This is a genomic window from Streptomyces sp. NPDC007157, from assembly GCF_040634235.1.
Lineage (GTDB): Bacteria > Actinomycetota > Actinomycetes > Streptomycetales > Streptomycetaceae > Streptomyces.
Genome location: NZ_JBEYFE010000008.1, coordinates 55471 through 113141, shown reverse-complemented (window position 1 = coordinate 113141; position 57671 = coordinate 55471). Strand labels below are relative to the sequence as shown.

Here is a 57671-nt window from a genome sequence, read left to right as displayed (position 1 = left end):
TTCGTCGTACCACTCGACGATCTGCACCCAGTCGGTCTCCCCGGCGGTGGGCGCGTCCGCGTGGAGCGCGGCGATCGCGGCCTGGGCCTGGAACTCGCCGAGCCGGTCGCGGGCGAGGGCCGTCTGGAGGATCGCGACGCCCTCGGCGATCAGGCGGGTGTCCCAGCGGCCGCGGTCCTGCTCGGCGAGCGGGACCAGGCTGCCGTCGGGCGCGGTCCGGGCGGCACGGCGGGCGTGGTGGAGCAGCATGAGGGCGAGCAGGCCCGCCACCTCGGGGTGGTCGATCGAGGCGGCGAGCTGCCGGGTGAGCCGGATGGCCTCGGCGGCGAGGTCGACGTCGCCGGAGTACCCCTCGTTGAAGACCAGGTAGAGGACGCGCAGCACGGTGGCGACATCGCCGGGCCGGTCGAAGCGCACGCCGGAGACGGTGCGCTTGGCCCGGCTGATGCGCTGGGCCATCGTCGCCTCCGGGACCAGGTAGGCCTGGGCGATCTGCCGGGTGGTGAGGCCGCCGACGGCGCGCAGCGTGAGCGCGACCGCGGACGACGGGGTCAGGGACGGGTGGGCGCACAGGAAGTAGAGCTGGAGCGTGTCGTCCCCCGCGGGCGCCGGCCCGGGGGCCGGCTCCTCGTCGACGAGGTCCTCGCGCCGGCGGCGGGCGGTGTCCGCCCGGGTGGCGTCGAGGAACCTGCGCCAGGCCACGGTGACCAGCCAGCCCTTCGGGTCCCGCGGCGGGTCGGCAGGCCAGACCCGGAGCGCCTCGACGAGCGCGTCCTGTACGGCGTCCTCGGCCGCCGCGAAATCGGCTCCGCGGCGGACGAGGATCCCGAGCACGCCCGGCGTGAGGCTCCGGATCAGAGCCTCGTTCACCTCCGGGGTCATTCCGTGATCGTGGGCCGCACGCCGTAGAACGGGCGCAGCTCCAGCCACTCGTGGATCGGCCTGCCCCCGGCCCCGGGGGCGGCCGACAGCTCCCCCGCCAGCTCGACGGCACGCTCGTAGCTGTCGACGTCGATGATCATCCAGCCGGCGATGAGGTCCTTGGTCTCCGCGAACGGTCCGTCGGTGACCGGCGGCCGCCCCTCACCGCCGTACTGGACGAACGTCCCCTCCGGAGCCAGCGCCTGGCTGTCGACGAACTCGCCGCTCTTCTCCAGCCGCGCCGCGAAGTCGTTCATGTACTGCAGGTGGGCCGAGATCTCCTCGGGCGTCCACTGGTCCATGGGCACGTCGTTGACCGATGCCGGGGCGCCTCGGTAGTGCTTCAGCAGCAGGTACTTGGCCATGGTGGTTCTCCTCGGTGCTGGTGCGACCCATTGTGGCCGCGCTCATCCCTGGGACGGAGCGGACCGCGCGTTCTCGACATCGCCGCCGGATTTCTTTTCGGGCGCTCGCGGAAGGCGGTCAGTCCCCGCAGAACTCCGCGTCCAGGACCGTGCCCGGGTCGCCCTTCCAGTCGCCGTTGAAGTTGGCGGCCAGGGCGTGGCGGCCGTCGGCGGTGGTGGCCGCCGTGGAGGTGGAGCCGTGGATGCCGCCGTCGTGGCCCCAGACGTGGACGCCGCAGGAGAGGGTGTGGTCGATCAGGCCGAGGCCGTAGGCGCTGTTGGGGTCGCCGGGGACGGGGACCGTGGTCTTCATCTCCTTCAGCTGGTACGCGGGGAGGAGGCGGCCGCGCAGCAGGGCCTCGTAGAAGCGGGTCAGGTCGGCGGAGGTGGAGATCATCTCGCCGGCCGAGGAGGCCATCGAGGGGTTGAGGGTGGTGACGTCGTAGGTGGGGCCGGCCGGGTCGGTCAGTTTCGAGTAGGCGCGGCTGCTCGGGCGCGGGAGGGTGGTGCGGGTGCCGGGGAGGGACGTGCCGGTCAGGTGGAGCGGCTCGATGACCCGGTGCGTGATCTCCCGGGCGTACGAGTGACCGGTCACCGCCTTGATCACCATGCCGGCCAGGACGTAGTTCGTGTTGGAGTAGGACCAGCTCGTCCCCGGTGCGAACGCGGGCTTGTGCTTCATCGCGATTCCCAGCAGGTCGGCGGGTGTCAGGGTGTCGTAGCGGTGCCGGAAGAAGCCGTCCTTCAGGAAGTACGCGCGGCCGAAGTCCTCGTCCGCCGTGTAGTTGAAGATGCCGCTGGTGTGGTCGAGGAGCTGGCGGACGGTGACGCGGCGGCCGTCGTTGCCGTGGCCGCGGACCACTCCGGGCAGCCACTTGTCCACCGTGTCGTCCAGGGACAGGCGGCCCTCCGCCTCCAGTTGGAGCAGGACCGTGGAGACGAAGGTCTTCGTGATGCTGCCGACCCGGTAGTGGTCGGACGCGGAACGCGGGGCGCCGGTGCGGGTGTCGCCCACCCCGGCCGTCGTCGACCAGGTGCCGTGCGGGTCGCGGGCCGTGGCGGTCACCCCGGGCACGCCGGCCGCGACCGCGGCCCGCACCGCCTCGCGGGTGGCCTGGTGGCCGGCGGCGGGTGCCGCCACCGCCGGTGCCACCAGTGCCGCCGAGGCGGCCAGGGCCGTGGCCGCCACCAGTGTCGTACGTACGTACATGTCTCTCCCCCAGTTGGGTCACCGGTCGAGTCGACGTGGTCGTCGGACTCGGTCGGGGGGAGGGACACCGCCGTGATCGGCGAGGTTGCCCGGCTGTGGGCCGGTTGGGTGAGTTTCAGCCCTTCTTGAGGACCAGCTCCGTGTTCCGGTCCGCCGGGTCGCCGCCCAGGACCTTGCTGGAACCGGGGGCGTTGAAGGCCAGTTCGCGGTAAAGAGCCGCGAGGCCGGTCTGGGAGAGGTCGGAGAAGTCCGTGCGGTGCGGGGCGGCGGACTCGATCAGCGTGGTGAAGAGCGAGACCGTGCCGTCCTTGTTGTCCGCCAGCTCCACGACCCGGGCCAGCTGCGGGTAGTCCACGTGCGAGGCGGTGGTGACCTCCCAGAACGAGTTGCCGTTCGAGGCCTTGTGCGGGGTGATGAGGTTGCGGTGGATGTGGCCGTTCACCCAGGCCAGCACGTTGGCGTGCCGGTTGAGGAGGGTGACCAGCTCGGCGCCCGAGTGGCGGCGGTCGCTCGGGTGGGCGGGGTCGGGGCGGGTGTTGGTCATCGTCCGGCTGGTGTGGTGGCTGAAGACGACCGCGTAGGAGTCCTTGTTCTCCCGCAGGGTCCGCTCCAGCCAGGCCAGTTGGACCGAGCCGATCGATCCGTCGTAGTGGCCGCCGGCGTCCGTCGTGTCGAGGCTGATGCCGATGACGTCGTCGGAGATACGGAAGGCGTAGTACTGGGTGCCCGCGGCCAGGTTCGCGGAGGAGTAGCCGTGGCCGACCGGGCCGAGGCCCTGGTGGGCCGGGTCCAGGTGGGCCTTGAGGTAGTCCGACGCCGTGTAGGGGGCGCGCTTCTCGTCCGCCGTGACCGAGCGCATCGAACGGGCGTGGGCCTTCAGGAAGTCGCGGTAGCCGCTGCCCTTGGGGTCCCGGGCGGTGCGGATGGAGTCCTGGAGCTTCTTGGCCTCGGCGTCGGTCACCGTCATCAGCTTCTTGCCGGCGATCGCGGCCGCGGCCAGGTAGGGGTCGGCGTGCGAGCCGTAGCAGCCGAGCGGCAGCGTGTCGTGGTTGCCGACGGTGGAGTACCAGGGGAGGTTGAGGCCGGGGCTGTTCACCTCGCGGATCGCGGCGGCGAGGAAGCCCGCCAGGTGCGGGAAGCCGAGCGCCTTGTCGCCGTCGCGGACGGTGGAGCTCGCCTGCCAGTACAGCTTGAGGCCGCTGTTCTGCACGCCCTCGTAGTGCTTGGGGTCACCGCTGTTGGGGGTGATCCGGCCGCCGCTCATCACCTTCATGAACCACTCCAGCTCGGAGTGGGCGTTGTTGTCGGTGTTGTCGCCGGTCGTCATCACGAAGTGCAGCGGGGAGCCGGTGACGGGGGCGCCGCGCAGCGCGTTCACGCGCTCGACGAGGGAGATGGCACCGGGCACGGTGAGCGCCTCGTGGGGGCGCCAGGCGTGCGGGTCGTGGGCGCGCAGGTACTCCAGGCGCAGCGGGTGCTGGACGTCCATCAGATGCAGGTCGGTGAACTGCACGAATGCGGCCAGGGCGGTACGGCGGCTCGCCCGGCCGGACTTGGCGGCGGCCAGGTCGGAGCGGACCACGCGCGACCAGCCGGCGCCGTCGCCGAGCCGCCGGTAGCCGGAGCCGGTGCGGGGCGCGGCGACGGAGGCGAGGGTGGTGCCCTTGGTGTACGGCGCGAGGGGCGCCGCGGCGGCCTGGCGGCCCTCGGCGACCGGCTGCGGCTCGTCGGTCGCGGCGGGCGCGGCCTGGCTGTCGGTGGGGCGCAGGGCGTAGCCGACGCCCGCGGAGAGCGAGACGGCTCCGGCGGCGGCGAGCACGGTACGACGGTTGATCTCCAGTGCCTCGCGGCCCTTCTGGGCCGCGGAGGTGGCGACTGAGCGTATGCGCGACATGGCGCGGTCTCCCCGAGTGCGAACGCGTCCGGCAGTGGTCACGGGCGATCGCTTCCGCGAACTTCCCGCTCACTCTGGATCGTTGGCATCGGGGATGGCCTGCGCGTGAACGCGGCGGCAACGCGCAACGCCGATCACCGTACGTGGATCAGGCGAGGTGGGGACCGGTCATGGAGCGGATTGCGGGCGGCCGGGGTCCGGTCACTCCGCGTTCATCTGCCGGGGAAGGGGAGGGTCTCCGGCGCTTACGACTGCGACGACTGCTCCGGTGCGAACCGCCCCGCCGCCGGCCGCTCCCGCCACAGCCGCAGCGCGACGTCGACCAGCCGGATGTGCCGGAGGTCCGGTACGGCGTCGAGGTCGTGCCAGGCGGCCATGTCGGTGGAGCCGTTCACCTCGTTCCTCAGCTCGCCGCCGACGATCTCGCCGGTGTAGACGATCCGCACGCTGTGGTGGTCGGTGGGCAGGCACAGCGGGCCCTCGGCGGCGAAGTGGTGCCGGAGGGAGTCGATGCCCAGCAGTCCGGTCACCTCGATGCGGTAGCCGGTCTCCTCCATGAGCTCGCGGCGGACCGTGTCGTAGGGGTCCTCGCCGTGCTCCATGCCGCCACCGGGCAGGACCCACTCGGGCACGCCGTCGTCATCGGGCGACCGGGCCAGCAGGATCTGTCCGTCACGGACGCACACGGCGTAGGCCGCCACCCTCAGCTTCTCGCGCACATCGGCACGGTAGGGCCCGCGGGGTCCGGCGGCCAACGGGATTTCCTTTCACAGCAAGGACACAGATAGGGGGTTTTCCCCATACGTTCATATCGATTCGGTCAACGTTCCCAAAAGACCGTTCCCTTGGGGAAAGCTGTGCGCCTACGTGCCGGTTCTTGACCAGGTTCCGGCCGCTCCATGCTCGTTCCTTTACCTACAAGGGATGCAGATGACCCTCAGCCCCCAGCACGACCCGATACCGGGCCACAGACGCATGGGCCGCATGGCCCTGGCCGTCGGTGTCGTGGCCGCGCTCTCCGCCGCCGGGCCGATACCCCTGGCCGCCGCCGCGACGCCGACCCCGGCCGCCACCGCCACCGCGGACGCCAAGTCGGCCCACGACAAGCTCGGTTCGGACGACGCCGAACTGCTCGCCGAGGCCAAGGCCGACGGCACCAAGAACGTCACGATGATGATCGCGACCGCACCGGGGCAGACCGCGCAGGTCGCCCGGGAGCTGGACGGCGTCAAGGGCGGCTCGGTGGGCCGTACGTACGACAAGCTCGGCTATGTCCGCGCCACCGTCCCCACCGGCCGGGCGGACTCGGCGATCGCCGCCGCCGCGAAGCTGTCCTCGGTGCAGGCGATCGACCTGCGCCAGGAGATCCAGCTCGACGACCCGGCGGTGTCGGACACCGCCAGGTCGGCCAAGGCCGCGAAGACCTATCCGGCGCCGGGGAAGAACACCCCCGCCGAGAACCCGTACAACCCCTCCTTCGAGACGGGCGCCGTCGACTTCGTCAAGGACCACCCGAAGGCGGACGGCCGGGGCATCACGATCGGCATCCTGGACTCCGGTGTCGACCTCGGCCACCCGGCGCTGCAGAAGACCACCACGGGCGAGCGGAAGATCGTCGACTGGGTGACCTCGACCGACCCGCTCGTCGACAGCGACCAGACCTGGCGGCCCATGGTCACGGCCGTGTCCGGGCCGAGCTTCAGCTACCAGGGCAGGACCTGGACGGCGCCCGCCGGGTCGTACCAGGTCAGCCTCTTCAAGGAGTCGTACACCACGGGCGGCGACGCGGCCGGTGACGCCAACCGGGACGGCGACACCACCGACAGTTGGGGCGTGCTCTACGACCCGGCGGCCGGCACGGTCACCGTCGACCTGAACAACAACGGCGACTTCTCCGACGACAAGCCGATGAAGCCGTACAAGGACGGTTACCAGGTCGGCTACTTCGGCACCGACAACCCGGCGACCGACGTCGTCGAGCGGCAGCCGTTCGTCGTGCAGATCCGCAAGGACGTCCCGATGGACCCGCTGGGCGGGGACTGGGTCGGCAAGACGGCCGACTTCGTCAACATCGGTGTCATCGAGTCCGAGCACGGCACCCACGTCGCCGGCATCACCGCCGCCAACGGCCTGTTCGGCGGCAAGATGAACGGCGCGGCTCCGGGCGCGAAGATCGTCTCCTCCCGGGCCTGCACCTGGACCGGCGGCTGCACCAACGTCGCGCTCACCGAGGGCATGATCGACCTGGTCGCCAACCGGGGCGTCGACATCGTCAACATGTCGATCGGCGGCCTCCCGGCGCTGAACGACGGCAACAACGCGCGCGCCGAGCTCTACACCCGGCTCATCGACACCTACGGCGTGCAGCTGGTGATCTCCGCGGGCAACTCGGGACCGGGCGCGAACACCATCGGTGACCCGGGACTCGCCGACAAGGTCATCTCGGTCGGCGCGGGCATCTCCAAGGACACCTGGGCCGCCAACTACGGCTCCCAGGTGACCACGAAGTACCAGCTGCTGCCCTTCTCCTCGCGCGGTCCGCGTGAGGACGGCGGCTTCACGCCGACGCTGGTCGCCCCCGGTGCCGCGATCAACACCACCCAGACCTGGCTGCCGGGCTCCCCGGTCGCCGAGGCGGGCTACTCGCTGCCGGCCGGCTACTCCATGCTCCAGGGCACCTCGATGGCCTCCCCGCAGGCCGCGGGAGCCTCCGCGCTGCTGCTGTCGGCGGCGAAGGAGAAGGGGATCGGCCTCTCCCCCGCCGACCTGCGCACGGCCCTCACCTCGACCGCCCACCACATCAAGGACGTGCAGGCGTACGAGGAGGGCGCGGGCCGCATCGACATCGTCGACGCGTGGGACGCCATCCGCGACCACGCCACCGCGCACGACTACACCGTCAAGGCCCCGGTCGACACCGCGATCGACTACGCGCTGAAGACCCCGGGCTTCGGCACCGGCCTCTACGACCGCGAGGGCGGCCTCAAGGCCGGGCAGAAGAAGACGTACGACGTCACCATCACCCGGACCTCCGGCGCGGACAAGGCGGTCCGGCACGAGCTGCACTTCGAGAACAACGCCGGGCACACCTTCAAGATCCTCGGCTCCGACGAGGTGAAGCTGCCGCTGAACCAGCCGGTGACGGTCGAGGTGCAGGCGCGGGCGAAGAGTTCGGGCATCAAGTCGGCGATCCTGGAGGTCGACGACCCGAAGACCGAGGGCGTGGACAAGCAGATCCTGACGACGGTCGTGGTGTCGGCACCCGTCCACTACACCTGGGCCGCGTCCGGTTCGGTGCAGCGCAACAGCTCCACGTCGTACTTCGTGACCGTGCCCGAGGGCGCCAAGGCGCTGGAGGTCGCGATCGGCGGGCTGGCCGCCAAGAGCCAGACGCGGTTCATCTCCATCCACCCGTACGGCGTCCCGGTCGAGGACACCGGCACCCCGTACTGCTACAACAACTACCTCGACGGCAACGGCTGCAAGCCGGACGTCCGTTCCTACGCCGACCCGCAGGCCGGGGTCTGGGAGATCGAGGTCGAGGCGCGCCGCACCTCGCCGCTGCTCGACAACCCCTACCGCCTGGACGCCACCGTGCTCGGCGCGGCCTTCGACCCGGAGACCGTGACCCTGCCCGAGGCCAAGGCCGGCGTCCCGGTCGACGCCTCCTGGAAGGTGACCAACGAGTTCGCCGCGCTCGACGGCAAGCTGGTCGGCGGCCCGCTCGGCTCCTCCAAGACGGCCCGTCCCTCGATCAAGGAGGGCGAGGTCCAGACCTCCACGGTGACCGTGCCGGCGGGTGCGCAGTCGCTGGACGTGGCCATCGGTGGCGTCTCCGACACGGCCGCCGACCTCGACCTGGCGGTGTACGACGCGTCCGGGAAGCAGGTCGGGCTGTCCGCCGACGGCGACTCGGAGGAGGCGGTGTCCATCGCCTCGCCGGCCGCCGGTACGTACACCGTCGAGGTCACCGGCTACTCGGTCCCGTCGGGCACCACCGACTACGACTACCGGGACGTGTTCTTCTCCGCCGCGCTCGGCACGGTCTCGGTCGACGGGTCGACGCCGGTCAAGCTCGGCACGGGTGCCTCGGCCACGGTGACCGGCCAGGTCACGGCAGCCACGGCGGCCCCCGAGGGACGTGAGTTCTTCGGCCGGGTCCAGCTGGTCAACGCCCACGGCACGGTCGCGGGCATCGGCAGCGTGAAGATCGAGAAGGTCACGCAGTAGCGGTGACAGCCGCGGTGCCGGGGCGGGCGTCCTGCGGGGCGCCCGCCCCTTCTCACTCCCGGCAGGTCAGGGTGCGCGACTCGGGCAGGTCGTGGACGATCCAGGACCGCTCCGGGGCGATCTCCGCCTCGCCGACCGCGTACCGGTCGGGCTCCTGCCGTCCCTCCGTGACGCCGACGAGGAGGCGGGCGCCGGTGCGGATCCGGGGGTCGGCGCCGGCCGCGAAGAGGACGTCGACCTCCGCACCGGTCTTCGCCGGTTTGTAGGCATGGGTCACCTTGAGGGTGACGCGTTCCCCGCCGCCCTGCGGCAGCCGGCGCACACCGGTCACCGTGCCCTCGACGACCAGCCGGGCGCAGGCCAGATAACGGGCGCCGCCCAAGGCCTCCTTGCCCGACGCACCCACCGACGCGCCGCCGGCCGCGCTGTCGGCGCTGCTGTCCGACGCCTTGCTGTCGACGCCGTTCGCCGTGAGCCAGCCGATACCGAACACCGCCGAGACGAACGCGGCGGCCAGGGCACCGACCAGACCGAGCGAGCGGACATGGGGGTGCTGCCAGGGGCGGGGGCGCGGCCGGGGCTTCGGCCGGGGCCGGGGTTCCGGGCGCGGCGGCTCGGCCAGGGCGTCCCCGATGCTCCCGAGCTGCGCACGCAACAGCGCCACGTCGGCGGCGGCGGCCCGGTGTTCGGCCATGAAGCCGGGGTCGGCCCGCTGCCCGTCGGAGAGCGGCTCGTCCAGGAGAACGGCGAGCAGGGCGTCGGCCTCGCCGGCAGCACCAGCGGGGATCCCGTCCTGCGCCTCGCTCCGGCCGTACCCGTCGTGGCCGTCGTCCCGGACCTCGCCGTCGTAGCCGTCGTGTTCGGCGGGCATGGTCACACCACCTCGTCCTCGTGCAGGCGGGCGCGCAGGGCGCGCACCGCCGTGTGCAGCCGGCTCTTGACCGTGCCCTCGGGGATGCCGAGCTCCTCGGCTATGCCGCGCACCGGCAGGTCGGCGTAGAAGCGCAGGACGAGGACCTGGCGCTGGGTGTCCGGCAGTTCGTCCAGGCCGCGGGCGACGGCGACGGAGAGCAGGCTGCTGTCCTCGCCGGGGGTGTGGTCGGGGACGCGGAGGGCGGCCAGGCGTTCGCCGAGGCGTTCCTGACGGCGCTTGGCGCGGTGCCAGTCCATGGCGAGGTTGGAGGCGACCACCGCCGCCCACGCCGAGACGTCCCGCGGGGCCTCCCGGCCGCTCGCGGCCCGCTCCAGCAGCCGCAGGCGGACCTGCTGTACCCCGTCCAGCAGGTCCGCCTGCGGTACGCCGCCCAGCGCGAGCACCGCCCGTACCCGGCGCTCCTGGTCCGCGTCCAGAGGATCACCGTGCTGGTCCCCCTGGGCCCGGCGGGCCTTTCTGCGCAGCACAACCCACCCCCCTCACCGCGTTTCCCCTACGACGCCGCGGCCCCCGGAAACGTTCGGACGGCTCCCGGAAATCTTTTCCGAGGCGTACGTCACACCGGCGCGCCACGCAGCACAGCTTGCGGCACGAAGGCCACGCGGAGGTATTTTCTGCAGCTCAGCGTGGGTACCGACGGGAGTTCCACAGGCCGTGAGGTCCGTTCGGCGGGCATGGCGGGCAAAGAATTGGACAGGCTGACCCGGGTCGGCCGCATGATGGAAAGGCCGTAGTCACACGTCACCGTATGCAGAGGGAGTCACCGTGAGGGTCGGAATCGTCGGAGCCACCGGTCAGGTCGGCACGGTCATGCGCAGGATCCTCACGGAGCGCGACTTCCCGGTCACCGAGCTGCGGCTGTTCGCCTCGGCCCGCTCCGCCGGGACCGTGCTGGACGGCGTGACCGTGGAGGACGCGGCGACCGCCGACTACACCGGCCTGGACATCGTGCTGTTCTCGGCGGGCGGGGCCACCTCGAAGGCGCTCGCGGAGAAGGTCGCCTCCCAGGGTGCCGTCGTGATCGACAACTCCTCCGCCTGGCGCAAGGACCCCGAGGTCCCGCTGGTCGTCTCCGAGGTGAACCCGCACGCGATCGCCGACCGCCCCAAGGGCATCATCGCCAACCCGAACTGCACCACGATGGCCGCGATGCCGGTCCTGAAGGTGCTGGACGCGGAGGCGGGCCTTCAGGCGCTGGTCGCCACCACCTACCAGGCGGTGTCCGGCTCCGGCCTGGCGGGCGTCGCGGAGCTGCACGGGCAGGTGCAGAAGGTCGCCGCCGACGCGGACAAGCTCACCCACGACGGCGCGGCGGTCGACTTCCCCGAGCCGCAGGTCTACAAGCGGCCCATCGCCTTCAACGTCCTCCCCTTCGCCGGCAACCTCGTCGACGACGGTCTGAACGAGACCGACGAGGAGCAGAAGCTGCGCCACGAGTCCCGCAAGATCCTGGAGCTTCCCGAGCTGAAGGTCTCCGGCACCTGCGTCCGCGTCCCGGTGTTCACCGGCCACTCCCTCCAGGTCAACGCCCGGTTCGCCCGCCCGATCAGCCCCGAGCGCGCCACCGAGCTGCTCGCGGACGCCCCGGGCGTCGAGCTCTCCGACATCCCGACCCCGCTGCAGGCGGCCGGCCAGGACCCGTCCTACGTCGGCCGGATCCGCCGCGACGAGACGGTGGACAACGGTCTCGCGCTGTTCGTCTCCAACGACAACCTCCGCAAGGGGGCCGCGCTGAACGCCGTGCAGATCGCGGAGCTGGTGGCGCAAGAGCTGTCGGCGAAGTAGGGGGGCCGGGCGCCTCAGGGGGTGCCGCGTTCTGCCGTCGGGCGGGTGCGGGTACGTGGGGGCTGATCGCGCCCACGCGGTGGAGCGCATATCGGCACAGCCCCGCGCCCCTTACGGGGCGCCGGTGATCACGTTCGTCGTCCAGGGGAGAGCCACCACACATGAGCAACACTCAGCCGTCGTGCGTCACGTCACGCGTCCTCGACGGCAAGGTCGTCATGATCACCGGGGCGTCCAGCGGGATCGGGGCGGCCGCCGCGCGGCTGTTCGCGCGGGAGGGTGCGGCCGTCGTGCTGACGGCCCGGCGCGCGGACCGGCTGCGGTCGCTGGCCGAGGAGATCGGCGCCGGCGGCGGCCGGGCCCTGGCCGTACCGGCGGACGTGGCCTCGGCCGAGGACGTCGAGCGGGTCGTCCGTACGGCCGTCGCCGGCTTCGGCCGACTGGACTGCGCCTTCAACAACGCCGGGTTCGGCACCGCCGGCACCGAGCTGCACGAGACCGGCCAGGACGTCTACGAGCAGACCATGGACGTCAACGTGCGCGGGGTCTGGAACTGCCTGCGCTTCCAGATCCCCGAGATGCTCGGCTCCGGCGGCGGCACGATCGTCAACACGTCGAGTGTCGCGGGGCAGCGGGCGACCGGGGCGTCGGCGGCCTACGTGGCCGCCAAGCACGCCGTCCTCGGGCTCACCCGGGCCGCCGCGGCCGAGTACGCGCAGCGCGGTATCCGCGTCAACGCGCTGGTGGTGGGCAGCACCCGCACCGAGATGATGGACCGGGCGGTACGGACGCTGCCGGAGCTGCGGGAGCGGTTCGAGGGCGAGACCCTGCAGAAGCGGATGGCCGGCCCGGCCGAGGTCGCCGAGGCCGCGCTGTGGCTGTGCAGCGACCGTTCCTCCTTCGTCACCGGCGCGGCGATGCCGGTCGACGGCGGCACGACCGCCGCCTGACGCCTCCCGTCCCGGGCGATCTCTGGGGTTTTCCCTCGTCGCCCGGGCCGGGCTGCCATGGAAGGATGGCGCAACCCACACATAACGAGGAGATGACCGCGTGCCTGGCACAAACCTGACTCGCGAAGAGGCACAGCAGCGGGCGAAGCTGCTCACCGTTGACTCGTACGAGATCGATCTCGACCTCTCCGGCGCGCAGGAGGGCGGTACCTACCGGTCCGTGACCACGGTGCGCTTCGACGTCGCCGAAGCAGGCGCCGCTTCCTTCATCGACCTGGTGGCCCCGGCGGTCCACGAGGTCACCCTGAACGGCGACCCGCTCGATGCCGCCGAGGTCTTCGAGGACTCCCGGATCGCGCTGCCGGGCCTGCTGGCGGGCCGTAACGTCCTGCGGGTCGTGGCCGACTGCGCGTACACCAACACGGGCGAGGGCCTGCACCGGTTCGTCGACCCGGTCGACGAGCAGGCCTATCTCTACACCCAGTTCGAGGTGCCGGACGCGCGTCGCGTGTTCGCCAGCTTCGAGCAGCCGGACCTCAAGGCGACCTTCCAGTTCACGGTGAAGGCGCCGAGCGGCTGGACCGTCATCTCCAACTCGCCGACGCCGGAGCCCAAGGACGACATCTGGGTCTTCGAGCCGACGCCGCGCATCTCGTCGTACATCACCGCGCTGATCGTCGGCCCGTACCACTCCGTGCACAGCGTGTACGAGAAGGACGGGCAGAGCGTGCCGCTCGGTATCTACTGCCGGCCCTCGCTCGCCGAGTTCCTGGACTCGGACGCGATCTTCGAGGTGACCCGGCAGGGCTTCGACTGGTTCCAGGAGAAGTTCGACTACGCGTACCCGTTCAAGAAGTACGACCAGCTGTTCGTGCCGGAGTTCAACGCGGGCGCGATGGAGAACGCGGGCGCGGTGACCATCCGCGACCAGTACGTCTTCCGGTCCAAGGTGACCGACGCGGCGTACGAGACGCGGGCCGAGACCATCCTGCACGAGCTGGCCCACATGTGGTTCGGCGACCTGGTCACCATGGAGTGGTGGAACGACCTGTGGCTGAACGAGTCGTTCGCCACCTACACCTCCATCGCCTGCCAGGCGTACGCGCCCGGCTCGCGCTGGCCGCACTCGTGGACGACGTTCGCCAACTCCATGAAGACCTGGGCGTACCGGCAGGACCAGCTGCCCTCCACGCACCCGATCATGGCCGAGATCCGCGACCTGGACGACGTCCTCGTCAACTTCGACGGCATCACCTACGCCAAGGGCGCGTCCGTCCTGAAGCAGCTCGTCGCCTACGTCGGCATGGACGAGTTCTTCACGGGCGTGCAGGCGTACTTCAAGCGGCACGCGTTCGGCAACACGCGCCTGTCCGACCTGCTGGGCGCCCTGGAGGAGACCTCCGGGCGTGATCTGAGCACCTGGTCGCAGAAGTGGCTGCAGACCGCCGGGATCAACATCCTGCGCCCGGACGTCGAGACCGACGCGAACGGTGTCGTCACCTCCTTCGCGATCCGCCAGGAGGCCCCGGCGCTGCCCGCCGGCGCCAAGGGCGAGCCGATCCTGCGCCCGCACCGGATCGCGATCGGCCTGTACGACCTGGACGAGACGAGCGGCAAGCTGGTCCGCACCGACCGCATCGAGCTGGACGTGGACGGCGAGCTGACCGCCGTACCGCAGCTGGCCGGCCGCCGCCGTCCGGCGGTGTTCCTGCTCAACGACGACGACCTGTCGTACGCGAAGGTCCGCCTGGACGAGCAGTCTCTGCAGTTCGTGACGGAGCACCTGGGCGACTTCGAGTCCTCCCTGCCCCGCGCGCTGTGCTGGGCGTCGGCCTGGGACATGACCCGCGACGCCGAACTGCCCGCCCGCGCGTACCTGTCCCTGGTGCTGGCCGGCATCGGCAAGGAGTCCGACATCGGTGTCGTGCAGTCCCTGCACCGCCAGGTGAAGCTCGCCGTCGAGCTGTACGCCGACCCGACCGCCCGCGAGGCCCTGCTCACCCGCTGGACCGACGCCACCCTCGCGCATCTGCGGTCGGCCGCCCCGGCGAGCGACCACCAGCTGGCCTGGGCCCGCGCGTTCGCGGCGACCGCCCGTACCCCGGAGCAGCTGGACCTCCTGGACAGCCTGCTGGAGGGCACCCACACGATCGAGGGCCTGGCCGTCGACACCGACCTGCGCTGGGCGTTCGTGGAGCGGCTGGCGGCGGTCGGCCGGTTCGACGAGGCGGAGATCGCGGGCGAGTACGAGCGGGACAAGACGGCCGCCGGCGAGCGCCACGCGGCCACCGCCCGGGCCGCCCGGCCGACCGAGGAGGCGAAGGCCGAGGCGTGGGCGTCGGTCATCGAATCCGACAAGCTGCCGAACGCCGTGCAGGAGGCGGTGATCGGCGGCTTCGTCCAGACCGACCAGCGTGAGCTGCTGGCGCCGTACACCGACCGGTACTTCGAGGTCCTGAAGTCGGTGTGGGACACCCGCTCCCACGAGATCGCCCAGCAGATCGCGATCGGCCTCTACCCGGCCCTCCAGGTCTCCGAGGAGACCGTCACCAAGACGGACACCTGGCTGGCCGCGGCCCAGCCGAACGCGGCCCTGGCCCGGCTCGTCTCGGAGTCCCGCGCGGGCGTCGAGCGCGCCCTGCGGGCCCAGGCGGCGGACGCGGCGGCCGAGTAGCCGACGGTACGACGAAGGGGGCGCCCGGGGCCGATGCCCCGGACGCCCCCTTCCTCATGCGCACAGCCGTAGGGCGAGCCCTCGTGCGCACAGCCGTAGGGCGGGTCCCCGGTCAGGTGCCGTTGGCGTTGCTGTCCCCTGTGGTTTCCTTCTTGTCCAACGGGCGGATCTCGATCTTGGTCGGCATTTCAACTCCCCTTTTCAACAAGGATGTTGAGCGTCCCCATGGGAACTCCCGCCGCAGCGGCTGTCAAGAGATCCGACCAGGCGCCTACTCCCCATCACCCAGGCGGAGTTGAGTACCCGTGCTCACGCCCGGGGTTCCCGTGGGTTGCGAGCATCGGTGCAACGGCGCGGCACGGAGCGCCGGTTCGTCCAGTCGAGGCACTCCTCAGTCACGGAGAAACCGTCATGTCCCGTCGTATCGCTCTGTCCATCGCCGCCGGTGTCGTCGTCCTCGGAGGCGCCGGCGCCTTCGCCCTCGCCTACGCGGGGGACCAGCCGCCCGCCTTCGCGCACAGCACCGCCCGCTACACCGCGCCCGACGGCGGCCGGGACGGTTCGGTCACCTTCTCCACCGAGGTCACCGCGTCCTCCGGGGTGAAGAGCCTCAAGGTGCTGGCCTGGCCGGAGAAGTCCCGGTTCGCGAAGGAGCCGCCGACCGCCAAGGACATGGCCGAGGTGGAGTCGGCGACCTGCGCGCCGGCCAAGGCAGACACGGCGCGGTGCGTGTACAGGGCCGCGGTGTCCGCCGCCGACGCCGCGTCGGCCCCGCACGGCACCTGGCACTTCGCCGTACTCGCCACCGCCGAGGACGGCCGTACCACCCTGGACACCAAGGTCACCGACTTCACCGTCGGCTGAGCCGGTCCGCCGCCGATGGCGTCCGTTCAGCCGACATGCGCGGCCAGCGCCGACCCGATGTCCGCGGCCCGGGCGTCCTCCGCCGCCCAGGCCGCGTACCCGTCGGGCCGCACCAGCAGCGTCGTACCGCGGTCGCTCGCCCAGTGCGCCACCGCCAGCCGGTCCGCGCGCCCCTCGCCCGCGTCGTACGCACCCGGGGTCACCAGCACGAACCGGCCGCCGCGCAGGGCCTCGTAGAGCCGGCCGCCGCCGGCCAGGGCGAGGTCGGGAACGCGCGCGCCGGTGAGGGGATGGGCGCCCCTCGGGGCCGGATACCTGTATCCGACGCCGGTGATCTGGCCCATGATCCTGGCGCGGACGGGGGCCAGCCGGTCGAGGGCGGTCACGAGCACGGAACGCACCGGCAGCTGCCAGCCCTTGGCCATCGCCAGGCGGACGATGGCTCCACTGCTGCGCAGCACCGACCTGCCGACCGGGTGCCGTTCGGCCTGGTAGGTGTCGAGCAGGTCGGGGGTGGCGTGGCCGTGCAGCACGGCGGCGAGCTTCCAGCTCAGGTTGGCCGCGTCCTGCAGACCGGTGTTCATTCCCTGGCCGCCGGCCGGGGTGTGCACATGCGCCGCGTCGCCGGCCAGGAAGACCCGGCCCACCCGGTAGCCGGGGGCCTGCCGCTCGTCGCTGTGGAAGCGGGACATCCAGCGGGCCTCGCGCATCCCGTAGTCGCGGCCCAGGGCCAGCCGGGTGATCTCCCTGACCTCGTCGAGGTCGACCGGCTCGTGGTCGGGGACGTCGCGGCCGCGGTGCCAGCAGATGACACGGTGGTAGCCGTCGCCGAAGGGCGCGAGGAAGGCGAACGCGTCGCCGACCGCGGCGGCCGTGATCAGCGTCTCGGGCTTCTCGTCGAGCAGCACGTCGGCGAGGACGACGGACCGGATGGCCGACCTCCCCGGGAACGGCAGCCCGATCGCCTCCCGCACGGCACTGCGCATCCCGTCGGTGCCGACGACGTACCCGGCGCGCAGGTCCGCGGCGCCCTTGACGTGCACGGTGACGCCGTCGGCGTCCTGCGTCAGCCCGGTCACCTCGGACTCGTGGCGGAAGTCGACACCCGCCTCCACCGCACGGCGCTCCAGTACCTTCTCCACCTCGTACTGCGGGATCACCAGCACATGCCGGAAGCGGGAGGGGAGGCCGCCGAGGTCGAGGGTGAGCCCGTCGAAGAGGTTGAGCCGGGCGAGCGGCTTGCCGACGGCCTCCAGTTCGTCGGCGACGGCGCGGGCGTCGAGCTGCTCCAGGGCGCGGGCGTGCAGGACGAAGGCGCGGGAGAGGTTGCTGATCCGGTGGGGCCGCTTCTCCAGGAGGGTGACCGGGACGCCGGCGACGGCGAGGTCACCGGCCAGGAGCAGGCCGGTGGGACCGGAGCCGACGACGATCACGCGGGAGGTTTCGGGGGCGGCGGTCGGGCCGTTCATGGGGGCCTCCTCTGGATGCCTTCACTCGTTGGCCAACGACTGTTGATCAACAGGAGCCGGCCAACGGCTGTTGGCCAACGCTTGTTGACAACGGTAGGACGGGGCGGTCGCGCGAGTCAACACTCGTTGGCCAACAGCCGTTGGCACACATCTGTTGGCCCACATCCGCCGACCCCACATATCTACTGGCCCACGCTTGTTGGCCCACACTTGTTGGCCCACGGATGTTGGCCTACGCTCGTTGACATGACCGGCACCCCCAGTAGAAACACCGAGCCCACGAACGGCTCGGCGACGCGCCGCTCCGACGCCAGCCGCTCCGCCATCCTGGCCGCGGCCCGCGAGCGCTTCGCCACCGACGGCTACGAGCGCGCCACCATCCGAGCCATCGCCAAAGACGCGCACATCGACCCGTCCATGGTCATGCGCTACTTCGGCAACAAGGACGGCCTGTTCGCGGCGGCCGTCGCGCTCGACCTGCGGATGCCCGACGTGTCCCAGGTGCCGCGCACCGAGGTCGGGCGGGCGCTGGTGGCCCACTTCCTGACCATCTGGGAGGCGAACGAGGAGCTCACCGCGGTGCTGCGGGTCGGCATCACCAACAAGGCGGGGGCCGAGCGGCTGCAGGGCATCTTCCGGGAGCAGGTGGTACCGGTGGCCCAGCGGGTGTGCCCCGACCCCGAGCAGGTGCAGACACGGGCGGGGCTGTGCGCCGCGCAGCTGATGGGGCTCGCCCTGACCCGTTACGTGCTGCGGCTGCCGCCGGTGGTGGCGCTGGCGCGGGAGGAGATCCTCGCGTGGCTGGGGCCGACCCTGCAGCGGTATCTGACCGCGCCGAGCCCCTGAGCGACGCACCGAGGGCGCCGGTCAGCTCCCGTACGCCCCGCCGCGGGACGTACGGAAGGCGACCGGCGCCCTCGGTGGAGAAGCGGAGGTCAGGCCTTCGCCTTGGCCTTCGTCGTGCCCGGCTTGGTGACCCGGATCTTGGACTTGTCCAGCACCATGACCAGGCCCGCGATGACCGCGAACAGCACGAGCGGGATCAGGACGTAGAGACCCAGCGTCTCGATGACGCTCAGGCCCTTGCCGGGGTCGTCGCCGTCGTCACGCGTGAGCGCGAGGGCAGGGGACGACAGGAGCAGCATCATCAGCGTCGTACCGGCAGCCAGGGCGCCGGCGCGCAGGGCGTTCTTCTTGTCCACGCTGCCCAAGTTAGCGGGCCGACTTGAGGGGCGCGCGTCCGGGGTACCTCTACGAGCCGCCGCACACCGCCGTGACCGCCCGGGGAGAGCCGCCGGATTCTGCCGGAGAGCCGCCGGCCGCCGAAAGGCGATACCGGTCTCACGCCCCGGACGGGCTGGAAACGGATACCGCGCGGCCGTCGTCCTCCGGGTCGGGCGGGTTGTCCGGCCGCAGTACCTCCAGGAGTGCCCGCACCCTCGCCGACGTCATCAGCTCCTCCAGGGTCACCGGGCGGCCCGTCGCGTCGGCGATCGGGAGGCGCCAGTTCGGGTACTGGTCCCAGGTGCCGGGGAGGTTCTGGGGACGGCGGTCGCCGACCGTGTCGGGGAGCCAGACGCCCACCATGCGGGCCGGGGTGCGGAGCAGGAAACGGTGGACGGCCCGGATCTCGGCCTCCTCGTCACCGGCGTCGGACACGGCCAGCAGACCCAGCCTGGTCAGCAGGGCCAGCCACTCCGCCGTGTCGGCCGCCGCGTCCGCCCGCTCCTCGGCCACCGGGCGGGTCAGCAGACCCAGCCGGTCGCGGAGTTCGACGTGCTCGCCGGTGAGGCGGGCGGCGGTGGGCGGCAGGTCGTGGGTGGTGGCGGTGGCGAGGCAGTCGGCGCGCCAGCTCTCCGGGGGGAGCGGGCGGCCGTCGCCGTCCCAGTCCCGTTCGAACCAGAGCACCGACGTGCCGAGCACCCCGTGCCGCTGGAGCGTCTCGCGCACCCCCGGCTCCACGGTCCCCAGGTCCTCCCCGATCACCACCGCGCCCGCCCGGGTCGCCTCCAGGGCCAGCAGGGCCAGCATCGCCTCGGCGTCGTAGCGGACGTAGGTGCCCTCGGTGGGCGGCCGGCCCTCCGGCACCCACCACAGCCGGAACAGGCCCATCACATGGTCGATGCGCAGGGCGCCGGCGTAGCGGAAGAGGGCGCGCAGCAGCTGGCGGTAGGGGGCGTGGCCGGAGGCGGCGAGGCGGTCGGGGCGCCAGGGCGGCAGGCCCCAGTCCTGACCGCGGGCGTTGAAGGCGTCGGGCGGGGCGCCGACGGACATCCCGGCGGCGAAGAACGCGCGCTGCGCCCAGGCGTCCGCGCCCTGGGGGTGCACGCCGACGGCGAGGTCGTGCACGATCCCGACCGGCATCCCGGCCTCGCGGGCGGTGTGCTGGGCGGCGGTGAGCTGGGTGTCGGTGAGCCAGGCGAGCCGGGAGTGGAAGGCGACCCGGTCGCGCAGCGCGGCGCGGGTTCGGGCGGTCTCCGCCGAGCGGGGGTCGCGCAGGTCCTCGGGCCACCGGTGCCAGTCGGAGCCGTGCAGCTCGGCGAGCGCGTACCAGGTGGCGTGGTCCTCCAGGGCCTGCCCCTGTTCGGCGCGGAAGGCGTCGTAGGCGGCCTGCCGGGCGGCGGTGAGCGGTGCGGCGGCCAGCGCCTCCAGTGCCTCCCGCTTCAGCTCCCAGACCGCGTCCCGGTCGATGTGGGCGTCCTGGTCGAGGACGGTGGCGCGCAGCCGTCCGGCGCGTTCGGCGAGCGCGGGGTCCGGGACGTACTCGGGGACGGACTCCAGCCGCAGGTGCACCGGGTCCGGGAAGCGGCGGGAGGAGGGGCGGTACGGGGAGGGGTCGGTCGGGGGTCCGGGCACGGCCGCGTGCAGCGGGTTGACCTGGACGAATCCGGCGCCGGCGGTGCGTCCGGCCCAGTCGGCCAGGTCGGCGAGGTCACCGAGGTCGCCCATGCCCCAGGAGCGGTGGGAGAGGAGCGAGTACAGCTGGACGAGGAGTCCGTACGAGCGGCCGGCGGGGGTGGGCAGCCGGTCGGGGGCGACGATCAGGTGGGCGCGGGCGGTGCGCCCGTCGGGCGCGGCGGCGGTCAGCAGGTGCACGCCGGTCGGCAGGTCCGTCACGTCGTCCCGGGTCTCCCCGTCCTCCGTCCGCACCTCGAGGCGGGTGCCGGCGGGCAGGCCGAGGGCGGGGTCGCCGGAGCCGGCCCAGTGGACGACCGTCGGCGGCAGCAGCCGTTCGGCGAGGTCCCGCTCCCGTTCGGCGAGGGCGGTGCGGACGGCTTCCGGGCCGCTCGCGTCGACGCCCAGCGCGGCCAGCGCGGCGGTCACGGCACCGGCCGAGGCCGCGACCGTACGGTCCGGGGACGGGCTGTAGGAGGTGGCGACGCCGTGCAGCTCGGCGAGCCGGCACAGCCCCCGGTCCAGGGCTTCGCTCATCTACAACCCCGGCTCACTGGTCAGCGGGGCCAGGTCGGCGAGCGGCGGTTCGCTGGTCAGGGGCTCGGCGTCGGGCAGCGGCGGCTCGCTGGTCAGCGGCGCCTCGGCGCAGACGGTCTCGGCGCTGAACACACACAGCAGGGAGTCCTCCTCGGTCTGCACCGGGGGTTTGAACTGGGCCGGGATCGGATGGTGAACCGTTGCGGCCACGGTGGCCTCCTTGTCCTTGACGTCGGGTACGGCGGCGGATGCCGCGTCCTGGCAGGCCTACCCCGTCGCGGCGGGCGCACTCCCCACGGCCGTCCCCGCACCGGGTGAACCGACCGCGTCCGGGTGATCGATAAAGAGGCTGTGAGACTGTTCCGCCCCATGGGGGGCCACCGGGAGAACGAGGAGACGGCCGGCGGGGATGCGGCGCTGCTGCGGGCCGTCGCGGCCGGCGACGGCTCGGCGCTGGCCGTCCTGTACGACCGGCACGCGGGCTGGCTGTACGCCCGCCTGACCCGGCGCTGCGCCGACCCCGAGGTGGTACGGGAGGTGCTCCAGGACACCTTCGTCACGGTGTGGCGGTCGGCGGCCGGGCATCGCGGGCAGGAGGCCGGCGGCTGGCTGTGGACGATCGCCGCCCGACGGCTGGTGGACGCCCGTCGGGTGCAGGAGCGGGCCGCACGGGTGGCGCCCCCGCCCGGCCCCGCCGTCACGCCCTCCGCGGAGGACCGGGTGCTCGCGGGCCTGGAGTACGGCGATGTCGGCACCGCCCTGGACCGGATCTCCCCCGAACTGCGCGAGGTGCTGCGGGCAACCGTTGTGGACGGCCTGTCCACCCGGGAGACCGCGCGGCTGCTCGGCATACCGGAGGGCACGGTCAAGTCCCGCGCGCTCCGGGCACGAGCCGAACTCCGCGCCGCCCTGGCCCAGTTGAATCCTTCACCGACGGGAGGCCCGGCATGACGACACCCTGGCACGCCTCCGAGGACCTCACCCTGCGGTACGCCGACGGCACGCTGGCGGAGGCGGACGCGTGGTCCCTGGAGAAGCACCTGGAAGCCTGCACCACCTGCGCGACCCGAGTATCAGCGGCGGTGGGAAACACAGCAGCGGGACCGGCACTGGCGGAGATACGGGACCTGGTACTGGCAGAGACAGGGGACTCGGCACCGGCGGCCCCCACGACGCGCCCCACGGGGGCGCGGGACTCCGAGGTGTGCGGCTCCCCCGCGTGGGCGCGACCAGCCCCCACCCAGCCGCACCGGTCCCCCCGCCTCCACCCCACCCTCTGGTCCCTGGGCCCCGCTCTGAAAGGCACCTGGCTCCTGGCCCTTCTCTCCGTAGTCGTCGGCGCCCTCCTCCTCGACCAAGCCGCGGGCTACTCCGCGACCCGCACCCTCCTCCTCACCATCGCCCCGGTCGTCCCCGTGGCGGGCGTCGCCCTCTCCTACGGCCCGCACGCCGACCCCCTGCACGAGATCACCGCGGCCACCCCCTCCGGCGGGCTGCGCCTCGCACTCACCCGCACCGCCGCCGTCCTCGCCGTGAGCCTTCCCGCGCTGACCGTCACCGGCGCCGCGCTGCCCGCCTCGGGCGCCCCCGCGGCCGCCGCCTGGCTGCTGCCGGGCCTCGCGCTGACCCTCGGCTCCCTGGCGCTCGCGTCCTGCGTCGGCTGCCGTACCGCGACCGCGGTGACCGGCGGCGGCTGGCTGGCCGCCGTCCTCGTCCCGGCCGTCGCCGCCCACGGCGGCCCGTTCACCGCACGGCTGGCCGGCCAGCTGTCCGCCCGCTTCGACGGCACCCAGGCCGGCTGGGCCGCGGCCGCCGTCGCGTGCGCCGCGCTCCTGGCCGTCCGCCGAGGCGCCTACGACCACCTGGAGAACCGTTGAGCATACGAGTGACCGGCCTGTGCGTCCGGCACCGCAGGACCGTCGCCCTGGACTCGGTCGACCTCGCGCTCGGCACGGGTGTGCACGGGCTGCTGGGCCCGAACGGCGCCGGGAAGACCTCCCTGATCAGGGTGCTGGCCACGGTCGCCCGGCCGGCCGCGGGCCGGGTGGAGCTGCTCGGCCGGGACACCGCCGGGCATCGCGCCCTCGGCGAGGTCCGCGCCCGGCTGGGCTATCTGCCGCAGGAGTTCGGCTACTACCCGGGATTCACCGTGCGGGAGTTCGTGGCGTACGTGGCCTGGCTGAAGGAGATGCCGGCCGCCGAGGTCCCGGCGGCCGTGGAACGGGCGGTGGCCCGGGTCGGGCTCGCCGACCGGGCCGACGCGAAGATCCGGACGCTGTCGGGGGGCATGGTCCGCCGGGTCGGCATCGCGCAGGCCGTCGTCAACGAACCGGAGGTCCTGCTGCTCGACGAGCCGACCGCCGGACTGGATCCCGAACAGCGCGTGGAGTTCCGGGAGCTGCTGCGCGAGCTGGGCGCCTCGGCGACCGTGGTCGTCTCCACCCACCTGGTGGAGGACGTGGCCGCGGCCTGCACGGAGGTCACCCTGCTGGACGCGGGCCGGGTCGCCTACCGGGGCACGCCCGAAGCGCTGGCCGCTCTGGGCGAGGTGTCCGACGGCCCCGGCGACCATCCGATCGAGCGCGGCTACACGACGGCGCTGCGCACCCACCGCACCACCCAGGAGGCATCGCGATGAGCGTCGTGACGGCGGCGAAGGCCCCGCTGCTCGCGGAGGTGCGCCGGGGCTTCGCCCCCTGGGCCGGGCTGACCGTGCTGCTGACGCTGGGCGTGACGCTCGCCGCGTCCGCCGACAGGTGGCAGGGCGGCTGGGCGGAGACGGCCGCACAGCTGCACAACGCCGTGCTGATCACGGTTCCGGCGGCCGCGGCGGCGGGCTGCTGGCAGGGCGGGCGGGAACGGCGGCGGCATACGCGGGAGCTGTGGGGGACGGTGGTACGGCCGCCGCTGGCCCGGTTCCTGGTGTCGGCGCTGCCGACAGCGCTCTGGGTGGCCGCCGGGTATGCGGGCGCGGTGGGTCTGGCGCTGCTCGCGACCTGGCCGTACGCCTTGGGGGACGGCCCGCGGCCGGCCCTGGTGCCCACCGACGCGTTCGTGTCGGGGGCCGCGGTGCTGGTCGGTCATGCGGTGGGGCGGCTGGTGCCCTCGCGGCTCGCGGCTCCGCTGCTGGCGGCGGCCGGGTATGTCGGGCTGGGGGTGACGGCGGCGGCGCACGAGGGGTCCGGGCGGTATCTGAACCCCGCGTTCTCGATCATGGACACCCGGGTGCCGGTGTGGTGGCAGCCGACGGCGATGGCGGTCTGGACCGGGGGCCTGGCGGGGGCGGCCGTGCTGGCGTACGCGGCCCGGCGCCGGTGGACCGCGCTGCTGCCGCTGACCGCCGCGGCGGCCGCCGCCGTGCTGCTCACGCAGGCCGGGGACGGACTGTGGCGCACCGACCCGCTCGTCCACCGGCAGGTGTGCGACACCTCCGTCACCCCGGCGGTGTGCGTGAACGCCCGGTACGCGGGTGCGTTGCCGCGGCTCACCGAGGCGCTGTCGGGTGTCACGGGAAAGCTGAAGGGCGTCCGGAACCTGCCGGTGCGCTGGGCGGACCGGGACGGCGGGCCGCGTGAGGACGAGGCGCAACTGCCGTCGCTGACGCCGCTCGGCTGGTCGTTCGTGCGGGGGCGGCTGACCGATCCCGGGATGTTCGCGTGGCAGGCGGTGGGGGCGCTGGAGCTGCGCGGCGACTGCCCGGACGACGCGGTTTCCACGGCCGACGAGGCTGTCGAGAACTACCTCTCGCCGCAGCCCGCGCAGGAGGACTTCGACCGCCTGGACGCCCATGGGGACGCGCGGGCCCGGGCCGCGCTGGCCGAGCGCCGCGCCGCCCGGGCCCGGCTGGCCGCGATGGGCGGTGCGGAACGCCGGACCTGGCTGTCGGCGTACTTCGCGGCCCGGGCCGCGTGCGATGCGAAGGGGGTGCCGGCCCTGTGACCTCCGTCCGGAAGCCGCTCGTGCTCTACGCCCGCTCCCGCACCGTCCCCGCCACCCTCGCCGCGCTCGTCGCCACGGCCGCCTTCGCCGTCTGGGCGGCGGCCCGCCTGGACGGTTTCCTGGACCCCGACCGCCGGGTGCCGGTGGTCGCGCTGGCCCCGCTGCTGGCGGCCGCGGTGATCGGGGTGAGCCTGTACTCGCCCTCCGACGAACTGGACCGTACGGCGGTACGGCCGTGGTGGCCGCGCCGGCTGGCCCAGCTGGCCGGGCTCGCCGCGCTGGCGGCCGTGCTGCTGCCGCTGGCGGTGCTGGGGCATCCGGAGACCTTCGGGCCGCCGGCCGTCGTACGCAACACGCTGGGCTGTACGGGAGTGACGGCCGCGGCGGCGGTGCTGCTCGGCGCCCGGCTGAGCTGGCTGCCGGCCTTCGGTTACGTCAGTGCCGTGTACCTGGGCTCGGCGGGGGCGCGCGGAAGCGCGGCGACGGTGTGGGCGTGGCCCGTGCAACCGGGCGCGCAACCGGGCGCCTGGGCGGCGGCGCTGGGGGCGTTCGCGGTGGGCGGCGCGCTGTATGTCGTACGCGGTGCGCGTGCCGAGGGACCCCGTGGCTGAGGCGGACAGCCACGGGGTATGCGAAAGCCCGGATCGTCAGGCGGAGATGCCGTCGATCCGGGCCAGGGCGTCGTCCGCGCCGTACGGTTGCAAGTACGGCAGCCAGCGCGGGTCCCTGTGGCCGGTCCCGATGATGCGCCAGGCCAGGCCGGTGGGTGGGGCTGGTTTGTGCCGCAGCCGCCAGCCGATCTCGAAGAGATGGCGGTCGGCCTTGACATGGTTGCAACGGCGGCACGACGCCACCACGTTGTCCCAGACGTGTTGACCCCCGCGACTGCGCGGGATGACGTGGTCGACGCTGGTTGCGACGCCACCGCAGTACATGCACCGGCCCCCGTCGCGCGCGAAGAGCGCCCTGCGGGTGAGAGGAACGGGCCCCCGGTAGGGAACCCGTACGAATCGCTTGAGCCGGACCACGCTGGGTGCGGAGACTGTGACGGTTGCGCTGTGCATATAGGCGCCGGATTCCTCCAAGGCGACTGCCTTGTTCTCCAGGACGAGGACGAGCGCGCGGCGGAGCGGTACGACGCCGAGCGGCTCGTACGACGCGTTGAGGACCAGGACATGCGGCACGGGGGCCTCCTTGGGCGTCGGCGGCGCGTGGCTCGCGCCGGGACGATCTGTGGCCAGTCTCCCCTCTTGCCTGGTGGACGCGCCACCATGTCCGCGTAACGGCCTGGGAGTGTTTTCGACCACAGGGCATTCATCCCCCGGATACCCCCCTTTTCAAGCGGGCCTGTTCAACCGGGAGGCCCGCGAAGTGAGCACGGTCTCTCCTTACTCGTACTGGTCGGGCGCACACGCGATGCCCCGTTAGTGTGGTGATCCTGCCCGTCCGGTGACCTTTTCGTGACCTTGAACGCCGTACGTGACCGTGAACGCCGTGCCGGAGGGCAGTACCGCACCGCCTGGAGGTACCCGCCGTGTCCTTGCCCGCCGTCCTACTGGCCGCCGGTCCGTCGCCGTCGCCGACCCCCTCGGGGTCGGCCACCCCGGCGGTGCCCACGCTCCAGGACGCCCAGGAGAGCGCCACGAACGCCGCGAGCTGGGTCGAGCAGAACTGGTCGACCTGGCTGGCGATAGGTCTGAAGGTGCTGCTGATCCTGGTGATCGCGGTGGTCCTCAGAAGGGTCGTGCTGCGGGCGATAACCAAGCTCATCGACCGCATGAACCGGACCGTCGAGTCGGCGGAGGGCACCACTCTCGGCGGACTGCTGGTCAACGCCGAGCGGCGGCGGCAGCGCTCGCAGGCGATCGGGTCCGTGCTGCGGTCGGTGGCGAGCTTCGTGATCCTGGGCACGGCCGCGCTGACGGTGCTGTCTGCCTTCCAGATCAACCTGGCGCCGCTGCTGGCGTCGGCCGGTGTGGCCGGTGTCGCGATCGGTTTCGGCGCCCGCAACCTGGTCACGGACTTCCTGTCCGGCGTGTTCATGATCCTGGAGGACCAGTACGGCGTCGGCGACTCGATCGACGCGGGGGTCGCCTCCGGCGAGGTGGTCGAGGTCGGACTGCGGGTGACCAAGCTGCGCGGCGACAGCGGTGAGATCTGGTACGTCCGCAACGGCGAGATCAAGCGCATCGGCAATCTCTCGCAGGGCTGGGCCACGGCGGGCGTGGACGTCATCGTCCGGCCCAGCGAGGACCTGGACGCGGTCCGGGCCACCCTGGACGAGGTCGCCGAGAAGATGGCCAAGGAGGAGCCCTGGAACGAGTTGCTGTGGGGCCCGATCCAGATCCTCGGCCTGGACTCCGTCCTCATCGACTCGATGGTGGTCCGCCTCTCCGCCAAGACCATGCCGGGCAAGGCGCTGACCGTGGAGCGCGAGCTGCGCTGGCGGATCAAGCGGGCCTTCGACGAGGCGGACATCCGGATGGTCGGCGGCGCCCCCACCGCGCTCTCGGAGGACGAGGCCCCGGACCCGACGGCGACCGTGGCGGCACCGTCGGCGTTCGCCAACGCGGACTCCCCGCAGGTGGCGGCGACGACCCCGATCGCCGCGCAGCGGCCGGCGGCCAAGTAGCCGGCACGCGGTCGGCGCCCGGCCGGCAGGGAGCCGGCTAAGCGGTACCGCCGCCGCAGGCCAGCCGGTAGGCCTCCTTGACCCATGCCTCGTCGCCGGGGTCGACGCCGCAGGCCAGGGCGGCCCCGTGGTCGACCACCCAGGTGGACACGCTGCCGTAGACGTCACGGCCGGGGCAGGCGACGGTGAAGCTGCCCTCGACGACCGTCACGCCCTCGGCCTCGACAAAGCGCGCGCCGCGCCCCAGCGGCTTCATCCGGACCGCATGGCGTTCACGGTCGGCCGAGTCCTCCCCGGGCGCCGCGAACTCCCCGGCCTCCCACAGCTCGAGGTGGCGGGCGAGCGCGGCCAGGACGCGGTGCGCGGAGAGGCTCCCGTCGCTGGTGTCGACCCGGGGCACGATGTTCCGTACGAGCCGGGTGTGGAAGGTGAGCCATCCCCGGTCGCCGTCGACCGCCTTCACCACCGGGGAGACCTCGGTGAGCCGGACCTCCCGCGTCACACCGGTCCACCGGAAGGTCCCGCCCGGGCAGGAGGGGGCGGTGGCGGACGCCTTGGCCGAGGGCTCGGGATCCGTCGTCGCCGTCGTCGCCGTCGTCGTACAGCCCGCCGCCAGGACGAGGGCGACCGGCAGCAGCGCTACGAACAACCGTCTTCGAGGGGTCATATTCAGTCGCCGTCCTCCTGGCCGGTGTCGGGATCCAAGAGCAGGAAGCCGTGTGAAAGGCCTGCTTGACCAGGGGCGACGAAGATCGTGACGGAGTCGTGATCACGGAGCGGGGTCCGGCCGGATTCAGATGTTCTTCACAGGTCCCCCGCATACTCCGCGCGTCACGCGGTGATCTAGGGTCACTCCACCACGGGTCCTTGTTCTGGAGCGCGAAGTCGCCCGGGGACCCGTTGCGAATGTGGGGACACATGAGAAAGCTCGCCATAGGCGCCGCCCTGTCCGGCGCCCTGGCCCTGGCCGGTCTGGCGGCGCCCGTCGCCTCCGCGGCCACGAGTACGCCCGACCTGAAGTTCACCGACATCAAGGTGAACAACGGCAAGGCGATCGTGGTCGGCACCACCAAGACGGTGAACGTGCCGGTCACGTACACCCTGACCCGACCCGTGGACGTGAACGTGGACGGCGACTCGTCGTTCGCCGGCGTGATCCTCTACCGCGGCACCCTGAAGTCGGTGGGCAACATCGTCGGCCCCGACGACCTGCCCACCTGCACGACGACGGCGACGACGGACACGACCGTCACCGCGACCTGCTCCGAGAAGATCGTCATCGCCCCGGAGGAGGGCCTGTTCGAGGCCGCCGACGCCACCACCTGGAAGGCCGGCGGCTTCTACAGCTACGTCGACGGCACCGTCTCGGACGACTTCCTCAGCACCAACTCGGGCACCGCGATCTGGGGCAACCTCGGCACGGCCAAGGTGCAGCGCGCGGCCAAGCTGACCGCCGACGCCTCCCCGGAGCCGGTGGCCAAGGGCAAGACGATCACCGTCAAGGGCAAGCTGACCCGGGCCGACTGGGAGGCCGTCGCGTACAAGGGCTACCAGGGGCAGAAGGCCGTCCTGCAGTTCCGTGCCGAGGGCACCAAGACGTACTCGAACGTCAAGGGCATCACCTCCGGCACCGGCGGCGCCCTGTCCACCACGGTGAAGGCGTCGAAGAGCGGCTACTACCGCTATGTCTTCGCGGGTACGACGACCACCGCGGCGGCGACGGCCACGGGCGACTTCATCAAGGTCAAGTAGCACCCGCGGTCGCCTCACCACAGGGCCCGTCCGGTCTTCCGGGCGGGCCCTTCGGCTGTCCGGGCGCAGGTAACGAGTGGGTTGCCGCGTCGGCGGGCTATTGACGCTCTCCTTCCGGCGGCCTTACGTTTTCCAGCCAACAGGAAACTTTCCTAACAGTGATCACCGGGCGAGCGTTCCGGGTGCGTGATCCGGTGCGTGATCCCGACGCGTCACCCGGGTGGACCGATCACCCGGGTCACTGGGAAACTGAGCGGCTGGAAAGGCAGGTGTCGAACCGCATGGCAGGAACCGCCGGTACGCCGGGCACCCCGCGTGTACTCCGCGCCATGAACGACCGCGCCGCACTGGACCTGCTGCTGGAGCACGGCCCGCTGTCGCGGACCCGGATCGGCAAGCTCACCGGCCTCTCCAAGCCGACCGCCTCCCAGCTGCTGGCCCGCCTGGAGGCGGCCGGGCTGGTGCTGGCGACCGGCACGAGCGAGGGCCGGCCGGGTCCCAACGCCCAGCTGTACTCGGTGAATCCGGGCGCCGCCTACGCCGCCGGCCTCGACGTCAATCCGGCCCGGATCAGGGCCGCCGTCGCCGACGTGACCGGTCGTACCGTCGGCGAGTTCGAACTGCCCACCCCGGGGCGGCGGTCCGGCCAGTCCGTCGTACGGCAGGTCACCGACGCCCTCGACGGTGCCGTGAAGGCGGCCGGGCTGGCCCGGGACGACGTCCGCCGGCTGGTCATCGGCACGCCCGGCGCCTTCGACCCCAACACCGGCCGGCTGCGCTACGCCTCGCACCTGCCCGGCTGGCACACCCCCGCGCTGCTCGACGACCTCGCCGCCGCGCTGCCGATGCCCGTCGAGTACGAGAACGACGTCAACCTGGTCGCCATCGCCGAACAGCGGCTCGGCGCGGCCCGCGGCCACGGCGACTTCGTGCTGCTGTGGAACGAGGAGGGCCTCGGCGCCGCCCTGGTCCTCGGCGGCCGGCTGCACCGCGGCTGGACCGGCGGCGCCGGCGAGGTCGGCTTCCTGCCGGTGCCGGGCACCCCGCTGGTCCGCCAGGTCATCAAGGCCAACAGCGGCGGCTACCAGGAACTCGCCGGTGCGCAGTCGCTGCCCAGGCTGGCCGGCGCGCTCGGCATCGGGGACCTGCCGACCGGGTCGCACTCCGAGGTGGCCGCCGCGCTCGTCGCCCGCGCCGCCGATCACGGCAGCGGCCCGCACCACGAACTCCTGCGGACCTACGCGACCCGCCTCGCCACCGGTCTCGCCTCCCTCGTCTCCGTCCTCGACCCCGAACTGGTCGTCCTCAGCGGCACCGTCCTGACCTCCGGCGGCGAAGTGCTGCGCGCCCTGGTCCAGGCCGAGTTGGAGGAGCTGGCGGCCGCCCGGCCGCGGCTCGTCGTCGGCGACGTCCAGGAACATCCCGTGCTGCGCGGCGCACTGGAGAGTGCGCTCGCGACCACCCGCGACGAGGTCTTCGACACCTCGCGCTGACCCGTACCAGCCCCGCACCAGCCCCTTTCAGCCCCCCGCACCGGCCCCTTCCCTCACCGCCCGCCCTTGGGAGTCCTTGCCATGCCCATACCCTCCGCTGCCCGAAAGACGGCTTTTGCCCTGACCGCCCTGACCGGTTCGCTCGCCCTGCTCACCGCCTGTACCGGCCAGTCCTCCTCCGGCGCCACCGACGACGCCTCCGCGAAGACCACCATCAACTTCTGGCACGCCTGGAGCGCGCCGAGCGAGGTCAAGGCCGTCAACGCGCTGATCACCGGCTTCGAGAAGGCGCACCCCAACATCCACGTCAACGTCGTCGGCAACATGACCGACGACAAGATGAACCAGGCGCTGCGCACCGGCGGCGACAAGGCCCCGGACGTCATCTCGTCCTTCACCACCAACAGCGTGGGCAAGTTCTGCGACTCGGGTGCGCTGGTCGACCTCAACCCCTTCTTCAAGAAGTCGGGCGTCGACCCGCAGACGACGTTCCCGAAGGCGATGAACGAGTACACCCAGTTCGACGGCAACCGCTGCTCGGTGCCGCTGCTCGGGGACGCGTACGGGCTCTACTACAACAAGACGGCGTTCAAGAAGGCCGGCATCACCGCTCCGCCGAAGACCTGGTCCGAATTCGAGGCCGACGCCAAGAAGCTGACGATCACCCAGGGCGACAGCTACAAGCAGCTCGGTTTCATGCCGGACTACCACGGCTGGGAGACCACGACCGAGCACTACCTCGGGCAGTTCTCGCCGACGTACTTCGACGGCCAGGGCAAGTCGAACGTCGCCAAGGACCCGGCCTTCGAGAAGTCCTTCACGCTCCAGAAGCACCTCGTCGACACGCTCGGCGGCTACAAGAAGCTGGAGACGTTCCGGGCCACGCTCGGCGACGAGTGGGGCCCCAAGCACCCCTTCCAGACCGGCCAGGTGGCCATGCAGCTCGACGGTGAGTGGCGGCTCGGCATGGCCCTGGACGCCAAGCCGAAGTTCGACATAGGCGTCGCCCCGATGCCGGTCCCCGACGACCAGGCCGCCCAGTACGGCAAGGGCTACATCACCGGCACCATCGCCGGCATCGCCGCCACCAGCAAGAAGCAGAACGCGGCCTGGGAGTTCGTGAAGTACATCAGCACCGACACGGACGCGGTGGTGAACTTCTCCAACGCCATCCACAACGTGCCGTCCACGCTGGCCGCCCTGAAGTCGCCCAAGCTGAAGTACGACCCGCGGTTCAAGACGTTCCTGGACATCGCCGCGAACCCGGACTCCACGACGGCACCCGCCTCCGTCAACGGCGGTGTGTACCTGGTGACGGTCCAGCAGCTCGGCTACGACTACGAGAGCGGCAAGGTCACCGACCTGAAGGCGGGCCTGAAGCAGGCCGCCGCACAGATCGACACGGACATCGCGCAGGCGAAGTAGCGATGAGCACGATCACACTGGCCTCGAAGCGCCGCCGTTCGGCGCTTCGGACTCTCGCCTTCATGTCGCCCTGGCTGATCGGCTTCGCGGTCTTCTTCGTGTATCCGCTGATCTCGACGGTCTACTTCTCGTTCATGCACTACGACGGTTTCAAGCCGCCGACGTGGAGCGGCACGAAGAACTGGACGTACGTCTTCGAGCACTATCCCTACTTCTGGCCCGCGATGCGCAACACCCTGTGGCTCGTGGTCGTGATGGTCTCGCTCCGGGTCGTCTTCGGCCTCGGCATCGGCATGCTCATCACGAAGATCAAGACGGGTACGGGCGTCTTCCGCACCCTCTTCTATCTGCCCTACCTGGCCCCGCCGGTCGCGGCCACCATGGCCTTCGCCTTTCTCCTCAACCCCGGTACGGGCCCGGTCAACTCGATCCTGGAGAAGATCGGCATCCCGGCCCCGGGCTGGTTCAACGACCCCACCTGGTCCAAGCCGGCGCTGACCCTGCTGGCGCTGTGGGGCATCGGCGACCTGATGGTCATCTTCATGGCCGCGCTGCTCGACGTGCCGGCGGAGCAGTACGAGGCGGCGGAGCTGGACGGCGCGTCGGCGTGGCAGCGCTTCCGGTACGTGACGCTGCCGAACATCTCGCCGATCGTGATGTTCGCGGTCGTCACGGGTGTCATCCAGACGATGCAGTACTACACCCAGCCGCTCATCGCCGGGAAGGTCGCCTCGGGCGTCATCCAGGGCGCGGGCACCCAGTTCGAGCCCGGGTATCCGGAGAAGTCGACGCTCACCCTGCCCCAGCTCGTCTACAACCTCGGTTTCCAGCGCTTCGACTACGGCTCCGCGTGTGTCGTCGCCCTCGTCCTCTTCGTCCTGTCCATGGTGTTCACGTCGTTCCTGATGCGGCGCCGGGGCGGTCTCATCCAGGCAGGTGACTGAACATGGCCCAGGTACTGGACCGGCCGGTGGACGTGACCCCGCAGCCGATGACGTCGGCCGAACGCACCGCCCGCCGCAAGGCGTTGCTGAACTGGGTGGCGGTCCACTCCCTCGGTATCGCCGCCGCCCTGTTCTTCACCCTCCCCTTCGTGTTCGTCTTCCTGACCTCGCTGATGAGCGACAGCCAGGCGCTCAGCCGGGACCTGATCCCGCACACCTGGGAGTGGGGCAACTACCGGAAGGTCTTCGACACCCCCGGCTTCCTGACCTGGTGGAAGAACACGCTGTTCTACGCCGGTCTGGGCACCGTCCTGACGGTCGTCTCCTCGTTGCCGGTGGCGTACGCGCTCGCGAAGTTCCGCTTCCGGGGCCGCAATCTCTCGCTCATGCTGGTGATCTCGATGATGATGCTGCCACCGCAGGTGATCATCATCCCGATGTACCTGTTCTGGGCGAAGCAGCTCGGCCTCTCCGGCACCCTGTGGCCGCTGATCGTGCCGATGGCGTTCGGTGACGCGTTCTCCATCTTCCTGCTGCGCCAGTTCCTGACGACGATCCCGAACGAGTACCTGGACGCGGCGAAGGTGGACGGCTGCGGGGACCTGCGGACCCTGCTGCGGGTGGTGATCCCGATGGCGAAACCGGGCATCGCCGCCGTCGCGCTCTTCCAGTTCTTCTACGCCTGGAACGACTACTTCGGCCCCCAGATCTACGCCTCGGAGAACCCGGGCGCCTGGACGCTGTCCTACGGCCTGGAGTCGTTCAAGGGCATGCACCACACCGACTGGAATCTCACCATGGCCGCGACCGTACTGGTCATGGCCCCCGTGATCCTCGTGTTCTTCTTCGCCCAGAAGGCGTTCGTCGAGGGCGTCACGCTCACCGGAGTGAAGGGTTAACCACGTATGAAACTCACCGTGGTCGGCGGAGGCTCGACCTACACCCCCGAACTCATCGACGGCTTCGCGCGGCTCAGGGACACCCTGCCCATCGAGGAACTGGTCCTGGTGGACCCGGCCGCCGAACGCCTGGAACTGGTGGGCGGACTGGCCCGCCGGATCTTCGCCAAGCAGGGCCACAGCGGCCGTATCGTCACCACCTCCGACCTGGACGCGGGTGTGGCGGGCGCCGACGCGGTGCTGCTCCAGCTGCGCGTCGGCGGCCAGGCGGCCCGGCAGCAGGACGAGACCTGGCCGCTGGAGTGCGGTTGCATCGGCCAGGAGACGACCGGCGCCGGCGGGCTCGCCAAGGCCCTGCGGACCGTCCCCGTGGTCCTGGACATCGCCGAACGCGTCCGCCGGGCCAACCCGAACGCCTGGATCATCGACTTCACCAACCCGGTGGGGATCGTCACCCGCGCCCTGCTGCAGGCCGGGCACCGGGCGGTCGGACTGTGCAACGTGGCGATCGGCTTCCAGCGGAAGTTCGCGAACCTGCTCGGTGTCACACCCTCCGAGGTCCACCTGGACCACCTCGGCCTCAACCACCTCACCTGGGAGACGGCGGTCCGCCTCGGCGGCCCCGAGGGCGAGAACGTGCTGCCCAAGCTGCTCGAGGAACACGGCGACACCATCGCCGCCGACCTGAAGCTGCCGACGGCCCTCCTCGACCGCCTGGGCGGCGTGATCCCCTCCTACTACCTGCGCTACTACTACGCGCACGACGAGGTCGTACGGGAGCTGCGCACCAAACCGTCCCGCGCCTCCGAAGTGGCCGCGATGGAAAAGCAGTTGCTGGAGATGTACGGCGACCCGGCGCTCGACGAGAAGCCGGAGCTGCTCGCCCGGCGGGGCGGCGCGTACTACTCGGAGGCGGCCGTGGACCTGGCGGCCGCGCTGCTGGGCGGCGCCGGCAACCCCTACCAGGTGGTGAACACCTACAACGGCGGCACGCTCCCCTTCCTCCCCGACGACGCGGTGATCGAGGTGCAGGCGGCGGTCGGCAGGGGCGGACCCGTGCCCCTGTCCGTCCCGGACGTCGACCCGCTCTTCGCCGGCCTGGTGGCGAACGTGACTGCGTACGAGGAACTGGCCCTGGAGGCGGCGCTGCGCGGCGGCCGCGACCGCGTCTACAAGGCCCTTCTCTCGCACCCCCTCGTCGGCCAGTACGAGTACGCCGAAGCCCTGACCGACCGACTGATCGCGCACAACCGGGAGCACCTCGCGTGGGCCTGACCGCAAGTGTCCTCGCCATCGACGCGGGCAACAGCAAGACCGACGTCGCGGTGGTGGCGGCGGACGGAGAGGTCCTCGCCACGGCCCGCGGCGGCGGCTTCCGGCCGCCTGTGGTGGGCGTGGAGCAGGCCGTGGACGAGGTGGCGGAGGCGGTCGCCGAGGCGTACGCCGCCGCCGGCGTCACCTCGGTCGCCCATGTCTCCGCCTGCCTCGCCAACGCCGATCTGCCGGTGGAGGAGGAGCAGTTGGCCGCGGCGCTGGCCGCCCGCGACTGGGGCGGTTCGGTGACCGTCCGCAACGACACCTTCGCGATCCTGCGGGCGGGCGTGGCCGAGCCCCGGGGCGTGGCCGTGGTGTGCGGGGCGGGCATCAACTGCGTCGGCATGCGCCCCGACGGCCGCACCGCCCGCTTCCCCGCGATAGGGCGCATCTCCGGTGACTGGGGCGGCGGTTGGGGACTGGCCGAGGAGGCCCTGTGGCACGCGGCGCGGGCGGAGGACGGGCGCGGCGAGCCGACCGCCCTGGTCCGCACCCTCCCGGCGCACTTCGGGCTGACGTCCATGTACGCGCTGATCGAGGCGCTGCACCTGGAGCACGTCGAGTACGGCCGCCGGCACGAGCTGACGCCGGTGCTGTTCGCGACGGCGGCCGACGGCGACCAGATCGCCCGCTCGGTGGTGGACCGGCTGGCGCAGGAGGTCGCCACGATGGCCACGGTCGCCCTGACCCGCCTCGACCTGCTGGACGAGGAGACGCCGGTGCTGCTCGGCGGCGGCGTGCTGACGGGCGGTCACCCGCAACTGGACGACGGCGTACGGGAACTGCTGGCGGCGCGGGCCCCCAAGGCGGTACCGAGAGTGGTGACGGCGCGGCCGGTGCTGGGGGCGGCGCTGCTGGGGCTGGACGCGGCGGGGGCGGGCGCGTCTGTGCAGGAGAGGGTGCGGGCGTACTTCGAGGGTTGACGGTGGACTGGGGCGGGGGGTGGGGTCGCTGACCGGCGTTTGCCGGATGCCGCCCGCGCCCACCCGTGCCGCCTGGGGTCCCCCAGGCCTTTCGGGCTCTGTGGGGAGGCACGACTGCCCGCAGCTGGACGGATACGGCTGGGGCAGCGTCCCTTCAGGGGCGCTGGGAACTGCGCGACCGGCCCCCAACGGCCCGCGCCCCGAACACCACCGGTTCACCCCTCCGGAACCGAACCGATTCCCCCGGCGTATTCATGGGCAGGGGTTCCGCTGCGATCGGATCAAGATCCCGTGACGGCCGGTGCCGAATGTCAGTCCGGGCGGCGATACTGGGCGGCGACCGGATGACCATGGGGGAGGTCAAGTGACACACCCGCCGACGAAGAGCGCGGCACCGCCAGGCGCAGGCACCGTCCTGCCCGCACAGCGGGCCGGCTCCCCCGCGCCCGAGGCAACGCCCCCGCGCCGCAGCGCCTTCGCGGAGGGCGTCGAGCAGGTGCGCGCCGCCGCCACCACCGAGCCCGGCCGGCTCCGGCTCATCGGCGCCGTCCTGGCCGTCCTGATCGTCGCCTTCGGTGCCGTCACCGCCTGGCAGATGACCGACCGCGCGGCCGCCGCCGACGACGTGCTGCACCGCAGCCAGCCGCTCAGCTCGGGCGCGGCCGACATCTACCGTTCGCTGGCGGACGCCAACACGGCCGCCTCCAGCGGCTTCCTGGCGGGCGGTCAGGAGACCGCGGCCTCCCACGCGCGGTACGAGAAGGACATCCGGACGGCCGCCGCCAAGCTCGTCACCGCGGCCGCCAACTCCGAGCCCGGCTCCCCCTCCGAGGCGGCCGTGGCGAAGCTGAACAAGCTGCTCCCGGAGTACAAGGGGCTCGTCGAGCGGGCCAGCGTCTACAACCGGCAGGGCTACCCGGTCGGCGGCGCCTACCTGCGGTACGCGAACGACAAGATGCAGAAGGAGATGCTCCCGGCGGCGGAGGATCTCTACACCAAGGAGAACGCGCGGCTGTCGTCCGACTACGCGGACGCGACGCCGTACCCGTGGGCGGCGATCGTCCTCGGCCTGCTCGCCCTCGCCGGGCTCGCCTGGGCCCAGCTGCGCCACTACCGCCGTACCAACCGTGTGCTCAACCACGGCCTGGTCGCGGCCTCCGCGGCCACCGTCGTCACGCTGCTGTGGCTGGTCGTCGGCCACACCTTCGCCCGCGCCGGACTGGACGGCTCGTACGACCACGGCGTCCGCTCGCTGAACGTGCTGCACGACGCCCGGATCGCCTCCCTGAAGGCCCGGGGGAACGAGAACCTCAGCCTGGTCGCGCGGGGCGCGGAGACGGTCACGGTCGACGGTGAGACCTACGACGCCTACTACTACGACTTCGACCAGGACATGGCCGCCCTCGGCAAGGGCCTCACCCAGGCCGCGGCGCTCGCGGACGACTCGGCGGGCAGCAAGCCCGTGCAGGCGGCCGAGGGGAACATGAAGGTGTGGAAGGAGCGGCACGCCGACGCCCGCACCGAGGACGAGAACGGCGACTACCAGGCGGCGCTGGACAAGGTGATAGGCGCCAAGGGCGCGACCGCCGAGTGCTTCGACAGCGTCGACACGAACCTGAAGAATGCTCTGGCCCACGAGGAGACCGAGTTCCAGGAGCGGGCCACCGACGGGCGGGACGCGATGTCCGGACTGCCGATCGGTGCCGCCATGCTGGGTGTGGCGGCGGCGTCGGGCGCGCTGTTCGGTATCGGGCGCAGGCTTTCGGAGTACCGGTGAGAGGGGGCGTGGCGGTGTACGCGCAGAGGATGCGGGCCTCCCTGCGGGGCTGGGGCGGAGTGGGCGCGATGGCGGTCGGCTGCGCTCTGGCGTTGGCGTTCGTCCTGCTGCTGCCCCTCACTCAGTCCGCCGGGGGGAGCGAGACGGACGCGGGGCTCGGCGGTCCGGGGCTGGCCACGGCCGGCCCGGCGAGGGCCGACAGCTGTGTCGACTCCCAGGCGCAGAACGAGACCTGGTCGCCGTCGAGCGCGGACGGCACGACGATCGACGCCATCAAGGCCCGTACCGGCGCCAAACGGAAGCTGATCGTCGGCATCGACCAGAACAGCTACCGCTGGGGCTACCGCAACCCGAACAACTCGGGTGCGGAGCTGGAGGGTTTCGACATCGACCTGGTGCACCGGATCGCCCAGGACATCCTCGGCGACCCCGACGCGGTGCAGTTCAAGGCGATTCCGACCAGCCAGCGGATACCGGCGATCCAGGACGGCCGGGTCGACATGGTCGTCCGCACCATGACCATCAACTGCGACCGGCTGAAGGACGTGGCGTTCTCCGCGCCGTACTTCAAGACCGGCCAGCAGGTGCTCGCGCCCAAGTCGTCGCCGATCACCGGCTACAACGGCACGCTCGCGCACAAGAGGATCTGCACGGCGGCCGGTTCGACCGCGTACGCCAAGCTGGACGCGGACCGGAAGTCCGGGAAGCTGGCCGCCTCGGCCGACATCTCCACCACCGTGCCCAACCAACTCGACTGTCTGGTACGGCTGCAGCTCGGTGAGGTGGACGCGGTGGTCACCGACGGCGCGCTGGCCGCCAGCCAGGCCGCGCAGGACCCGACGGTCGAGCTGAAGGGCGCCGCCTTCACGACCGAGTACTACGGCGTGGCGATGAAACAGGGTGCGACCGATCTGGTACGCCGGGTCAATCAGATCCTGGTCGGCTACCGGGCCGACGGCTGGCAGGCGTCGTACGACAAGTGGCTGTCGGCGACACTGGGAGCGGACTCGGCGGCGTCGAAACCGTCGGCGCCGCAGTACCTGCGCACAAGCTGACCCGCATCCGCAGGGCCGGTCCCGACAAGCAAGCGAGAGGTGATCGATGGGCGTCACGGACCCCGCCGGGCCGGTGATGGACCGGGACGAGGTGGACCGTGCGCTGGCGCGGCTCGGCGCGGAGCACGAGGCGATCGAGACCTCGCTGCTCGCCCTGCAGGACCACGCGGGCCGCAGGCTCCTGGAGGGCGCCGAGCTCACCGGGACCACCCGGGACCGGTGGACGTCCGCCGACGCCTCGATCACCCTGCTGTGGGCGTACTTCGACGCCTACACGGACACCCTGCGCTCGGCCCGGGAGATCCGGGCCAGGCGCCGCTGGTCCAGCCGTGAGGACCTGGTGGAGCTGACCGAGCTGCTGCGTGGCGAGTCGGTGACGGTGGCGGGCAGCGCCACCGCGACGGCGAACGCGCCGACGCTGCTGTCCGCGGCCGGCCGGCTCAGCGAGCGCTTCTCGCTGGTGACCCTGGTCGACCGGATGAACGAGCTGTACGCGACCTCGCTGGACATGGTCGTCACCGCCGACGCGGTGTGGTCGGCGCTGCCCGCGCGGATCGATTTACTCGCCGCCGAACTGCAGCGCACCCGCAAGCTGGCGCACTCCGTCGGGGTGCGCCCGGGCGAACACCCGGCGGGCGACGACCTGGAGCGGATCACCCGCATACTGACGAAGCTGCGCGAGGACGTCGTGTCGGACCCGCTGGGCTTCTGGGTTCCGGCGCAGGGGAGTTCGGCGCCGGGCGGCGGCCGGCCGGACACCACGGTGTACGACCGGGAGGCGCGGGCGCTGGAGGAGGTACGGCGGGAGATCGACGCCGTGCTGACGGTCCGGCAGGACGCGGAGGCCCGGCTGATCAAGCTGCGGGACGTGCTCTCCCGGGCGGACCGTACCCTCGCCGAGGCGCGCACCGCGCGCGGTGAGGTGCTGGCGAAGATCGCGGCGACCGAGGTGCCGGTGGTCAGCGGCCCGCCGACCGCGCTGCAGGAACAGCTGGCGACGGCCGCCGAGTACCGCAGAATGGCCCAGTGGCACCGGCTGTCACCGCTCCTGGAGTCCCTGGAGCAGAAGGCGGAGGACGAACTGCTGCGCGCCCGTGAGTCGTTGACGGCGGTCACCGCGCCGCTGGCGGTACGCGCGGAGCTGCGCGGCCGGCTGGACGCCTACAAGGCGAAGGTGGCCCGCCACGGCCTGGCGGAGGACCCGTTCCTGATCGAGCGGTACGACGCGGCCCGGCGGATGCTGTGGAGCGCGCCCTGCGACCTGCGGGTCGCGGAGCAGGCGGTGCTGCGCTATCAGCAGGCGGCGGCCGAGGCGCTGGGCGCGCCGCGGGTGCCGCAGCAGAGTGGTCCCGAGGACCGGAGGGGCCCGGAGCGTGAGTGACAAGGGGGTTGCGGCGGCGATGAGTCAGGCGGGACAGACGTGCCAGCGGCCGGACTGCGAGGGAACGTACGAGGACGTCGGCGGCGGTGAGCTGTACTGCGACACCTGCGGTCTGGCCCCGGTCGTCTCGGCCGGGGGTCTCCCCTCCGGGGGAGGGATGGTCGGTTCGCCGCCCACCGGGATCACGGCCGGCGGCCGGTCCTCGGCGAGCGGCGGGAGTTCGCGCTCCAGCAGCCGCAGTTCGCGTACGTCGTCACAGTCGTCGAAGTCCCGGCGCTCGGTCTCCGGGCGGCTCTCGCGGTCCCTGTCGGGCAAGTCGACGGGCCGTTCGGTGTCGGTGCGCAGCTCCGGTTCGTCGACGAGCGGGTCGGCGCGCAGCCGGCTGGGCGCGGGGCTGGTCACGGTCCCGCAGGTGCCGAAGCCTGACCCGCGCGAGATGGTCCTCGAGAACCCGGAGGTGCCCGAGCGGAAGCGGTTCTGCTCGCGCTCGGACTGCGGGGCGCCGGTCGGGCGGGCCCGCGGTGACATCCCGGGCCGGACCGAGGGGTTCTGCACCAAGTGCGGCAACCCGTACTCGTTCGTGCCCAAGCTGAAGGCCGGGGACGTCGTGCACGGCCAGTACGAGGTCGTGGGCTGTATCGCGCACGGTGGCCTGGGCTGGATCTACCTGGCCGTGGACCGCGCGGTGTCCGACCGCTGGGTGGTGCTCAAGGGCCTGCTGGACACCGGCGACCAGGACGCGATGGCCGCCGCCATCTCCGAGCGGCGGTTCCTCGCGGAGATCGAGCACGCCAACATCGTGCGGATCTACAACTTCGTGGAGCATCTGGACCAGCGCACCGGCTCGCTCGACGGCTACATCGTCATGGAGTACGTCGGCGGCAAGTCCCTCAAGGAGATCGCCAACGACCGGCGTACCCCGGAGGGCCGCCGCGACCCGCTGCCGGTGGAGCAGGCCTGCGCCTACGGAATCGAGGCACTCGAAGCCCTCGGCCATCTGCACAGCCGCAACCTGCTGTACTGCGACTTCAAGGTCGACAACGCCATCCAGTCCGAGGACCAGCTCAAGCTGATCGACATGGGCGCGGTGCGCCGCATGGACGACGACGAGTCGGCGATCTACGGCACGGTCGGCTACCAGGCCCCGGAGGTCGCCGAGGTCGGCCCGTCGGTCGCCTCCGACCTGTACACGGTCGGCCGCACCCTCGCGGTCCTCACCTTCGACTTCCAGGGCTACACGACCGTCTTCGTGGACTCGCTGCCCGACCCGGACAACATCGAGGTGTTCCGGCAGTACGAGTCCTTCTACCGGCTGCTGGTCCGGGCCACCGATCCCGACCCGGCCCGCCGCTTCGCCTCCGCGCAGGAGATGGCCGAGCAGCTGACGGGGGTGCTGCGCGAGGTCGTGTCGGTGCAGACCGGCAAGGCCCGGCCCGCGCTGTCGACGCTGTTCGGGCCCGAGGTGAAGGTCACGGACACGGAGCTGTTCCCGAAGCTGGCCGGGGACGTGTCCCGGCTGGGGGCGCGGGCGGTGGCCTCCAGAACGCTCGCCCTGGAGCCACCGGGAGCGGCCGGGACCCCGGCCGGCGACGGCCGCCCGGCGGGCGCCCCGGCCGGCGGGCGGGCCCCGGTCTCCCCCGCCCTGGTGCGGCCCGTCCCCACCCCGGCCGCCGCGCTCGCCCTGCCGGTCCCGACGGTCGACCCGAGCGACCCGAACGCCGGATTCCTGGCGGGACTCACGACCTCGGGGGCGGGCGAGGTCAGCCTGCTCAGCGCACTGGCCTCGGCACCGACGCAGACGGTCGAGACCCGGTTGCGCCAGATCCGCGCCCGGCTGGAGAACGGCGACTTCGAGGCCGCGCTGGTGACCCTCGGCGAGCTGGAGGACGAGCAGCCCGACGACTGGCGGGTGGTCTGGTACCGGGGCGTGACCGCCCTGGTCACCGGGGACTTCGAGGGCGCGGCACTGTCCTTCGACGCGATCTACGACGCCTTCCCCGGCGAGACCACGCCCAAGCTGGCGCTCGGCCTGTGCGCGGAGGTGCTCGGCCAGCTGGACAACGCGGCCGAGTACTACCGGCTGGTGTGGGCGACCGACCCGAGCTTCGTCAGTTCCGCCTTCGGTCTGGCCCGGGTACAGCTGGCGGCCGGGGACCGGCGCGGTGCGGTGCGTACCCTGGAATCGGTGCCGGAGGCGTCGATCCACTACACGGCGGCCCGGGTGGCGGCCGTACGGGCGCGGCTGCGGCACCGGACCGCGACGCCCGACGACACGCCGTTCCTGGACGATCTGACGGCCGCCGCCGGGCAGATCGAGGCGCTGGACGCGTACGGTCTGGATCCGGCACGGCGCGAGCAGTTGTCGGCGGAAGTCCTCGGCTGCGCGCTGGACTGGATACTCTCCGGAGGCCAGGACTCCCAGCCCGTCGTCGGCGGCCGGGTGCTGCTCGGCAGCGGTCTGGACGAGCGGGGCCTCCGCTTCGGCCTGGAGCGCTCGTACCGCACGCTGGCCAGACTGGCGACCGGCGGTGAGGAGAGGATCGACCTGGTGGAACGGGCCAACCGTTACCGCCCCCGGACGTGGGTGTAGTTGATGTCGCAGATGCCCCAGCAGGCCGCACCGGCGAAGTGCCCGAGCTGCGCGGAGCCGCTCGAATCGGGTGACCTGTTCTGCGGTGCGTGCGGGTACGACCTGTCGGCCGTGCCCGCCGCGCCGCAGGACCACCCGACCCTCACCATGGGCGCCTCCGGCGTGGCGTGGCCACCACCCGAGCCGGACAGCCCCGGCCCGCCGTCGGCTGCGCATCTGCCGACGGACCTGCCCGGCACGGACTCGGGCGGCAAGCCGCTGCCGGGCTCGCCGGCGCACGACTCGCCGGGTTCACCGCCGCCCGGTTCGCCGGTGTCGCCGGCCTCCGGGGTGCGGTTCGACCGGCCGCCGGAGCCCGACGAGGACTACGCGCTGCAGGCACCGGACCCGCGGGTCGCCGCCTCCGCCGCGGAGAACGCCGAGACCACCGAGACCACCGAGAGCGCCGAGACCACGGAGCTGCCGAAGGTGTGCGTGGCCTGTCGGGCGGGCCGGGTCGACGACGACGGCTACTGCGAGAACTGCGGGCACGCCCAGCCGCGCGAGCGCGACCACATGGAGCAGGAGGTGGGCCCGGTGGCCGCCGTCAGCGACCGCGGGCTGCGCCACCACCGCAACGAGGACGCGTTCACCGTCGGCCACACCGTGCTGCCCGACGGCACCCCGGCGATGCTCGCGGTGGTCTGCGACGGCGTCTCCTCGGCGACCCGCCCTGACGAGGCCTCGCTGGCCGCCTCCCGGGCCGCGAGCGAGGCGCTGCTGACCGCGCTGCCGCAGGGCACGCATCCGCAAGCGGCGATGCACGAGGCGATCGTCATCGCTTCCCAGGCCGTCAACGCCCTCGCCGAGGAGCCTCCGACGGCCCGCGAGCACAGCCCGCACCAGAACGCCCCGGCGTGCACGATCGTCGCCTCGATCGTCACCGCGGGCCTGCTGGTGGTCGGCTGGGTCGGCGACAGCCGCGCCTACTGGGTGCCGGTGGACCGCGGCGCACCGCCGGCCCGGCTCACCGAGGACGACTCCTGGGCGGCGCAGATGGTGGCCGCCGGACTGATGAGCGAGGCCGAGGCGTACGCCGACGAACGGGCCCACGCCATCACCGGCTGGCTCGGCGCGGACGCCTACGAACTGGAGCCGCACACCGCTTCCTTCAAGCCGGACCGGCCTGGTGTGGTGGTGGTGTGCACGGACGGCCTGTGGAACTACGCGGAGTCGGCCGAGGAGATGTCCGAGGTCGTCCCCGTCGACGCGGCCCTGCGGCCGCTGCACGCGGCCCGGGTCCTGGTCGGCCACGCCCTGGACGGCGGGGGCCACGACAACGTAACAGTGGCTCTGCTCCCGTTCCCGGCGCCGCCGCAGGGGGCAGGATCCGCCTGAGGCCGCGCAAAACGGCCGTAAACGGGGGACCAGGAGCGGGGCACGGGGCAGCACAGGGAAACACCGGCGGACCGGAGGGGACCGGTCCGTACACCGTCAGCACCCACCACGCGTGGGGTGGAGGGGGACCAGAACAGTCATGGCCAATTTCTCGAAGTCGAACGTGCCGCAGTTCTCGGTGGACGTCTACCAGAACGAGTACCTGCCGGACGGCGGCCGCGAGGTCAACGCGATCGTCACGGTGACGTCGACCGGCGGCGGCACCGTCGGGAGCGTGGTCGGGACGTCGTACGCACCCGGGCAGGGGCCGGCCGCCGGGGTGGCGATCATGGTCGACTGCTCGGGCTCGATGGACTATCCGCCGACCAAGATGCGCAACGCCCGGGACGCCACCGCGGCCGCGATCGACACCCTGCGCGACGGCACCCACTTCGCGGTGATCGGCGGCACGCACGTCGCCAAGGAGGTCTACCCGGGCGGCGGCCGGCTCGCGGTGGCCGACCGCACCACCCGGGACCAGGCCAAGCAGGCGCTGCGCAGGCTGAGCGCGGGCGGCGGTACGGCGATCGGGACCTGGCTGCGGCTGGCCGACCGGCTGCTGTCCTCGGCGGACGTCGCGATCCGGCACGGCATCCTGCTCACCGACGGGCGCAACGAGCACGAGTCGCCGGAGGACCTCAGGGCCGCCCTGGACTCCTGCGCCGGACGGTTCACCTGTGACGCCCGCGGGGTGGGCACCGACTGGGAAGTGAAAGAAGTCACAGGGATAGCCTCCGCGCTCCTCGGCACCGCCGACATCGTCGCCGACCCCACGAATCTCGCCGCCGACTTCACGCGGATGATGGAGACGGCGATGGGCAAGGAGGTCGCGGACGTCGCGCTGCGGCTGTGGACCCCGGTCGGCACGACCATCAAGTTCGTCAAGCAAGTGGCGCCCAGGGTCGAGGAGTTGACCGGCCGCCGCACCGAGGCCGGGCCGCGCGCCGGGGACTATCCGACCGGCTCCTGGGGCGACGAGTCCCGGGACTACCACGTCTGTGTGGAGGTCCCCACGGCCGGCCTCGGCCAGGAAATGCTCGCCGCCCGGGTGTCGTTGGTGATCCCGCAGTCCGGGGGCACCTCCCGCTCGAGCGCGGCCGAGAGCGGGGGAGGCGGCGTCCAGAACCTGGGCGCGCAGGGGCTGATCAGGGCGGTGTGGACGGACGACATGGTCGCCTCGACCTCCATCAACCCCCAGGTCGCCCACTACACCGGCCAGGCCGAACTGGCACAAGCCATCCAACAAGGGCTGGATCTTCGCAAAGCGGGCGATATGGATGGAGCAACGGCCAAACTGGGCCGGGCCGTTCAGCTCGCCAGCGCCTCCGGGAACGCGGATACTGCGAAACTGCTTGCGAAGGTGGTGGACGTGGTCGACGCCGCGACAGGTACTGTGCGATTGAAAGCGAAGGTTGCGGAGGCCGACGAGATGACTCTCGAAACACGGTCCACAAAGACTGTTCGTGTAAAGAAGTGACCTGGCAGCACACGCAGGACACCGAGACAGGCTCAGGACGAACCTGACAGAGAGGGAACCACCGACATGCCGACCTGCCCGAACGGACACCAGTCGGGTTCCGACGACTGGTGCGAGGTGTGCGGTCACCGCATGGCCGGTGCCGTACCCCCGCCTCCGCCGCCGACCGCCGGCGGCTACGGTTTCCCGCCGCCCGCGCCCGGCGCCCCGGCCGGCGGCCGGCATCTGTCGGCCGTGCCGAACGCGCACGAGCCGGAGCTGTGCCCGCAGTGCCGTACGCCCCGGGAGGGCGGTGCGCCGTTCTGCGAGGAGTGCCGCTGGAACTTCCTGACCAACACGGCCACCTCGTACACCCCGGCCGCCCCGCGCCCGCCCGCGGGCGGCGGCCCGGCCGCGCCGACCTTCCGGCCGCCCACCCCGCCGTCCTACGGCGGCAACACCGACTCGTACGAGTACCAGGGCTCGCGTCCCTCCCAGATGAACCGTCCGGCCGAGCCGATCCCCTCCTTCGGCAGCGAGCCCTCGGGCCCGACGCCGTTCGCGAACGAGCGCGGCGGCGGCCCGTCGGGTCCGCCGGCCCCTCCGGCCTTCGGCGGCGAGCGCGGCCAGTCCGGCCCGCCCGCCTTCGGCAACGACCGCGGCCAGTCCGGGCCTTCGGGCTTCGGTGGCGACCGCGGCCAGTCCGGACCCCCGGCCTTCGGTGGCGACCCCGCCGCCCCGCCCGCTCCCCCGGCCTTCGGTGGCGACCGGAGCCCTTCCGGCCCGCCCGCCTTCGGCAACGACCGCGGCCAGTCCGGGCCTTCGGGCTTCGGTGGCGACCGCGGCCAGTCCGGGCCGCCGCCCTTCGGTGGTGAGCGTGGTCCTTCGGCCCCGCCCCCGTCGTTCGGTGGAGCTCCGGGCCAGAACGCCGGCGGCCCGTCCGCCTTCGGCAGCGCCCCCGGCGCCGGCCCGGCCTCCGGGCCGTTCACCCGCGACCCCTCCGGTGGCCCGGCCGCCGGTCCCTTCGGTGGCGGGGACCCGTCCCGGCCGCCGGTTCCGCCGCCGCCCGGCGGTGGCGCTCCCGGGGCCTTCCAGCAGTCGGCTCCGCCCGCGCCGGCCGGCTTCCCGCAGGAGACCGGCAGGCCCCCGGCCGGCGGCCCGGCCTTCGGCGGCGCCGACGACGACTGGGTGATCTCCCCGCCGGCGGCCGGCCCCGGCGCGCCCCCCGCCCCCGCCCCGGGCGCCCGTCCCGGCGGCTACGGCTACCCGCAGCCCGGTGCCCCGGCCGGTCCCGGCTTCCCGCAGGCCCCCCAGGGACCGGCGACCTGGACGGCGACGATCGGCCCGGACCGCGACTACTTCATGGCGATGATGCAGCGCTCGGGCCCGGAGGCGGCCGGCCTCAACCTGCCCGCGTACTCCCCCGAGCAGCAGCGCACGCTCGCCGGCAACCAGGTGACCATCGGCCGCCGCCGGCACTCCACCGGTGACACCCCCGACATCGACCTGTCGGTGCCACCGGAGGACCCGGGCGTCTCGCACCAGCACGCGGTCCTGGTCCAGCAGCCGGACGGCAGCTGGGCGGTCGTCGACCAGAACTCGACGAACGGCACGACGGTGAACGGCGGCGAGGAGCCGATCCAGCCGTTCGTCCCGGTGCCGTTGCAGGACGGGGACCGGGTGCACGTGGGCGCCTGGACGACGATCACTGTGCGACGGGGCTGAGCGGTAGCGCCCCGTCAGGGGCGCGGGGCCGTATGGATGTGCGGCTGCCGCCGCGTGGGCGCGACCGGCTCTCACCGGCCCGCGGCCGAGGACCGATGCTCACACCGGGAGAGGCCAGACCCACGGCCCCTCCCGGTCGTCCAGCCACACCCACTCCCCGTCTTCCGCCACCGTGACCCCGTACCGCTCCCGCCCGGGCATCCCCGCCCGTTCCCACACGTCATGGGCGTCCCGAGGACCGAGCACCCCCTGAGTCAGCTCCATCAGGAACTGGAACAGCTCGTTCTCAAGGGCCCGGGACGGCACCCCGCGCACATCCCCGGCGCCGGCCCGCTCCACCCCGCGCAGCGGCACGAAGAACGCCGCCGACGGCAGGAACCGGCCCTCGGCGCACCCTTCGCCCCGCACGGTCAGGGCCAGCAGCCCGGTGGCGACCGGCGCGAGAATCCGCGCGCCCGCCGCGCACTGCGCGACCCACGCCCGCGGCACGCTCGGCAGCGCGCAGGTCGCGATGATCCGGTCGAACGGCGCGCGCTCGGGCACCCCTCGTGCCCCGTCCCCGGTGACGACGGCCGGCCGGTGCCCGGCCGCGGCCAGATGCAGCCGCGCCGACTCGGTGATCTCCGGATCGACATCCACCGTGGTGACGAGATCGTCGTCGCCGAGCCGATGGGCCAGCAGCGCCGCGTTGTACCCGGTCCCGGCGCCGATCTCCAGCACCCGGTCGCCGTCGGCCACCCGCAGCTCGACCAGCATCCGCGCCATCAACGAGGGCTGGCTGCTGGACGACAGCAGCTCGCCGTCGCGCAGCCGGGTGGCCAGCGGAACGTCCTCGTAGGCACCCCGCACCCAGCGTTCCCGGGCCCCGGGATCGGTGCTCTCGCCCCACCGGCGCTCATAGCCGCGCGCCCCGGCGACGTAGTAGTACGGCACGAACAGATGCCGGGGCACGGCCTCGAAGGCCTCCCGCCACACCGGCTCCGCCGCCCAGACCCCCTCGGCGTCGATCTCCCGCAGCAGCTCGCCCCGTGCCACCGCGGCCAGCCCCTCGATGTCCAGGATCTCCGAGTCGTGGGCGCCCATGCGTCCACCCTAGAGCCCTACCTCCGCACCGGGTCCTAAGCCTCGGGTCCTCGGTCGCCGCGTCTGAGACCATGTAGGGGTGAGAGAGATTCGGCGCGGCACGCTGCAGGAGAAGACCTTCTACGAGCAGGTCGGCGGGGAGGAGACCTTCCGGCGGCTGGTCCACCGTTTCTACGAGGGTGTCGCCGGGGACCCGCTCCTCAAGCCGATGTACCCGGAGGAGGACCTGGGTCCGGCCGAGGAGCGGCTCACGCTGTTCCTCATCCAGTACTGGGGCGGTCCCACGACGTACAGCGACAACCGCGGCCACCCCCGGCTGCGGATGCGGCACGCCCCGTTCACCGTGGACCGGGCGGCGCACGACGCCTGGCTGCGGCACATGCGGGTGGCCGTGGACGAACTGGGCCTCTCCGAGGAGCACCGGGAGACCCTCTGGAACTACCTCACCTACGCGGCCGCCTCGATGGTGAACACCCCGGACTGACCCCCGGCCGACCGCGGGCGCCGGCTCAGCGGACGCTGACGTCCAGCGCTCCGAGTCCCGCCTGCCGTACGGCGATCGACCCGAACGGCGTGCGCAGCCGCAGCCACGCCCCCGCGGAGAGCAGCACGGCCTCGTCGGCCGGGCGCAGGAAGCGCAGCGACTGGGCCGCGTGCACGGCCCGTACCGGAAGGCGGGTGCCGCTCACGGTCCGGGACCAGATGTCCCGCCCGATCCGGTCGAGTTCGGCCCGGGTACGGCCCTCCGGCGCCAGCTCCGCCGTACGGGAGCGGAATTCATCCACCGCGGCCGCCACCGTGGCCTGCAGCGCCCGCGGCGCGGGCAGTCCGGGCTCGGGCAGCCAGCCACCGCGTGGCGGCAGGACGCCCGCCCACGGCGGCCCGGTGACCGCCCCCGGCACTCCGGCCGTGGCGGCCCGCTCGTCCACCGACTCCAGCAACTCCCCCGCGGAGACGGTCACATCGAGCGTGACGTCGAGACCCCGCTCGTACGGCTTGGCGAGCCGCACCGCGCGGATCGCCAGTACCTCGAAGGACGGCGGCCGCCCGAAGACGGCCAGCGCGGTGCCGACCGCCTGGAGGCGTACCGCGGCGGAACGGTCGTAGTGGAGCAGCCGGGAGAGGAAGGCCGCGAGATCCGCCGCCTCCCCGTCGTCGGCGAGGTGGAGCACCGTCATGCGGCGACGGCCTCCTCCTTGTCGTCCCGGTACTCCTCGAGGAAGTCCCGCTCGTCGGCGGTGATCCGGCGCGGCCGGCCCGTCTCGAAGTCGAAGGGCACGACCATCGTGGAGGCCCGTACGTAGATCAGGTCGTCGTCCTTCACCTCGTAGGTGATGGTGAAGGAGGCGGCCCGGATCTCGGTGATCCACAGCTCGATGTCGACCGGGTGGTGCCGGTGGACGAGCTGCCGTTTGTAGTCGATCTCGTGGCGGGCCACCACCGACCCCTGCTTGAAATCCTTTTCCGGCCGGAACAGGAAGTCGATGCGGGCTTCCTCCAGGTAGCGAATGAAGACCGCGTTGTTGACATGGCCGTAGGCGTCCATGTCGGACCAACGCAGGGGGCAGCGGTAGTGATGACGCAAGTGATCAGCCCCGGGTCAGCTTCTTGTAGGTGGCGCGGTGCGGACGCGCGGCGTCCGGCCCGAGCCGCTCGATCTTGTTCTTCTCGTACGACTCGAAGTTGCCCTCGAACCAGAACCACTTGGACTCGCCCTCGTAGGCGAGGATGTGGGTGGCGACCCGGTCCAGGAACCAGCGGTCGTGGGAGACGACCACGGCGCACCCGGGGAACTCCAGCAGGGCGTTCTCCAGGCTGCTGAGGGTCTCCACGTCGAGGTCGTTGGTCGGCTCGTCGAGGAGCAGCAGGTTGCCGCCCTGCTTCAGGGTGAGCGCGAGGTTGAGACGGTTGCGCTCACCGCCGGAGAGGACTGCGGTCGGCTTCTGCTGGTCCGGGCCCTTGAAGCCGAACGCGGACACATAGGCCCGGCTGGGCATCTCGACCTGGCCGACGTTGATGTAGTCGAGGCCGTCGGACACGACCTCCCACAGCGTCTTCTTCGGGTCGAGGTTGGCGCGGCTCTGGTCGACGTAGGAGATCTTGACGGTCTCGCCGACCTTGATGTCACCGGCGTCCGGCGTCTCCAGGCCCTGGATCATCTTGAAGAGCGTGGTCTTGCCGGCGCCGTTCGGGCCGATCACGCCGACGATGCCGTTGCGCGGCAGGGTGAAGCTCAGCCCGTCGACCAGGACCTTCTCACCGAAGGCCTTGTTGAGCTTGTCGACCTCCACGACCACGCTGCCCAGACGCGGGCCCGGCGGGATCTGGATCTCCTCGAAGTCCAGCTTCCGCATCTTGTCGGCCTCGGCCGCCATCTCCTCGTACCGCGCGAGACGGGCCTTGGACTTGGCCTGCCGCCCCTTGGCGTTGGAGCGCACCCACTCCAGCTCCTCCTTGAGGCGCTTCTGCCGCTTGGCGTCCTTCTGGCCCTCGACCTTGAGACGGGTCGCCTTGGTCTCCAGGTAGGTGGAGTAGTTGCCCTCGTAGGGGTAGGCGCGGCCGCGGTCCAGCTCGAGAATCCACTCGGCGACGTTGTCCAGGAAGTACCGGTCGTGGGTGATCGCGACCACGGTCCCCGCGTACTTGGCGAGGTGCTGCTCCAGCCAGTTCACCGACTCGGCGTCGAGGTGGTTGGTGGGCTCGTCGAGGAGCAGCAGGTCGGGGGCCTCCAGCAGCAGCTTGCACAGCGCCACGCGGCGCCGCTCACCACCGGAGAGGGTGGTGACGGGCCAGTCGCCGGGCGGGCACCCGAGCGCGTCCATGGCCTGCTCCAGCTGGGCGTCGAGGTCCCAGGCGTTGGCGTGGTCCAGCTCCTCCTGGAGCTTGCCCATCTCGTCGAGCAGCGCGTCCGAGTAGTCGGTCGCCATCAGCTCGGCGATCTCGTTGAACCGGTCGAGCTTGCCCTTGATCTCGGCGACACCCTCCTGCACGTTCTCCAGGACGGTCTTGTCCTCGGTGAGCGTGGGCTCCTGCATCAGGATGCCGACGCTGTAACCGGGCGAGATGAAGGCGTCGCCGTTGGACGGCTGCTCCAGACCCGCCATGATCTTCAGCACGGTCGACTTACCGGCGCCGTTCGGACCGACGACGCCGATCTTCGCCCCCGGCAGGAAGCTCAGGGTGACGTCGTCGAGGATCACCTTGTCGCCGTGCGCTTTGCGCGCCTTGCGCATGGTGTAAATGAACTCAGCCAAGAGAAACCGTCCGGCAGCTTGAATCTGGCAGTGGGCAGATACACCCCATCTTGCCGTACTGCTACCCCTAGACGGAAACCCGTATGGTCGAAGCCCCTGACCTGCGGCGGAGCGTTCAGGGCTCTCTCGGTACCCGTCGTCATCCGTCGTCTCTGGTCCTCGTTGGTCATCGTTTACCGGCCCACGACCGGCCCAGCGATCCGCTTGCTGACCTGCCTGTTCCTGGGACACGGATCCCCGTCCCGTGTCCGTCGTGCGGTCCCAGTGAGGTCCGGCCCGGGGGTCGATCCATCTTCAGTGCCGTCCGGCCTTCGGCACGTCGCATGGGCACAGCCAGAAGGAGCGGCCTGCATCCGCGCGCCAGCGCCATGCGGCTTGTCGCTTGTCTTGTCGCCGGATAGAACACGAACTACACCGGTCCGCAGATCTGCGAAACCGGCTCTGACCTGGGATGCGACAAGCGACAAGACAAGCGACAAGCGCGCCCAGCCGTGAGGCTCCCGAGTGCGCTCCCTGTCGCGGAAGAACAAGAAGGACCGCTCTACTGGGTAGTGGGGCGCACCCCCACTACCCAGTAGCGCCGCCCGGCAGCATCAGCCGCCTTGGCGCCGGCAACGGCCACCGGCCGCCGCTGGACGGTCTCCTCGATCTCCGTACACGGCCGCACCGACCGCGGCAATAACCGCAGGCGGTTCGTCGGCGCGGCCCTGTACGGTCGCGACCATGAAGAAGTGGGTGGTCCCCGAGAACTCGAACAAGCGCGTCCAACGCGCGAGCCGGACGATCGGTAAGGGGACGGGCACGCCCGAGGAGATCCAGGAGGCGCGGGACGTACTGAGCAACTACCGTCTCGCCCACGCATTTCCTCTGAACGCGGTGACCGTGACCGTGCGGCAGCGAGCGCTCGCAGTGAACCCGAACGCCGTCGTGGCCGAGCGCCGGAAGCGCCTGCCCACGATCCTGGACAAGCTGAAGCGCCACCCCACGATGAGCGTGACCACCATGCAGGACTTGGGGGGCTGCCGGGTGGTCTTCGACACCGTCGCCGAGGTGGACGCGTTGGTCAGCGTCCTGGTGGACTTGCCACGGAGCCAGAACCGCGTCAAGAAGGTCTACGACTACCTACGTGATGACCCGGGGCCACGCGACTCTGGCTACCGGGGTGTTCACCTGGTGTACGAGTACGGAGCCTCGAAAAAGGAATACACCGGCCTGCGGATCGAGCTGCAGGTGCGCACGCTGCTCCAGCACGCCTGGGCGACCGCCGTCGAGACCATGGATTTGTTCTCGGGCAGCGAGCTGAAGTACGGGAAGGGCGACGCGGATGTGCTCAGGTTCTTCGCCCTGGTCGGGTCGCTCATGGCGCACAAGGAAGGCACCATCGCGGTACCCGGCGCCGAGGGGACGCGGGAGGAGTTGGCGGCCGAGTTGGCGCGCCTGGAGGCGAACGTCGGCGTTCTGGAGCGGCTACGGGGCTACGCGGCGATCGTGGGCGAGCACGCCAAGACGGACCGCCGGAACACCCTGACCCTTGAGCTCTGGCGGACCAAGGGACAGCTCACAGTGACGGTACACGAGACGCTGGCCGCCGCAGAGGCCCGGATCACCGAGTTGGAGGCAATGGACGACGAGGACCTGGACGCGGTGCTCATCAACATCGCCCGGATCAGCCAGCTGCGCGACGCGTACCCGAACTACTACGCAGACACCGGCCGTTTCACCGAGTTCGTCGAGGCGTGCCTTTAGCCGGCCAGGGCACAGGCGCCGCTCACTGCCCCTGTCTCGACTCTCCACTGAGCGAAAAGCGGGGGCCGGTCGTTCCGCCCGGGCCGCCGTCCGCGAGCGCCCCTTGGCAGGACGGCAATCCAGGGGGCGGCATCGGCAAGGTGGGCGCGGGCCTTCCAGGGGGAGGCGGCAGATACGGCAAGCCCCCGTCGGCCCCGCCCCCTGGATTGCCACACGGCTTTTCAAGGGCTGGCCATCCCGCCCCCGCCCCGCCTGAAAAGCCGTCCCTACTCCCTGTGGCGGTCGTGGTCGGTCACCTCGCTGATGCTGGCACACGTCGATTGGAACGGCCCCCGGTGTCAACCGAGGACACGCAGGCCGGCGTCGGGGACACGCCACGGGACACGGGCCGGTCTAGGGCTGACCACGTGGAACCGACCGCGCCCCGGCTGCGGCGGCCGATGGAAGGAGTGGTCTACGGCCGCACGCTTCCTGGCGGCTCGCTCCGCTCACGCGGCGACCACTTCGGGGATAGAGGCTGTGTACGCCCCTCAGGGCGCCTGTACTGCCTCGCGGGTACCGGAGCCTGAACGGCCGCCTGCTCCTCACGGCACGCCCGCGAGACGGCAGTTTCCGCCCGCTCTACGCGCGCGTGCGCGTAGAGGCCTCCCCTCGGAAACTGCGGCAGCTGGGCAACGCGCAGGTCAGGGGGTGTTGATGGGGGTCAACCGGCACCATGAGCGCAACCGGCGGCATCAAACGCCGCAAATCGGGCAGCGCATCACCCTGACGTAGGGGTCGCGTACGAGCAAGAGGAGCACTCCCGGCCGGCGTGTGCTCCTCTTGTTCGTACGCGTGAGTAGCAATCCGGAGAGGCGTCCCGCCTGGATTGCTGCGTTGCAGGCCCCTCCCGGTTCACGGCGCCGACTGAGGCTCTTCAGGAGCGGGCGCCACGCTCCTCCTGAAGAGCCTTCCCTCCTCCTCTCCTAGAGAGTTGAGGGAAAACAGTGTCCGCAGCGTCCGCAAGGTGCCACTCACCCCATCTGACCTGCACTTTCCCTGCGGACGCTAAACAAAATGTTTAGCGTCCGCTAGCGTCCGCAGCGTCCGGGCACGCTCTGCCACTAAGAGCGCCTTTCCGCAGGTCAGAGGGACCCTTAGGAGGGAGAGCATTGCGGACGCTAGCCGCTCTGGAACGGCGAAGAGACCACCCATCGCGCCATGGTGGTCTCTTCGCCGTTGGCTCACCGCAAGGGCGGGGCGAGCGGGAGCTCCCGAGCGTCGCCGCGCGCGAGCGGAGCGAGCTGCCAAAGAGCGCACGGCTTTGGGCCGTTCCTGACCGATGCTTCTTGGGCAGTTGGGCGGCCCAGCTAGATCGGAAGGCTCGGCCCGGACACTCGCTGCGCCATGAACGCACCTGCATTCCGGAGCCAGAGGTCAACTTCCCTTTTTGGAGCGGAAACTTTTGGAAGCTGCTGCCAAAGCTGCATGAAATGAATGATTGCCATATATAGAGTCTGAGCTTCTCTTTTCGCCACCCCTGCGATCAAGTCCAGGGAAACATTCAGCTCTTCTTTAATCTCCGCAAACGCCTCCGCGATCACCTCTTCTTCGTACTGGACGAATAGGTCAGCCGCAAAAACGCCTGGGGCGGCATGCGCCTGTTCCGACCAGGTCGTAAAGAGCAAAACATACTGCCGTATGCGCATCGAATCTGGCGAAGATTCCGCCAAGTCACGCGTCGTTTTTCCGCTCCAGCTAGACCGCCAACGAGTTGTGCCGTCGGCTTTCGGAGGAAGCTTGAAATCGTCATAATGCTTATCCAGGGTATCCCTGACAGATGCCTCCCACCGAGTACCCTCAGGGCGTCCGCGCTCCTTCTCGTAGTCCATGCGCCTGACTTCGGAGAGGAAGTACTGGAGTAGCCCAAAGGCGTTGTACTTACTAATCGCGGTGCCGCGATCGGGGAAGGAAGCCAGGTGCTCCATGTTCACAAGCAACTCAAACAATTGGCGAGTCACGGCCGCAGCATGCTCCCAATAGCCTTCACCGATCAGCAATCGGGCTGCTTTAAGTCCCTTAATTCCTCGCTGAAGCACGCGGCCATCAAAAGCAGTGTGAAAGCTATCGGAGTCCGCAACCTGTGCAGCTGATCGCTCTGCGGCAATGGCTACGTCTCCAACTATGTCGAACAGAGGCTGAAGTCGCGTATCCAGAGCGGCAGTATCGGGCCGCTCCTCACTGGTGGCCATTGCCGTACCTTAGCTGCCTCCGCTGCCGTTGACGAGAGGTTTTCGGCGCCTTCTCTAGCAGGTCACTGCGGGAGGAAACCAGGAGCCGACTGACCTAGATCCCGTAGGTGGGCAAGGTATTCCTGAGCGGCAGGCTCCGTTGCGTAACTCCGCCTCATCTCCGCCGCGAGTTCGCGGCTCGTCATGATGAGGGACGGCACAGATCGACGCTCCCCTTCGAGAGCCCGCTCCCCCATGATGAGCGCCTGTTCCAGGTCGCCCTCCCGCGCAGCCGTCACACCCAGGGTGACCCGCGCTTCCGCGTTACGCATGGGAGATCGCTCCGTGCCGTCGAAGTCCGTGCCCGCGCGCAGAACTTCCTCAGCGAGAGTGCGCGCCAGCTTGTCCTCTCCCACGAGGCGGTAGCAGTCCATCGCATAGAAGTCGAACTTTGCCGGGTCCACCACAAAGTGGTTGTCGAGATTCTCGGGGTGCGGCATCGCTTCGAGCAGATTACGGCCCCGATCGAGCGCGACCTCAACCCGTCGGCGGTCCCCGAGTCGGGCCCACGCCTTGGCTTCCTGTCCAGCAAGCTGTACGGCTACGCCCTGGTGGGCAGCGACCTCGGTACCGGCCTGCGCTGCTGCGATGACCCCTCGATAGTCGCCAGTCGTGAGGGCGAACCAGGCTCGCATCTCGTGAGCCCAACCAGCGACTTCGGCATGCTCAGACTCTGTCGCCAAAGAGAGCGCGGCCCGTCGCGTCGACTCGGCGGCGTGCCGGTCGCCCATGTCGTACTCGACGCACCCAACAAGGAGGGCGAGCCATCCGGAGAGCGCCAGCACTTCGCGGTGCTGCGCGAGAGTGAGGCTCTTCGAGTGAAGCTCAACGACCCGGCGGAGCCACTGGCGCCCTTCGATGAGGAGCTGTGCGCTCGGCATGTACGGGTACTCCGAGCACAAGCGATCGGTCGTGATCCGTAGCGCGTCAAGCGTGGCCGCATCCACGTCGGACCGGTTCAGACGGCTCACGATTTCCAGCGTTTCCATGCCGCTCACAGCCAGGATCTCCCTGCCCCCGTCGCGGCGCGCCGGCGCGGGGAAGAGGGCGTGCGTTACGGTGCCGAAGACCGCCGCGATAAGCGGCCGGTAGAACTCGTTGGGGATCTGTCCGGACTCCCACCGCTTCCACTGGCGGATCAGGCTTTCATCTGCCGGAAGCTCTTCCTGAGCGTGCGCTCGAAGCGCCTTCACTGCGTCTCGCTGAGACCAGTCACGCGCGGCCCGCTCAGCCGCGATGCGCTGCGCCCATGCAGGCCTGCCGTCGCTCATACGCTCCTCCTCCGAGTGGCTACCTGCCGAGTCTCGCGCTTCGCCCCCGGGGACAGGGAAGGGGACAGCAAAGGGACAGTGGACATGTCCCCAGCTCTCACGTCTGCCCCCTCAGTGTCACTTACCGGTCGCACTCGGTTCGCCGCATGCTGGTTGCAGATCAAGCACCACTCGCAGGAGGGCGCCTTTCTAGCGCTTCCACCCGTTCAGCCAACTCCTGAATCAGGGAGCGGATTTCATTGATCTCGGCTCGCACGTCGTCATGCGGAACGGTCCCATCACCAACGAAGTTACCGAGGTTGCCGGCCGACACAATGAGCCCTTCGGCCCTGAGCGCGGCCAACCCGTTCTGGACGGTCTGGCTGGCGAACCCGAAGCGCTCGATCAGCTCCCGCTGCGAGGGGAGCTTGTCACCAGGCTTCATCCGCTTGACTTCCTCACGCAGCGCGTCGGCGACCTGCATCGCCTTGGGCTTGGGCCCTCCTGTGACAGTCATGCCCTGAGCGTACCCACCACAGCGAACTAGTGCACACCACTCCGTAAGGGTTGTGCACCACAG

At 71.4% G+C, this 57671-nt stretch carries 48 protein-coding genes (1 of these 48 running past the window's edge); 28 read left to right on the top strand and 20 right to left on the bottom strand.

Translation table 11 applies throughout. The features are described from left to right. The 5 genes from ABZ642_RS17010 to ABZ642_RS16990 form a co-directional block, all read right to left on the bottom strand. Positions 1-870, bottom strand: the 5' portion of a protein-coding gene (locus ABZ642_RS17010) for a DUF6596 domain-containing protein (RefSeq protein WP_360484344.1). The gene continues 279 nt to the left of window position 1, outside the view; 870 of the gene's 1149 nt are visible here — the first part of the coding sequence; its start codon is at positions 868-870; its stop codon lies off the left edge, out of view. 8 nt (positions 871-878) lie between these two features. Further along, complete coding sequence (locus ABZ642_RS17005) at positions 879-1286, bottom strand: YciI family protein (protein WP_360483786.1); 408 nt, start codon at positions 1284-1286, stop codon at positions 879-881. 118 nt (positions 1287-1404) lie between these two features. Then, a complete protein-coding gene (locus tag ABZ642_RS17000; RefSeq protein WP_360483783.1) occupies positions 1405-2535 on the bottom strand; it encodes a serine hydrolase domain-containing protein in 1131 nt (376 codons plus the stop codon). Positions 2536-2650: 115 nt separating this feature from the next. After that, on the bottom strand, positions 2651-4429 hold the full coding sequence (locus ABZ642_RS16995; protein WP_360483780.1) for a TIGR03767 family metallophosphoesterase: 1779 nt from the start codon (positions 4427-4429) through the stop codon (positions 2651-2653). A 245-nt stretch (positions 4430-4674) separates the two neighbouring features. Next, positions 4675-5148: an NUDIX hydrolase gene (locus tag ABZ642_RS16990; RefSeq protein WP_360483777.1), complete on the bottom strand. Its 474-nt coding sequence runs from the start codon at positions 5146-5148 to the stop codon at positions 4675-4677. Between the two features lie 211 nt (positions 5149-5359). On the opposite strand from ABZ642_RS16990, the gene ABZ642_RS16985 reads away from it, so the two are divergent. Further along, entirely contained in the window at positions 5360-8659 is a 3300-nt protein-coding gene (locus tag ABZ642_RS16985) for a S8 family serine peptidase (protein ID WP_360483774.1), read from the top strand. A gap of 52 nt (positions 8660-8711) precedes the next feature. Here ABZ642_RS16985 and ABZ642_RS16980 read toward each other — a convergent pair whose 3' ends face one another. Continuing rightward, positions 8712-9530: a hypothetical protein gene (locus ABZ642_RS16980; RefSeq protein ID WP_360483771.1), complete on the bottom strand. Its 819-nt coding sequence runs from the start codon at positions 9528-9530 to the stop codon at positions 8712-8714. 2 nt (positions 9531-9532) lie between these two features. Further along, complete coding sequence (locus ABZ642_RS16975; RefSeq protein ID WP_360483768.1) at positions 9533-10060, bottom strand: sigma-70 family RNA polymerase sigma factor; 528 nt, start codon at positions 10058-10060, stop codon at positions 9533-9535. 298 nt (positions 10061-10358) lie between these two features. Between ABZ642_RS16975 and ABZ642_RS16970 the strand changes: the two genes are divergently transcribed. From ABZ642_RS16970 to ABZ642_RS16955, 4 genes are all read left to right on the top strand, one after another. Continuing rightward, positions 10359-11378, top strand: coding sequence for an aspartate-semialdehyde dehydrogenase (locus tag ABZ642_RS16970; RefSeq protein WP_360483765.1), 1020 nt, complete (start codon positions 10359-10361; stop codon positions 11376-11378). 161 nt (positions 11379-11539) lie between these two features. Then, the gene (locus ABZ642_RS16965; protein ID WP_360483762.1) at positions 11540-12328 is read left to right on the top strand and encodes a glucose 1-dehydrogenase; all 789 of its coding nucleotides are present in this window, start codon (positions 11540-11542) and stop codon (positions 12326-12328) included. A gap of 100 nt (positions 12329-12428) precedes the next feature. Next, the gene (pepN, locus tag ABZ642_RS16960; protein ID WP_360483759.1) at positions 12429-15002 is read left to right on the top strand and encodes an aminopeptidase N; all 2574 of its coding nucleotides are present in this window, start codon (positions 12429-12431) and stop codon (positions 15000-15002) included. Between the two features lie 411 nt (positions 15003-15413). Then, a complete protein-coding gene (locus ABZ642_RS16955) occupies positions 15414-15866 on the top strand; it encodes a DUF5707 domain-containing protein (protein ID WP_360483756.1) in 453 nt (150 codons plus the stop codon). Between the two features lie 26 nt (positions 15867-15892). Here ABZ642_RS16955 and ABZ642_RS16950 read toward each other — a convergent pair whose 3' ends face one another. Continuing rightward, the gene (locus ABZ642_RS16950) at positions 15893-17335 is read right to left on the bottom strand and encodes an FAD-dependent monooxygenase (protein WP_360483753.1); all 1443 of its coding nucleotides are present in this window, start codon (positions 17333-17335) and stop codon (positions 15893-15895) included. A gap of 246 nt (positions 17336-17581) precedes the next feature. Here ABZ642_RS16950 and ABZ642_RS16945 point away from each other — a divergent pair, with 246 nt between their 5' ends. After that, positions 17582-18181: a TetR family transcriptional regulator gene (locus ABZ642_RS16945; RefSeq protein WP_360483750.1), complete on the top strand. Its 600-nt coding sequence runs from the start codon at positions 17582-17584 to the stop codon at positions 18179-18181. Between the two features lie 89 nt (positions 18182-18270). On the opposite strand, the gene ABZ642_RS16940 is transcribed toward ABZ642_RS16945, so the two are convergent. The 3 genes from ABZ642_RS16940 to ABZ642_RS16930 all read right to left on the bottom strand — a co-directional run bounded on the left by ABZ642_RS16940 (position 18271) and on the right by ABZ642_RS16930 (position 20977). After that, on the bottom strand, positions 18271-18537 hold the full coding sequence (locus ABZ642_RS16940) for a hypothetical protein (protein WP_360483747.1): 267 nt from the start codon (positions 18535-18537) through the stop codon (positions 18271-18273). Positions 18538-18676: 139 nt separating this feature from the next. Next, entirely contained in the window at positions 18677-20767 is a 2091-nt protein-coding gene (gene malQ, locus ABZ642_RS16935) for a 4-alpha-glucanotransferase (protein ID WP_360483744.1), read from the bottom strand. Next, complete coding sequence (locus ABZ642_RS16930; protein ID WP_360484391.1) at positions 20768-20977, bottom strand: hypothetical protein; 210 nt, start codon at positions 20975-20977, stop codon at positions 20768-20770. Between the two features lie 159 nt (positions 20978-21136). Between ABZ642_RS16930 and ABZ642_RS16925 the strand changes: the two genes are divergently transcribed. The 5 genes from ABZ642_RS16925 to ABZ642_RS16905 are packed head-to-tail and all read left to right on the top strand — an operon-like array spanning position 21137 to position 25317. After that, positions 21137-21718, top strand: a complete 582-nt coding sequence (locus ABZ642_RS16925) for an RNA polymerase sigma factor (RefSeq protein WP_360484341.1) — start codon at positions 21137-21139, stop codon at positions 21716-21718. Continuing rightward, positions 21715-22644 carry a zf-HC2 domain-containing protein gene (locus ABZ642_RS16920; RefSeq protein ID WP_360483741.1) on the top strand — a complete coding sequence of 310 codons (930 nt, stop codon included), beginning with the start codon at positions 21715-21717 and terminating at the stop codon, positions 22642-22644. The genes ABZ642_RS16925 and ABZ642_RS16920 overlap by 4 nt, the downstream gene beginning before the upstream one ends. A gap of 8 nt (positions 22645-22652) precedes the next feature. Then, entirely contained in the window at positions 22653-23405 is a 753-nt protein-coding gene (locus ABZ642_RS16915) for an ABC transporter ATP-binding protein (protein ID WP_360484339.1), read from the top strand. Beyond that, a complete protein-coding gene (locus ABZ642_RS16910) occupies positions 23402-24706 on the top strand; it encodes a hypothetical protein (RefSeq protein ID WP_360483738.1) in 1305 nt (434 codons plus the stop codon). The genes ABZ642_RS16915 and ABZ642_RS16910 overlap by 4 nt, the downstream gene beginning before the upstream one ends. Continuing rightward, positions 24703-25317 carry a hypothetical protein gene (locus tag ABZ642_RS16905; RefSeq protein ID WP_360483735.1) on the top strand — a complete coding sequence of 205 codons (615 nt, stop codon included), beginning with the start codon at positions 24703-24705 and terminating at the stop codon, positions 25315-25317. The genes ABZ642_RS16910 and ABZ642_RS16905 overlap by 4 nt, the downstream gene beginning before the upstream one ends. A 36-nt stretch (positions 25318-25353) precedes the next feature. Here the strand turns inward: ABZ642_RS16905 and ABZ642_RS16900 are convergent, their stop codons facing one another. After that, positions 25354-25890 carry an HNH endonuclease gene (locus ABZ642_RS16900; RefSeq protein WP_089107458.1) on the bottom strand — a complete coding sequence of 179 codons (537 nt, stop codon included), beginning with the start codon at positions 25888-25890 and terminating at the stop codon, positions 25354-25356. A gap of 350 nt (positions 25891-26240) precedes the next feature. Between ABZ642_RS16900 and ABZ642_RS16895 the strand changes: the two genes are divergently transcribed. After that, positions 26241-27338: a mechanosensitive ion channel family protein gene (locus ABZ642_RS16895; RefSeq protein WP_360483732.1), complete on the top strand. Its 1098-nt coding sequence runs from the start codon at positions 26241-26243 to the stop codon at positions 27336-27338. Between the two features lie 37 nt (positions 27339-27375). On the opposite strand, the gene ABZ642_RS16890 is transcribed toward ABZ642_RS16895, so the two are convergent. Beyond that, entirely contained in the window at positions 27376-28005 is a 630-nt protein-coding gene (locus ABZ642_RS16890; RefSeq protein WP_360483729.1) for a hypothetical protein, read from the bottom strand. A gap of 251 nt (positions 28006-28256) precedes the next feature. Here ABZ642_RS16890 and ABZ642_RS16885 point away from each other — a divergent pair, with 251 nt between their 5' ends. The 14 genes from ABZ642_RS16885 to ABZ642_RS16820 all read left to right on the top strand — a co-directional run bounded on the left by ABZ642_RS16885 (position 28257) and on the right by ABZ642_RS16820 (position 47488). Then, the gene (locus ABZ642_RS16885; RefSeq protein WP_360483726.1) at positions 28257-29090 is read left to right on the top strand and encodes a hypothetical protein; all 834 of its coding nucleotides are present in this window, start codon (positions 28257-28259) and stop codon (positions 29088-29090) included. 281 nt (positions 29091-29371) lie between these two features. Then, positions 29372-30583 carry an ROK family transcriptional regulator gene (locus ABZ642_RS16880; RefSeq protein WP_360483723.1) on the top strand — a complete coding sequence of 404 codons (1212 nt, stop codon included), beginning with the start codon at positions 29372-29374 and terminating at the stop codon, positions 30581-30583. A gap of 81 nt (positions 30584-30664) precedes the next feature. Further along, positions 30665-32008, top strand: a complete 1344-nt coding sequence (locus ABZ642_RS16875) for an ABC transporter substrate-binding protein (RefSeq protein ID WP_360483720.1) — start codon at positions 30665-30667, stop codon at positions 32006-32008. Between the two features lie 2 nt (positions 32009-32010). Further along, positions 32011-32952 carry a sugar ABC transporter permease gene (locus ABZ642_RS16870; protein ID WP_360483717.1) on the top strand — a complete coding sequence of 314 codons (942 nt, stop codon included), beginning with the start codon at positions 32011-32013 and terminating at the stop codon, positions 32950-32952. Between the two features lie 2 nt (positions 32953-32954). Next, entirely contained in the window at positions 32955-33851 is an 897-nt protein-coding gene (locus ABZ642_RS16865; RefSeq protein WP_360483714.1) for a carbohydrate ABC transporter permease, read from the top strand. Positions 33852-33857: 6 nt separating this feature from the next. Continuing rightward, positions 33858-35126, top strand: coding sequence for a 6-phospho-beta-glucosidase (locus ABZ642_RS16860; RefSeq protein ID WP_360483711.1), 1269 nt, complete (start codon positions 33858-33860; stop codon positions 35124-35126). Continuing rightward, positions 35117-36088 (top strand): BadF/BadG/BcrA/BcrD ATPase family protein, encoded by a 972-nt coding sequence (locus ABZ642_RS16855; protein WP_360483708.1) that lies wholly within the window; start codon positions 35117-35119, stop codon positions 36086-36088. Before ABZ642_RS16860 ends, ABZ642_RS16855 begins: the two co-directional genes overlap by 10 nt. 415 nt (positions 36089-36503) lie before the next feature. Next, complete coding sequence (locus tag ABZ642_RS16850; protein WP_360484336.1) at positions 36504-37865, top strand: hypothetical protein; 1362 nt, start codon at positions 36504-36506, stop codon at positions 37863-37865. 29 nt (positions 37866-37894) lie between these two features. Next, positions 37895-38920, top strand: a complete 1026-nt coding sequence (locus ABZ642_RS16845; protein ID WP_360484333.1) for a glutamate ABC transporter substrate-binding protein — start codon at positions 37895-37897, stop codon at positions 38918-38920. 46 nt (positions 38921-38966) lie between these two features. Beyond that, positions 38967-40301 carry a hypothetical protein gene (locus ABZ642_RS16840; protein ID WP_360483705.1) on the top strand — a complete coding sequence of 445 codons (1335 nt, stop codon included), beginning with the start codon at positions 38967-38969 and terminating at the stop codon, positions 40299-40301. 19 nt (positions 40302-40320) lie between these two features. Further along, complete coding sequence (locus ABZ642_RS16835) at positions 40321-42891, top strand: tetratricopeptide repeat protein (RefSeq protein ID WP_360483702.1); 2571 nt, start codon at positions 40321-40323, stop codon at positions 42889-42891. Between the two features lie 3 nt (positions 42892-42894). Further along, positions 42895-44268 (top strand): PP2C family serine/threonine-protein phosphatase, encoded by a 1374-nt coding sequence (locus ABZ642_RS16830; RefSeq protein WP_360483699.1) that lies wholly within the window; start codon positions 42895-42897, stop codon positions 44266-44268. 139 nt (positions 44269-44407) lie between these two features. Further along, a complete protein-coding gene (locus tag ABZ642_RS16825) occupies positions 44408-45784 on the top strand; it encodes a VWA domain-containing protein (protein WP_360483696.1) in 1377 nt (458 codons plus the stop codon). 66 nt (positions 45785-45850) lie between these two features. Beyond that, entirely contained in the window at positions 45851-47488 is a 1638-nt protein-coding gene (locus ABZ642_RS16820; RefSeq protein WP_360483693.1) for an FHA domain-containing protein, read from the top strand. Between the two features lie 99 nt (positions 47489-47587). Here the strand turns inward: ABZ642_RS16820 and ABZ642_RS16815 are convergent, their stop codons facing one another. Beyond that, positions 47588-48571, bottom strand: coding sequence for a methyltransferase domain-containing protein (locus ABZ642_RS16815; protein ID WP_360483691.1), 984 nt, complete (start codon positions 48569-48571; stop codon positions 47588-47590). 79 nt (positions 48572-48650) lie between these two features. On the opposite strand from ABZ642_RS16815, the gene ABZ642_RS16810 reads away from it, so the two are divergent. Continuing rightward, entirely contained in the window at positions 48651-49055 is a 405-nt protein-coding gene (locus tag ABZ642_RS16810) for a globin (protein WP_351735218.1), read from the top strand. Between the two features lie 25 nt (positions 49056-49080). Here ABZ642_RS16810 and ABZ642_RS16805 read toward each other — a convergent pair whose 3' ends face one another. Genes ABZ642_RS16805 through ettA form a run of 3 tightly spaced genes read right to left on the bottom strand, consistent with a single transcriptional unit; the run spans position 49081 to position 51825 of the window. Next, positions 49081-49749, bottom strand: coding sequence for a hypothetical protein (locus ABZ642_RS16805; protein ID WP_360483688.1), 669 nt, complete (start codon positions 49747-49749; stop codon positions 49081-49083). Next, positions 49746-50156 carry a thioesterase family protein gene (locus tag ABZ642_RS16800; protein WP_360483685.1) on the bottom strand — a complete coding sequence of 137 codons (411 nt, stop codon included), beginning with the start codon at positions 50154-50156 and terminating at the stop codon, positions 49746-49748. Before ABZ642_RS16800 ends, ABZ642_RS16805 begins: the two co-directional genes overlap by 4 nt. Positions 50157-50160: 4 nt before the next feature. Continuing rightward, on the bottom strand, positions 50161-51825 hold the full coding sequence (ettA, locus tag ABZ642_RS16795) for an energy-dependent translational throttle protein EttA (protein ID WP_360483682.1): 1665 nt from the start codon (positions 51823-51825) through the stop codon (positions 50161-50163). Positions 51826-52548: 723 nt separating this feature from the next. Between ettA and ABZ642_RS16790 the strand changes: the two genes are divergently transcribed. Then, positions 52549-53571 (top strand): RelA/SpoT domain-containing protein, encoded by a 1023-nt coding sequence (locus ABZ642_RS16790; RefSeq protein WP_360483679.1) that lies wholly within the window; start codon positions 52549-52551, stop codon positions 53569-53571. A 1349-nt stretch (positions 53572-54920) separates the two neighbouring features. Here the strand turns inward: ABZ642_RS16790 and ABZ642_RS16785 are convergent. The 3 genes from ABZ642_RS16785 to ABZ642_RS16775 form a co-directional block, all read right to left on the bottom strand. Next, positions 54921-55802: a DUF5677 domain-containing protein gene (locus ABZ642_RS16785; protein ID WP_360483677.1), complete on the bottom strand. Its 882-nt coding sequence runs from the start codon at positions 55800-55802 to the stop codon at positions 54921-54923. A gap of 62 nt (positions 55803-55864) precedes the next feature. Then, positions 55865-57112 carry an XRE family transcriptional regulator gene (locus tag ABZ642_RS16780; RefSeq protein WP_360483674.1) on the bottom strand — a complete coding sequence of 416 codons (1248 nt, stop codon included), beginning with the start codon at positions 57110-57112 and terminating at the stop codon, positions 55865-55867. A 160-nt stretch (positions 57113-57272) separates the two neighbouring features. After that, positions 57273-57608 (bottom strand): winged helix-turn-helix domain-containing protein, encoded by a 336-nt coding sequence (locus ABZ642_RS16775; RefSeq protein ID WP_360483671.1) that lies wholly within the window; start codon positions 57606-57608, stop codon positions 57273-57275. Between the last annotated feature and the right edge of the window lie 63 nt (positions 57609-57671).

What these genes read in the sequence shown, in the direction of transcription:
- ABZ642_RS16995 (WP_360483780.1), bottom strand. Translation starts at nt 4,429, where the DNA reads ATGTCGCGCATACGCTCAGTCGCCACCTCCGCGGCCCAGAAGGGCCGC.
- ABZ642_RS16825 (WP_360483696.1), top strand. Translation starts at nt 44,408, where the DNA reads ATGGCCAATTTCTCGAAGTCGAACGTGCCGCAGTTCTCGGTGGACGTC.
- ABZ642_RS16845 (WP_360484333.1), top strand. Translation starts at nt 37,895, where the DNA reads ATGCGGGCCTCCCTGCGGGGCTGGGGCGGAGTGGGCGCGATGGCGGTC.
- ABZ642_RS16885 (WP_360483726.1), top strand. Translation starts at nt 28,257, where the DNA reads ATGAGAAAGCTCGCCATAGGCGCCGCCCTGTCCGGCGCCCTGGCCCTG.
- ABZ642_RS16835 (WP_360483702.1), top strand. Translation starts at nt 40,321, where the DNA reads ATGAGTCAGGCGGGACAGACGTGCCAGCGGCCGGACTGCGAGGGAACG.
- ABZ642_RS16955 (WP_360483756.1), top strand. Translation starts at nt 15,414, where the DNA reads ATGTCCCGTCGTATCGCTCTGTCCATCGCCGCCGGTGTCGTCGTCCTC.
- ABZ642_RS16870 (WP_360483717.1), top strand. Translation starts at nt 32,011, where the DNA reads ATGAGCACGATCACACTGGCCTCGAAGCGCCGCCGTTCGGCGCTTCGG.
- ABZ642_RS16790 (WP_360483679.1), top strand. Translation starts at nt 52,549, where the DNA reads ATGAAGAAGTGGGTGGTCCCCGAGAACTCGAACAAGCGCGTCCAACGC.
- ABZ642_RS16805 (WP_360483688.1), bottom strand. Translation starts at nt 49,749, where the DNA reads ATGACGGTGCTCCACCTCGCCGACGACGGGGAGGCGGCGGATCTCGCG.
- ABZ642_RS16980 (WP_360483771.1), bottom strand. Translation starts at nt 9,530, where the DNA reads ATGCCCGCCGAACACGACGGCTACGACGGCGAGGTCCGGGACGACGGC.
- ABZ642_RS17000 (WP_360483783.1), bottom strand. Translation starts at nt 2,535, where the DNA reads ATGTACGTACGTACGACACTGGTGGCGGCCACGGCCCTGGCCGCCTCG.
- ABZ642_RS16775 (WP_360483671.1), bottom strand. Translation starts at nt 57,608, where the DNA reads ATGACTGTCACAGGAGGGCCCAAGCCCAAGGCGATGCAGGTCGCCGAC.
- ABZ642_RS16920 (WP_360483741.1), top strand. Translation starts at nt 21,715, where the DNA reads ATGACGACACCCTGGCACGCCTCCGAGGACCTCACCCTGCGGTACGCC.
- ABZ642_RS16925 (WP_360484341.1), top strand. Translation starts at nt 21,137, where the DNA reads ATGGGGGGCCACCGGGAGAACGAGGAGACGGCCGGCGGGGATGCGGCG.
- ABZ642_RS16840 (WP_360483705.1), top strand. Translation starts at nt 38,967, where the DNA reads ATGGGCGTCACGGACCCCGCCGGGCCGGTGATGGACCGGGACGAGGTG.
- ABZ642_RS16875 (WP_360483720.1), top strand. Translation starts at nt 30,665, where the DNA reads ATGCCCATACCCTCCGCTGCCCGAAAGACGGCTTTTGCCCTGACCGCC.
- ABZ642_RS16865 (WP_360483714.1), top strand. Translation starts at nt 32,955, where the DNA reads ATGGCCCAGGTACTGGACCGGCCGGTGGACGTGACCCCGCAGCCGATG.
- ABZ642_RS16945 (WP_360483750.1), top strand. Translation starts at nt 17,582, where the DNA reads ATGACCGGCACCCCCAGTAGAAACACCGAGCCCACGAACGGCTCGGCG.
- ABZ642_RS16785 (WP_360483677.1), bottom strand. Translation starts at nt 55,802, where the DNA reads ATGGCCACCAGTGAGGAGCGGCCCGATACTGCCGCTCTGGATACGCGA.
- ABZ642_RS16950 (WP_360483753.1), bottom strand. Translation starts at nt 17,335, where the DNA reads ATGAACGGCCCGACCGCCGCCCCCGAAACCTCCCGCGTGATCGTCGTC.
- ABZ642_RS16880 (WP_360483723.1), top strand. Translation starts at nt 29,372, where the DNA reads ATGGCAGGAACCGCCGGTACGCCGGGCACCCCGCGTGTACTCCGCGCC.
- ABZ642_RS17005 (WP_360483786.1), bottom strand. Translation starts at nt 1,286, where the DNA reads ATGGCCAAGTACCTGCTGCTGAAGCACTACCGAGGCGCCCCGGCATCG.
- ABZ642_RS16820 (WP_360483693.1), top strand. Translation starts at nt 45,851, where the DNA reads ATGCCGACCTGCCCGAACGGACACCAGTCGGGTTCCGACGACTGGTGC.
- ABZ642_RS16780 (WP_360483674.1), bottom strand. Translation starts at nt 57,112, where the DNA reads ATGAGCGACGGCAGGCCTGCATGGGCGCAGCGCATCGCGGCTGAGCGG.
- ABZ642_RS16830 (WP_360483699.1), top strand. Translation starts at nt 42,895, where the DNA reads ATGTCGCAGATGCCCCAGCAGGCCGCACCGGCGAAGTGCCCGAGCTGC.
- ABZ642_RS16985 (WP_360483774.1), top strand. Translation starts at nt 5,360, where the DNA reads ATGACCCTCAGCCCCCAGCACGACCCGATACCGGGCCACAGACGCATG.
- ABZ642_RS16890 (WP_360483729.1), bottom strand. Translation starts at nt 28,005, where the DNA reads ATGACCCCTCGAAGACGGTTGTTCGTAGCGCTGCTGCCGGTCGCCCTC.
- malQ (WP_360483744.1), bottom strand. Translation starts at nt 20,767, where the DNA reads ATGAGCGAAGCCCTGGACCGGGGGCTGTGCCGGCTCGCCGAGCTGCAC.
- ABZ642_RS16815 (WP_360483691.1), bottom strand. Translation starts at nt 48,571, where the DNA reads ATGGGCGCCCACGACTCGGAGATCCTGGACATCGAGGGGCTGGCCGCG.
- ABZ642_RS16860 (WP_360483711.1), top strand. Translation starts at nt 33,858, where the DNA reads ATGAAACTCACCGTGGTCGGCGGAGGCTCGACCTACACCCCCGAACTC.
- ABZ642_RS16965 (WP_360483762.1), top strand. Translation starts at nt 11,540, where the DNA reads ATGAGCAACACTCAGCCGTCGTGCGTCACGTCACGCGTCCTCGACGGC.
- ABZ642_RS16910 (WP_360483738.1), top strand. Translation starts at nt 23,402, where the DNA reads ATGAGCGTCGTGACGGCGGCGAAGGCCCCGCTGCTCGCGGAGGTGCGC.